Genomic DNA, 56,899 nt, shown 5'->3' with positions numbered 1-56,899 from the left:
GCGGCCGGCGGTGTCGACGATGACGACGTCGTACTGCTTGGTCCGGGCGTACTCGATGGAGTCCTTGGCGACCTGGACCGGGTCGCCCACGCCGTTGCCCGGCTGCGGGGCGTAGACGCCGACGCCCGCGCGCTCGGCGACGACGCTGAGCTGGTTCACGGCGTTCGGGCGCTGCAGGTCGCAGGCCACGAGCAGCGGCGCGTGGCCCTGCGCCTTCAGCCAGCGGCCGAGCTTTCCGGCGAGCGTGGTCTTACCGGCGCCCTGGAGGCCCGCGAGCATGATGACCGTCGGCGACTGCTTGGCGAACCGCAGGCGGCGGGTCTCGCCGCCGAGGATCCCGACCAGTTCCTCGTTGACGATCTTGATGACCTGCTGGGCAGGATTCAGCGCCTGCGAGACCTCGGCCCCGGCCGCCCGTTCCTTGATCTGCTTGATGAAGGCGCGGACGACGGGCAGTGCCACGTCGGCTTCCAGCAGGGCGATACGGATCTCGCGCGCCGTGGCGTCGATGTCCGCCTCGCTCAGGCGTCCTTTGCTCCGGAGAGACTTGAAGGTCGCTGCTAGGCGATCGGAGAGAGTATCGAACACGGCGGCGTCGGTCCTCAGGGTCGGCGATGGTGAGCGTTGCCCCCCAGGGTATCTGGCCGGACCGGGCCCGGGCGCCCCCCTGCCCGGGGTGATGACTCCGGACCGCCCGGGGGCCTCGCCCGCACGTCCCGGCCCACGGCCGTACGTCCCGGCCTACGGCCGCACATCCCGCCCGGGCCGTACGTCCCGCCCCGCGGCCACGGCTGCCCCTGCCGGGCCCCGTACGTCACGGACGCAGCGCCTCCTCCACCCCCCGCGCCACTTCGGCCGCCCGCTCCCCCGTCAGCGGCGCCCCGTCCGCCCCGGTGACGTAGAACGCGTCCACCGCGTTCGCCCCGAGCGTCGACACGTGCGCGCTGCGCACCCGCACCCCCGCGGCCTCCAGCGCGAGCCCGAGCCGGTGCAGCAGGCCGGGGGCGTCCTGGGCGCGGACCTCGATGACCGTGGCGCGGCGGGAGCCCTCCGGGGCGACGGTGACGCGGGGCGGCGGCGCCGCGATCCCGCGGCGCCGGGGGTGGGCCGCGTCCCGCTCGGCGAGGCGTCCGGCGATGTCCAGGGAGCCGTCGAGGGCCCGTACGAGGTCGGCGCGGAGCCGGTCGGCCCCCGGCGGGGAGCCGTACTCGGCGGCCACGCGCCAGTCGAGCAGCAGCACCGACCCGCCGACCTCGGCCGGCAGCTCCAGGGTGCGCAGCTCGGCCGTGCGGACGGTGAGGCGGTGCAGGGCGAGGACCCCGGCGGCCGTGGCGAGCACGCGGGGCCGCTCCGGCACCGCGATGAGCAGGTCCACGCCGAGGCCCTCGGCGGGCTCCTCGTCCTGGGCGCGCAGCGAGAGGACCGGCCCGCCCGTGCGGAACGCCTCGAGGGCGAGGCGCTCCTGCGCGGCCGACGCGGGCGGTGCCGGTCGCTCCTGCGGCTCGTGCCCGGCGAGGACCTCGCCGACCCGCCGGACGAGGTCGGCGACCAGGGAGCCGCGCCAGGAGGACCAGGCGGCGGGCCCGGTGGCCAGGGCGTCCGCCTCGGTGAGCGCGTGCAGGAGCTCCAGGGTGCCCGAGGAGCCGACGGCTTCGGCGACGGTCTTCACGGTCGCGGGGTCGTCGAGGTCGCGCCGGGTGGCGGTCTCGACGAGCAGCAGGTGGTGGCGGACGAGGCGGGCGAGGACCGCCGCGTCGGCGTGGTCGAACCCGATCCGGGCGGCGACGTCCCGCGCGATGACCTCCCCGGCGACGCAGTGGTCGCCGGGCCAGCCCTTGCCGATGTCGTGCAGGAGCGCCGCCACCAGGAGCAGGTCGGGCCGGCCGACGCGGCGGGTCAGGGCGGAGGCGCGTACGGCGGTCTCGACGAGGTGGCGGTCCACGGTCCAGGTGTGCACGGCGTTGCGCTGCGGCCGGCACCGCACCCGCTCCCAGTCGGGCAGGAGCCGGGTGACAAGGCCTTCCGCCTCCAGGGCCTCCCACACCGGGACGGTGGACCGGCCGGCGCCGAGGAGGGTCACGAACTGCTCGCGGGCCTCGGCGGGCCAGGGCGTCGGCAGCGGCCGGGCCGTGGCCGCGAGGCGCCGTACGGCGTGCGGGGACAGCGGCAGGCCCGCCTGGGCCGCGGCCGCCGCGGCGCGCAGCGGCAGGACGGGGTCGCGCTCGGGGCGGGCGGCCCGGGCGAGGACGGCCTCGCCGTCCTGTTCGACGACGCCCTCCGCGAGGGGGGAGCGTTCGGCGGGTGCCGCCCTGCCGCCGCCGAGCAGTCCGCGCAGCCGGGTCCGGCCGCCGCGGGCGCGCAGGACACGGGAGACCTCGCGCCAGGTGACGTCCGTGGCGTAGGCGATGGTGCGCGCGGCCTCGTAGACCTGCCGGAGCAGGGCGTCGGCGTCCAGGAGGCGCAGGGCGGCGGCGACCTGGTCCTGTTCCTGGAGGGCGAGCCGGTCGGTGGCGCGGCCGGTGGTCAGGTGCAGGGCGTCGCGTACGTCGAGCAGGGCGCGGCGGGCGTCGGCGAGGCCTTCGCGGGGCGCGTCGGCGAGCCAGGACGCGGCGACGGCGCGCAGGGCGGTGACGTCCCTCAGGCCGCCGCGCGCCTCCTTCAGGTCGGGTTCGAGGAGGTGGCCCAACTCGCCGTGGCGGGCGGCGCGTTCGGCGCACAGGTCGCGCAGTTCCGGCAGCCGCCGGGGGGCCTGGTTGCGCCAGTCGGCGAGGACGGTGGTGCGCAGGGCGGTGGTGAGGCCGAGGTCTCCGGCGAGGTGGCGGGCGTCGAGGAGGCCGAGCTGGACCTTGAGGTCGTCGGCGGCGGTCCCGCGGGCCTCGGCGGGGGTGCGGACGGAGTGGTCGAGGGCGAGTCCGAGGTCCCACACCGGGTACCAGACGCGGTCGGCGAGGGCGGCGAGCGCCCGGGGGTCCGCGCTGCCGTCGTGCAGGAGCAGCAGGTCGAGGTCGCTGCGCGGGGAGAGCTCGCCGCGGCCGTAGCCGCCGACGGCGACGAGCGCGGCCCCGCGCGGGGCGCCGGGGCCGGCGGTGGCCGCGGTGAACAGGCCGCCGAGCCAGGTGTCGGTGAGCTCGGCGAGGGCGGCACGCCGCGGCGGCCCGGACCGCGCCTCCTGGTGGAGGAGGCGCAGCCGGGCCGCCGCGTAGCCGCTGGGTCCGGAGTCTTCCGCTTCGGTCCGTACGTCCGTACTCGTCACCCGGCGGCTCCTGTTCTCGGGGTTCTCGGGCGTCGTTCTCGTCGATCACGTCGGTCGCACCGATCGCGTCGTTCTCATCGATCACGTCGGTCGCATCGATCACGTCGGCCGCGTCGACCACGTCGGCCGAGTCGATCACATCAGCCGCGTTGATCACATCGATCACGTCGATCGCGTCGATCAGTCGTCTCGTCGGCCGGGCGGCGGCTACAGCGCGTCGGGGCCGCGTTCGCCGGTACGGACGCGGACGGCCGACTCGACGGGGACGGTCCACACCTTGCCGTCGCCGATCTTGCCGGTGCGGGCGGCCTTGACGATCACCTCGACGAGCTGGTCGGCGTCGTCGTCCTCGACGAGCACCTCGACGCGGACCTTGGGTACGAGGTCGACGGTGTACTCGGCGCCGCGGTAGACCTCGGTGTGTCCGCGCTGCCGTCCGTAGCCGCTGGCCTCGGTGACGGTCAGGCCCTGGACGCCGAAGGCTTGGAGGGCTTCCTTGATCTCGTCGAGCCGGTGCGGCTTGACGACCGCGGTGATGAGTTTCATGCGTCCACCTTCTCGTTCCCGGAGGCGCTCGCCGACCGGTTGTCGGGGGTACGGGCCGCCGCGGGCCCGTGGAGGGCGCCCGGCGGGGCGGCCGTGGCGCGCGGGGCCGTTCCGCCGCCCGCGCCGCTGAAGTCGTACGCCGTCTCGGCGTGCTGGACCTGGTCGATGCCGCTGACCTCCTCGTCCTCGCTGACGCGCATGCCGATCGCCTTGTCGATGAGGAGGGCGAGCACGGCGGAGGCGACGAAGGAGTAGAGGAGGACGGCGCCGACGCCGGCGGCCTGCTTGCCGAGCTGGCCGAGGCCCCCGCCGTACAGCAGGCCCTTCGCCTCGGACTGGCCGCCGCCGGTGGCGAAGAGGCCGACGAGGAGGGAGCCCGCGATGCCGCCGACGAGGTGGACGCCGATGACGTCGAGGGAGTCGTCGTAGCCCAGCTTGAACTTCAGGCCGACGGCCATGGCGCACAGCACCCCGGCGACGGCGCCGATGGCGAGGGCGCCGAGCGGGGAGCAGGAGCCGCCGGAGGGGGTGACGGCGACGAGGCCCGCGACGGCGCCGGAGGCGGCGCCGAGGGTGGTGCAGGCGCCGTGGCGGAGCTTTTCGTAGGCCAGCCAGGCGAGCATGGCGGCGGCGGTGGCGACCTGGGTGTTGAGGAACATCAGGGCGCCGACGCCGTCGTCGTTGCCGAGCCAGGAGCCGGCGTTGAAGCCGAACCAGCCGAACCACAGCAGGCCCGCGCCGAGCATCACCAGTGGAAGGCTGTGCGGCCGCATGGGGTCCTTCTTGAAGCCGACGCGCTTGCCGATGACGAGGATCACGCCGAGGGCGGCGGCGCCCGCGTTGATGTGGACGGCCGTGCCGCCCGCGAAGTCGATCACGCCGAGTTCGAAGGCCCAGCCGCCGGTGCCCCAGACCCAGTGGGCGACGGGAAAGTACACGACGGTGGCCCACAGCGCGACGAACAGGGCCCAGGCGCCGAACTTCACGCGGTCCGCGAGGGCGCCGCTGATCAGGGCGGGGGTGAGGACCGCGAACATGAGCTGGAAGACGGCGAAGACGTACACGGGGATCGTGTAGCCGTCCCACAGTTCGGTCAGGCCGATCCCGCCGAGGCCGACGTAGTCCGAGTTCCAGGCGACGAGGCCCCCGTGGTCGGTGCCGAAGGCGACGGAGAAGCCGTAGAGCACCCACAGGACGGTGACGATGCCCAGGCTGATGAAGCTCATCATGAGCATGTTGAGGGTGCTCTTGACCCGGACCATGCCTCCGTAGAAGAAGGCGAGACCCGGCGTCATGAGCATCACCAGGGCGGAGCAGATGAGCAGGAACCCGGTGTTGGCGGCGGACAGCTCCGGGCCGTCTGCGGCAAGCGTGATGCCTGGGGGCATCGCAGTCTCCTCGTCGTCGGTACGGCCCGGTGCGGGCTTCGGCCTCTGCGGTGCGAGGACGGTGGGCCGGTGATGCGGCACGAGGTTGGCGCAGCGCGGTTTCGGCCAGTACCGCTCGATGTTTCGCGCCAGTGACGAAGAGGTCGGGCGTGTTACGCGTGCATGAACGGCGCCCCAGGGCCGGGCGAAGGAACGTACGTTCCCGGAACCCGGAACCCCGGCCGTCGCCCGGGCAACCGCGGCGGCGGTCAACCGCCTGCGCGGGAGCGGCGCCGATTCGGGCACGGGAAGCGGTCCGGCCGCGGTGCCATCCGGGTGACCTGGCGTGGAGGAGCCGAGTCGGGCTGTTCGGGATGGGCTGCCGCGGCCGGGGTCTGGGGTGCGGGGCCCGGGTCCGTCAGACGGCCTCCGCGGTTTCCGGCATCTCCTGGGCGAGCAGCTCGGTGAACTGGACGACCTCCGGGACGTCGCCGAAGTCGCGCAGGGCGTTGTCGACGGTCTTGCGCAGCCGGGTGTTGACGCGCTCGGAGCGCACCTTCTTGGCGATGTCCAGGGCGCCCTTGGCCAGGACCACGCTCTGCTCGGGCTCCTTCTGGAGCAGGTGCACGGTGGCCATGCCGATGAGGTTGAGCGCGTACGAGCGCTGGTGCTCGGCGTCCTTGCCGAACAGCTCGACGGCGCGCTGCATGACGGGCTCGGCGAGCGAGGCGTAGGTGGGGCTGCGGCCTGCCACGTAGGCGAGGTCGCGGAAGGAGTGGGCGTTCTCGCCGTTGAGCTCGGCCTCGGAGAAGAACCGGATCCAGTCCGGCTCGGGCTCGTCCCAGTCCTCCGCGTCGACGAAGGTGTCCTCGGCCATGCGGACCGCCCGTTTGCAGCGGCCGGGCTGCCCCATCCCGGCGTAGGCGCGGGCCTCCATCGCATACAGCATGGCCTGGGTGCGGGGGCTGGCGCAGTCGCGGCTGCCGTACTGGGCGAGGTGGATGAGTTCCAGGGCGTCGTCGGGCCGGCCGAGGTGGATCATCTGGCGGCTCATGCTGGAGAGGACGTACGAGCCGAGGGCCTTCTCGCCCGCTTCCTTCGCGGCGTGCAGCGCGAGGACGAAGTACTTCTGGGCGGTGGGCTGGAGCCCCACGTCGTAGCTCATCCAGCCGGCCAGCTCGGCCAGTTCACCGGCGACCCGGAACAGGCGTTTGGAGGTGGCCTCGGGCTGGGGCTCCTGGAGCAGGTCGGTGACCTCGTGGAGCTGGCCGACGACGGCCTTGCGGCGCAGGCCGCCGCCGCACTGGGCGTCCCACTGGCGGAACATCACCGTGGTGGACTCCAGCAGCTCCAGCTCCGGTTTGGACAGGCGGCCGGGGCGGCGCGCGGGGAGCTGCTGCGGCTCGGGCTCGGCGACCACCTGGGCCGTGGAGGGGCCGGGCACCAGCCAGCGCTGCATGGGCTCGATGAGGGCGGGGCCCGCGGCCAGCGCGAGCGAGGTGCCGAGGAAGCCGCGCCGGGCGAGCATCAGGTCGCTGCGGCTGAACTCGCTGATGAGCGCGACCGTCTGGGGCCCGGTCCAGGGCAGGTCGACGCCGGCGACCGAGGGCGACTGGTGGGCGGCGCGCAGCCCCAGGTCCTCGACGGCGACGACGCAGCCGAACCGCTCGGAGAACAGCTCGGAGAGGATGCGCGGGATGGGTTCGCGCGGGTTCTCGCCGTCGAGCCAGCGACGGACGCGCGAGGTGTCCGTGGAGATGTGATGCGCGCCCAACTGGCGTGCTCTGCGGTTCACTTGGCGCGCCAGCTCGCCCTTCGACCAGCCGCTGCGCACGAACCAGGAGCTGAGCATCTCATTGGGGCGCTTCTCGGCGTTCGCACCGCCACCGCTACTGCCGCCCACTGGAACGCCCCCATCCCTCAAGACACTTGTACGCGGTCCCAGGTAAAGCTTTAACAGGATGCCGCGCCTCGCGGCCCTCCGTCCGGAGAACCTCACCCTTCGAACGGGAAGCCGACTTGCCTCCGGCATACCCACGAGCGCACACCGCTCGCGCTCCATGTACTGAAAGTAATCCTACGATCACCCCTCCGGCGAGGGCGTTCGCGGAAACGCCACCATTCGCCACCCCTTCGAATGAACTCCCGGGCCGCCGCACGCGATTCACTTGACACATACCAACCGTGAGTGGGCGGAGCGGAGCATGCAGGGGCGCGGGACGCGGGGCACACGACCCCCCAATCCCCCGAGCGCCGTCAGCATGCGGCGACGGAAGTCGGCGGAAGTCAGCGAAAGTCGGCTTGAGGCATCCGGACGACGCCCCGAGAAGAACGCACGCGGACCGACGCACGAGGACCGACACCCAGGGACCGACGCACAGGAACCGGCTGCACGCGGACCGACGCACAGGGACGCACGACGGCCTCACCGCCTGCTTCGCGGCAGCACGGCCTCACCGCAGAGCGGCAGCAGGGCTTCACCGCAGAGCGACAGAGCGACCGCACGACAGCACGTACGACAGCACGACAACGCGCACAGCGTAAGGCAGTTCCGGAACGCAGAGTCATGATCTGTTTCCGTCACGTAACCACGGCGCACTCGACCCGTTGGAGGGGGCATGGGCTTCACGATCGGCGGCATCCGGGGGACCAAAGAGCCCCGTTCCGGTGACCGCGGAACCAAGGATTCTGAAACGCGGCGGGGGGTCGGGGAAAAGGCGGCGGACGGCCCGCGCGAGCGGGACGCCGGCCGGACCGACGAGGCCAAAGAAGTGAAAGAGGCCAAAGAGGCCAAAGAGCCCAGGGGCGCGAGGGACACCAAGGACGCCAGGGAGCCGCGCGCCGCGGTGCGGCGGCGGGGCCGGGGTGCCGCGTCCGACTGCACCGCCGTCGCCGAGTACACGGGCCTGTGGGGCTGGGCCGTGGTGCCCGGGGCCCGCGCCCAGGACGGGCGCTGCTCCTGCGGCGCGGCCGGCTGCCCGGCCCCCGGGGCCCACCCGCTGGACTTCGCCCCGGAGGTCCCGGCCGGGGCCACGCTCGACAAGGTGATCGACGCCTGGGGGGAGTTCCCGGGGGCCGCGGTGATGCTTCCGGTGGGCCGCGCGTTCGACGTCATCGAGGTCGCGGAGGCCGCCGGGCGCCGCGCGCTGGTGCGGCTGGAGCGGATGGGCCTGCCCCTCGGCCCGGTGGCGGCCACGCCCGAGGGGCGCGCGCACTTCTTCGTCGCGCCGGGCGCCGCGGCCGAACTGCCCCGCCTGCTCTACCGCATGGGCTGGGACGACGCGGACCTGGACCTGGGCGCCCTCGGCCCGGGCAGCCACATCACCGCGCCGCCCTCCGACCGCGGCGGCCTCGGCCCGGTCCGCTGGCTGCGCGCCCCCGACCCGGACTCCGCCACGAGCCCCCCGCACGCCCGTCTGCTCGTCGGCACGCTGGCGTACGTGGCGCACCGCTCGCCCGCGTGACGCTACGACGCGCCGGAGCACGCCCTCCGCGCGCCGGGGCACACCGTCCGCGCGCCGGGGCGCCGCACACGGAAGGGCCCCGCCCCGGCTGCCCCCGGGTGCGGGGCCCTTCTGCCGCCGCGCGTACCGACGCGGCGCACTCCGTACCGGCACGGTGTCGCACCGGTCCGTCGGCGTACTGCGGTGCGGCCGTTCCGGCCCGCCTCAGTCGCCGATAAGCGCATCGACGAAGGCCTCCGGCTCGAAGGGGGCCAGGTCGTCGGCGCCCTCGCCGAGGCCCACCAGCTTCACCGGGACGCCCAGTTCGCGCTGGACGGCGACGACGATGCCGCCCTTGGCGGTGCCGTCGAGCTTGGTGAGGACGATGCCGGTGATGTCCACGACCTCGGCGAAGACGCGGGCCTGCACCAGGCCGTTCTGTCCGGTCGTGGCGTCCAGGACCAGGAGCACCTCGTCGAGCGGCGCGTGCTTCTCGACGACGCGCTTGACCTTGCCGAGCTCGTCCATGAGGCCGGTCTTGGTGTGCAGGCGGCCCGCGGTGTCGATGAGGACGACGTCGGCACCGTCGGCGATGCCTTCCTTCACGGCGTCGAAGGCGATGGAGGCGGGGTCGCCGCCCTCGGGTCCGCGCACGGTGCGGGCGCCCACGCGCTCGCCCCAGGTCTGCAACTGGTCGGCGGCGGCGGCGCGGAAGGTGTCGGCGGCGCCGAGGACCACGGACCTGCCGTCGGCGACGAGGACGCGGGCGAGCTTGCCGGTGGTGGTGGTCTTGCCGGTGCCGTTGACGCCGACGACCATCACGATGCCCGGGGTCTCCAGGCCGGACTCGGTCTTCACGGCGCGGTCGACGTCCGTGCCGACGAGCGCGAGGAGCTCCTCGCGCAGCAGGGTGCGCAACTCCTCCGGGGTGCGGGTGCCGAGCACGCGGACGCGCTCGCGCAGGCGCTCGACGAGCTCCTGGGTGGGGGCGACGCCGACGTCGGCGGTGAGGAGGGTGTCCTCGATCTCCTCCCAGGTGTCCTCGTCGAGGTGCTCGCGGGAGAGCAGGGTCAGCAAACCCTTGCCGAGCGCGTTCTGCGAGCGGGACAGGCGGGTGCGCAGCCGCACCAGCCGGCCCGCGGTGGGCTCGGGGGTCTCGATCTCGGGAGCCGGCGGGGCCTCGGGGGCGGGAGGCTCGACGACGACGGGCGCGGACGCCGACGGCTCGGCGACCGGCAGGTCCACCTCCTCGATCGTGCGGCGCGGCTCGTCGTGGGGCGTCTCGGCCTCGTCGCCGACGTGCGGCTCGGCCGGGGGGCGGGTGATGGTGGGCGTGCTCGACGGGGCCTTGGCCGGCGGGAGCCGCTTCTTCTTGCGGCTGCCGACGACCAGCCCGCCGATCGCGCCGACCACGACGACGGCGATGACTACAGCGAGGATGACGATTTCCATAACTCACCCAGTATCAGTCATGGCCCTCCTGGGGAGCCCCCTTGTGTTTTCCTCCAAGGGACATAGGCCACTAGCGGTGATTACTCGGACTAAAGTACGATGGAAGAGGCCGCGTCAACGCGCGTAGAGTCCCCCTGATTCATCTGGTTGAAAATCCCCACCGGCGCGCGACGACGTCGACGCACGCCGAGCGAGAGGCACGGAACTCCCCCTCATGAGCACCACCGCCGAAACCGCCGAACACGAAGGCGCCCTGGAGACCCGCGGTCTCGAGCCGGTCCCCGACTCCGAGCGCCACGGCAGGACCCGCGAGCTGTTCCCCACCTGGGTGGCCGCCAACATCAGCGTTCTGCTGCTCACCATGGGCGCGGGCCTCATCGTCTCGAACCGGCTGAACTTCTGGCAGGTCCTGGTCGTCGCCCTCGTCTCCCCCGTCCTGAGCTACGGCCTCGTCGGCCTGGTCTCCATCGCGGGCAAGCGCGGCGGCTCGCCGGGCATGACCCTCTCGCGTGCGGTCTTCGGCCAGCGCGGGAACCTCTTCCCCGGCTCGCTGATCTGGGTCGCGCGCTGGGGCTGGGAGACCATCAACGCGGTGACGGGCGCGTACGCGATCCTCACCGTCCTGGACATCTGCTTCGGGGTGAAGCAGAACACGGCCCTGAAGGTCGTCACGCTGCTCGCCTTCGTCGCCGCCACGTTCCTGATCTCGGGTCTCGGCCGCAAGGTGCTGCAGGTGTGCAGCCAGTGGTCGACGTACCTCTTCGGCGCGTTCAGCGTCCTGGTCCTCGTCTACCTGCTGACGAACACCGACTGGTCCGAGGTCTTCGACCAGCCCGCGGGCTCCACCGCGATGATGATCGCGGGCATCGGCACGATCGCCGCGGGCGGCATCAGCTGGGTGCCCACCGGCCCGGACTTCACCCGGTACCTGCCGCGCACGGCGCCGAACAAGCCGCTGGTCGGCCACGCGGTCGGCGGAGCCGCCATCGTCGTGGTGCCCATGGTCCTGATGGGCGCCGTCATGGCCGTGTCCACGCCGAGCCTGTCCTCCGCGCAGGACCCGGTGGCGTTCCTCGGCGACCTGCTGCCGAAGTGGATCGCGGTGCCGTACCTGATCATGGCGCTGATCGGCATGCTGCTGATCAACTCGATGTCGATGTACTCGGCCGGCTTCACGGCGATGACCCTCGGCATCAAGGTCCCGCGCGCGTGGGCCGTCAGCGTGAACGCGATCATCAGCCTGATCTTCGGCTACCTCCTGATGAACGTGGCCACCAGCTTCATGGGCTCGTTCATCTCCTTCCTCACGCTGCTCGCGGTGGCGTTCTCGGCCTGGATCGGCGTCTTCGGCATCGACATGCTGCGCCGGAAGACCTACGACGGCGCCGCCCTGATGGACACCAAGCGCACCAGCGCCTACTGGTACAAGGCGGGCTTCGCCTGGCAGGCCATGACCGCCTGGGGCGTCGCGCTCGTGGTGGGGCTGCTCTTCACCAAGGTCGACTGGTTCAGCGGCCCGCTCGCCACGTCCTGGATCGGGCGCAACGGCCTCGGCTGGCTCGTCACCATCCTGGTCGCCGCCGCGCTGTACGCGGTGCTGCCGCGTGAGCCGGTGGCCGGGCAGGCCGCGGCCGCCGGGCCCGCGGGCGCGGCCGCCAAGGGCGAGGACGGCACCGAGCTGGCCGCCACCAAGGCCTGAGGGGCCTCCCCGGCCGCGGAGCCTGTTCATCTGACACTGCGTCAGCTAGCGTCCCCCTTCGCCGAGAGGGGCCCGCCGTCCCGGCGGGTCCGGTGAAGGGGGACGTTTGGCATGCCCGTCACAGTCGTACGCCTCAACCTCGTCGACCCCGAGCCGGACGCGCTCGGCGCGCGCTACCGGGCGGCCCTGGAGATGGCCGCGTACGCCGACGAGCGCGGTGTCACCACCGTGCAGACCGAGGAGCACCACGGCGTCGCCGACAACTGGATGCCGTCGCCGTTCGCCTTCGCCGGCGCGGTCCTCGGCGCGACCCGGCGCCTCACGGTGACCGTCTCGGCCGCCATCGGCCCGCTGTACGACCCCTTGCGCCTGGCCGAGGACATCGCCGTGCTCGACCTGCTCAGCGGCGGCCGCCTGGTGACGGTGGCGGGGATCGGCTACCGGCCCGAGGAGTACGCGGCCTTCGGCGTCGACTGGAAGCGGCGCGGGGCCCTGCAGGACGAGCTCCTGGAGACCCTGCTGCGGGCCTGGACCGGCGAGGAGTTCACGTTCCGGGGGCGCGCGGTACGGGTCACCCCGCGCCCGGGGACGCGGCCCCACCCGCCCCTCCTGGTCGGCGGCTCGTCGAAGGCGGCGGCCCGGCGCGCGGCCCGGCTCGGCCTGCCGTTCTTCCCGAGCGCGCACCTGCCGGAGCTGGCGGCGTACTACGAGCAGAGGCGGGCGGAGTACGGCACGGAGGGGTGGACGATGATGCCGGACGCCGTGACCCCGCTGCTGCACCTCGCCGAGGACCCCGACCGCGCCTGGGCCGTGTACGGCGAGCACGTCCTGCACGAGGCGCGCACCTACGCCTCCTGGCAGCGGGACGGCGTCCGCTCGGCCGTGAAGTCGGCGGCCACGACGGTGGCGGAGCTGCGCGCGGAGGGCGTCTACCGGATGGTGACTCCGGACGAGTGCGTGGCGTACGCGGCGGGCGGCGCCACCGGCCTCGTGCTGCACCCGCTGGTGGGCGGGATGCCCGTCGAGGAGGGCTGGCGGAGCCTGCGGCTGTTCGCGGAAGACGTACTGCCCCGGCTCACGGACAAACCGTGAGCCGGGGCAGCTTCCCGCAGGAGGAGGGGGCAGCGGGGACTTAGCCCATCTCCTCCAGGGTCTTGCCCTTCGTCTCCTTGACGAACTTCAGGACGAAGGGGATCGAGAGGGCCGCGAAGGCGCCGTAGATGATGTACGAGCCGCTCAGCGACCACTCGGACATGCTCGGGAAGGTCTTGGTGATCGCGAAGTTGGCGAGCCACTGGGCGGAGGCGGCCACGCCCAGACCGGCGGCGCGGATGCGGTTGGGGAAGATCTCGCCGAGGAGCACCCAGACGATGACGCCCCAGGAGAAGGCGAAGAACAGCACGAACGCGTTGGCCGCGATGATCGCGGTCAGGCCCTGGGCGTGCGGCAGCGACACGTCGTCACCGGAGCCGGTGCGGTAGGAGAACGCCCAGGCCATGGTGAACAGCGCCGCCGCCATGCCCGCGGAGCCGATCAGGGCCAGCGGCTTGCGGCCGATGCGGTCGACCAGGACCATCGCGATCACCGTACCGACGATGTTCACGATCGAGGTCTCGAAGGAGTACAGGAACGAGCTGGAGGGGTCCTTGCCGATGGACTGCCAGAGCTGGTTCGAGTAGTAGAAGATCACGTTGATGCCGACGAGCTGCTGGAAGACCGAGAGCCCGATGCCGATCCAGATGATCGGCAGGAAGCCGAAGCGGCCGCCGAGCAGGTCCCTGAACGTCGACTTGTGCTCCCTGTGCATGCCCCGCTCGATCTCGTCGACGCGGGCGTCCAGGTCGATGTGCGTGCCCTCGACCTCGGCGAGCACCTTGCGGGCCTCGGTACGGCGGCCGGCGGAGATCAGGAAGCGCGGCGACTCGGGGATGGCGAAGGACAGCAGGCCGTAGAGGAGCGCCGGGACGACCATGACGCCGAGCATCCACTGCCAGGCCTCCAGGCCGGCGAGCTTGCCGCGCTGGTCGCCGTCGGCCATGTTGAGGATGCCCCAGTTGACCAGCTGCGACACGGCGATGCCGATGACGATGGCGGCCTGCTGGAAGGAGGCGAGACGGCCCCGGTACGCGGGCGGCGCGACCTCGGCGATGTAGGCCGGGCCGATCACGGAGGCCATGCCGATGCCGATGCCGCCGATCAGCCGCCACATGGTGAGGTCCCAGGCCGCGAAGGGCAGGGCCGAGCCGACGGCGCTGGCCGCGAAGAGCGCGGCGGCGATCTGCATGACGCGGATGCGGCCGATGCGGTCCGCGAGCCGGCCGGCGACGGCGGCACCGACGGCGCAGCCGAGCAGCGCGGTGGCGATGATCCAGCCGAGCGTGTCGGCGTCCACGTCGAAGCGGTGCTGGATGGCCACGGTGGCGCCGTTGATCACGGAGCTGTCGTAGCCGAAGAGGAAGCCGCCCATCGCGGCTGCCGCCGTGATGAAGATGACATGGCCGAGATGGTCCGGGTGGGCATCTCTGGCGGGTGGTGTCGGCGCCTGCGTGCTGGTCACGTGTACTCCTCGGGCCACCGGCGTCGCTGCCGGGGTGGGGGCGAGTTCTTCAAGTGGCGCACAACTTCACGTCGCCCACCACCTGAAGGTAAAAGCAACGTTGCAGAGACTATGCCTTCAAGTTTCGAAGTCAATAGTTCGATGTGAACCAATTGAATCGTCGCTGGTTACGGTTTGAGTTCAAGGCTTGAAGCTGATTGAAGTTGATCAAGAAAAGAGGACGGCAGGGCTCCGCGAGGGCCCGCGACGACCGCCCGGCGACCGGCCGCCCGCGGCGGGCCGTACGTGACCGGTGGAGCCACCGGCCGCACGGCTAGCGCAGCCGCTGGCTGATCACCTTCGAGACGCCGTCGCCCTGCATCGAGACGCCGTACAGCGCGTCCGCGACCTCCATCGTGCGCTTCTGGTGCGTGATCACGATGAGCTGCGAGGCCTCCTGGAGCTCCTGCATGATGCGGATGAGCCGCTGGAGGTTGGTGTCGTCCAGCGCCGCCTCGACCTCGTCCATCACGTAGAACGGGCTGGGCCGCGCCTTGAAGATCGACACCAGCAGCGCCACGGCCGTCAGGGAGCGCTCGCCGCCGGAGAGCAGCGAGAGGCGCTTGACCTTCTTGCCGGGCGGCCGGGCCTCGACGTCGACGCCGGTGGCGAGCATGTCGTCGGGGTCGGTCAGGATCAGCCGTCCCTCGCCGCCGGGGAAGAGCCTGCTGAAGACACCCTCGAACTCCCGGGCCGTGTCCCGGTAGGCCTCGGTGAAGACCTGCTCGACGCGCTGGTCCACCTCCTTCACCACCTGGAGCAGGTCGGCGCGGGTCTTCTTCAGGTCCTCCAGCTGCTCGCTGAGGAACTGGTGGCGCTCCTCCAGCGCCGCGAACTCCTCCAGAGCGAGCGGGTTGACCTTCCCGAGCCGCTGGTACGCCCGTTCGGCTGACCGCAGCCGCTTCTCCTGCTCGGCGCGGTCGTACGGCCTGGGCTGGTTGCGCGGGTGCTCAGGGTCCTCCGGCAGCTCCTCGCCCTCGGCGGGGGGCGAGGGCGGCACGAGCTGGTCGGGCCCGTACTCCGCGACGAGTCCCGCCGGTTCCACACCGAGCTCCTCCAGGGCCTTGGTCTCCAGCTGCTCGATCCGCAGCCGCTTCTCCGCTCCTAGTACCTCGCCCCGGTGAACTGAATCCGTCAGTTTGTCGAGTTCCGCCTTCAGCTCGCGCCCGTGGTTCCGTGCGGCGGCCAGTTCCCGCTCCCGCGCCTCCCTGGCCCGCTCGGCGGAGGCCCGCTCCTCGTCCGCCCGGGCGAGCGACACCTCGACGTGCGCCAGCAGCCCGCGGGCCCCGGCCGCCACGGCCCCGGCGACGGCGGCCTCGTGCCGCAGCCGGGCCCGGCGCCGCTCGGCCCGCGCGCGGGCCTCCCGCTCGGCACGGGCGGCCCGGTCCAGGGAGTCGGCGCGCCCGGCGAGCCCCTTGACCCGCTCCTCGTGCGTACGGACCTGGAGGCGGGCCTCCATCTCGGTCTGGCGCGCGTTGGCGCCGTCGGCGGCGAGCCGGTCGCGGACGCCCGTGTCCGGCTCCTCATCGGCGGGCGCCTCCTCGGCGACCGCGAGCCGCTCCGCCAGCTCCTCGACCTCCGCCCGCGCCTTCTCCAGGGCCTCCTGCGCCCGGGCCGCGGCCGCGGCGGACCGCTCGGCCTCACCGGCGGCGCCCCGCGCCTGGCCCGCGAGGCTGCCGAGCCGCTGCGCCACGGCCGACTTCTCCCGGTCGGCGGCGCGCCGCCGCTCCCCCAGCTCCTCGACGCGCGCCGCGCACCGGGCCCGCCGCTCCTGGGCCCGCTCCTGCTCCCGCGCCAGCTCCTCGCACCGGGCGCCCAGCTCCTCCAGCTCGGCGGCGGCCTCGTCCACCGAGGCCTGTACTTCGAGGAGGCTGGGCGCGCCCGCGGACCCGCCCTGGGCGAAGTGCGCCCCGAGCAGGTCGCCCTCGGCGGTGACGGCGGTCAGCTCCGGGTGCGCGTACACCAGGTCCTCGGCGTCCTCCAGGGTGGCGACGACCACGATGCCGCGCAGCAGCCGGCGCACGGCGGGCAACAGTTCGGCGGGGCCGCGCACGAGGTCGGCGGCGCGCGGCGGCCCGCCCTCCCCTCCCCCGGCGGTCCCCGGGGCGCCCCCCGCTTCCCCGCGTACGCCGTCCGCGTCGTCGAGGGCGCCCGCCAGCAGCAGGGCGGCGCGGCCCGCGTCCTGCTTGCGCAGCAGGCGGATCGCTTCCGCGGCACCGGCGGGGGTGGTCACGGCGACGGCGTCCGCGGCCGCGCCGAAGGCCGCCGCCACCGGCACCTCGTAGCCCGGCGCCACGGTCAGGAGCTCGGCGGCGGGGCCGAGCACGCCGGTGAGCTGCTCCTTGGCGGCGAGCAGCGCGCCCGTGCCGTCCTTGCGGCGCAGCCCGAGCGCGAGCGCCTCGCGCCGGGCGGCCACGGCGGCCCGCTCGCGCTCGGCGGCGGTGGCCGCCTCGCGGGCCGCCGTCAGCGCGGCCTCGGCGCCGGCGAACTCCCGCCTGGCCTCCTCGTGCCGCTCGGCCAGCTCGGCGTCGCCCGCGTCGAGGCCGTCGACCTCGGCCTTGAGCTGCTCGTACTCCTCCCGCGCGGCGACCGCCCGCTCCTGGGCCTCGTCGCGTGCCGCCGCCAGCCGGTCGATCTCGGCCTGCGCGGAGGCGGCCCGCGAGCGCGCCGCGTTGACCTGGCCGCCGAGCCGGGCGAGGCCCTCGCGCCGGTCGGCGATGGCCCGTGCCACGTCCCGCAGGCGCCGCTCCTCGGCCGCGAGCTCGCGCTCCAGGTCGGCGCGGTGCGCGACGGTGTCGTCCAGGGCGTGCTGCGCGGCCTCCAGGGCGGCCTCCAGTTCGGCCTCCTGCTCGCGGACGCGGGCGGCCTCGCGCTCCAGGTCCTCGGGGTCGCGGCCGCGCCGCTCCTCGGGGGGAGCGGAGGTGGCGCTGGTCACCCGGGCGTCGGCGAGGGAGATGGTGCCGCGCACCCGCTCGGCGAGCTGGGAGAGCTCGTACCAGGTCTGCTGGGCCCGCTGGAGGCGCGGCGTCAGCCGGCGCACCTCGTCCTCCAGGTGGCCCTCGCGGAGCAGGGCCGCCTTCAGCTCGGCCTCGGCGGCGTCCTTGCGCGCCTTGAGCGCGGCCTCGTCGGCGACCTCGGCGTTCAGGGCCGCGCGCAGGGTGACCAGGTCGTCGGCGAGCAGCCGCAGCCGCGCGTCGCGCAGGTCGGCCTGGATGACGGCGGCGCGGCGGGCGACCGCGGCCTGCCGGCCGAGCGGCTTGAGCTGGCGGCGCAGCTCGTCGGTGAGGTCCTGGACGCGGGAAAGGTTGGCCTGCATCGCGTCGAGCTTCCGCAGCGCCTTCTCCTTGCGCTTGCGGTGCTTGAGGACGCCGGCGGCCTCCTCGATGAAGGCGCGGCGGCCCATGGGGTCGGCGTGCAGGACGGAGTCGAGCTGACCCTGGCCGACGATGACGTGCATCTCGCGCCCGATGCCGGAGTCGGAGAGCAGCTCCTGGATGTCGAGCAGCCGGCAGGTGTCACCGTTGATCTGGTACTCGCTGCCGCCGTTGCGGAACATGATCCGCGTGATGGTGACCTCGGCGTACTCGATGGGCAGCGCCCCGTCGGAGTTGTCGATGGTGAGGGAGACCTCGGCGCGGCCGAGCGGCGGGCGGCCCGTGGTGCCCGCGAAGATGACGTCCTCCATCTTGCCGCCGCGCAGCGACTTGGCGCCCTGCTCGCCCATGACCCAGCTCAGCGCGTCCACCACGTTGGACTTGCCGGAACCGTTCGGTCCGACGACGCAGGTGATGCCCGGCTCGAACTTCAGCGTCGTGGCGGACGCGAAGGACTTGAAACCACGCAGTGTCAGGGCCTTGAGGTGCACGCCGCTGGACTCTACCTTTCACCGCTGGTTCGCCGAGGGACGGCGCGGGCCGTTTCACGGAGGAAGGTGCAGGGCACATCAGAGTTGAGGAAAGGCACCGCCGCGGGGTCGGAGCGGTGACGTTCTCCCGACGACCGGGTGCGATGGAGGCCGGGCGGCGGAGCCCGGACTACGGGGTCCGGGCGGCGAAGTCCGGGCGGCGAAGTCCGGGCGGCGGACCCGGGTGAGGGCAAGAAAGAAGGGACGCCGAAGCGTCCCTTGCGAATCTCTGGTGCAGATCTTTCTGGGAGATCCCTGGTGCGGATCCCCCTGGGCAGATCCTCTGATCCACGGATCTCGGATCGTTCTCGGATCTTTGGTCAAGCGGTGGTTACGGGCAGCTCGACCACGCGTGCCGGGCGACCGGCCGTGCCGGACCCCGCGTACGAACAGCGTTACGGGGGTACGTCGGATGTCCGCACGAAGCGCCGGCGCCCGGGCTGGCGTGGATCAGGTGAGCGCAGGCTCCGCCTGGGGTACGTCGATGCTCTCCAGGAGCGATTCGTGAGAAGCGGCAGCCGTCAGCGCGTCGTTCTCCGCCTGGATCCTGACGAGCTCGGATTCCAGGTCCTGGACGCGCTGCTGGAGCCGTCGCATCTCGGCGAGAAGTCGCGGGTCGCTGCCGCCGACGTAACCGAGAAGCGCCTTTGCCATGATTGTTGGTCCTCCACACTGAGTGACCGACCGAATCGGTGTGGGTCGTGAGGGAATCGCGCCCGCGGTGCTTGGCACTCTTTGGTTCTTGCTGGTCTTGCTTGGCCGTTCTCACATGCCAAACAGCGAGGGTGCGCGGGGCTTCCAGCGTCTCACCAAAAAGTTTGACGGTCAACACGATCACACCCCGTATTGACGGGGAACCCGGGGGCGCACGGCGGTCGGACCCGCTGCGGCGTCTCTCCTGCGGGCCCCTGGGGGTGTGGAGATCATCCTTGTCACGGGAGCCTGCCACGGCTCGGGCTTCTTGGCAACCACCAGGCCTTTTCCGTCCCGCGCGGGCACCCCGGCCCCAGGCGGACCACCGGGTCCGGGGGGCCGCGGGACCCCGCGTCAGCGAATCGCGAACGACTCGTAGCCGCCGCGGGGCGTGTCCCAGATCTCAGTCACACCGTCGACGCGGCCGGGTGTGTCGCCCTCCCGGAGCCAGTCGAGGAGGCTCTGGCAGCCCGCGCGGCCACCCTCCGCGACGACCTGCACGCGGCCGTCGTCGAGATTGAGAGCAAAACCACACAGGCCGCCGATCTCCAGGGCCTTGGCCCGCGTGAACCAGCGGAATCCCACGCCCTGCACTCGGCCCCGCACCCAGGCGGTGAGCCGGACTTCGTCGTTCATGGGGTGCACGCTAACCGGCCAATTGCACAGGAGGCACTTCGCCCCCTTGTGCCATCGCGTACAGTCGCGACTCGGCGTGACTCACCCGTACGGGCCCGTCACGCGCACCGTCAGGACGACGCCGGGGCACCTCGACCGGGCGTCTCGACGAAAGGCCAGGAGATGGGACGCCACCGACGCTCCGCCGCCGGCCGCGCCGCCACCGGCCGGGCCGGTCACGCGAACCCGTCCGGCACCCCTGCGGCCCCGTACGCGTCCGACGCCCTGCCCGCGAACCCCGAGGCCGGGGCGGCCTCCGGCGCCGGGGCCCGGCCCCGGTCGCGCTCGCACCGCCGCGGGGGACGCCCCGCCGCGCCGGTGCGCACCGGGCTGCTCGGGGTGTCCGCCGCCGTCGCCATGGGGGCCGTCGCGGTCGCCTCGGGGCTGCTGCCCGGCGGGGACACCTTCTCCTTCGGCGGGGGTGACGACACCGGCGCCATCCGCTCCACCAGCTCCCCCGTCGGCCTGGGCCCGCAGGGCGGCGACACCGGGGGCGCCGAGCGCGGCCCGTCGCCGACGCCGGGCACCGGCCGCGCCGAGGCCCCGGCTCCGACGCCCTCGGCGACGAGTGGCGAGCCGTCCGCGGCGCCCTCGCGGAAGCCGACGGTCCGGCCGTCCGAGGAGCAGCCGCGGGAGGGCGGCGGCGACCGGGCCGGCCGCGACGAGCCCGAGGCGGAGCAACCGAGGACGCCCGCGCCGTCGCGCACCCGGGCGCCGGAGCCCACGCCGCCCGCCGCCACGCCGGAGCCGCCGGTGGGCGACAGCTCGGCCGAGGCCCAGGTGCTGGCGCTCGTGAACGAGGAGCGGGCCAAGGCGGGCTGCCGCCCGGTGCGCGCGGACGACCGGCTCGCCGCGCTCGCCGAGGCCTTCAGCGCGGACATGGCCGCACGCGGGTTCTTCGCCCACACCGACCCGGACGGCGCGACCCCGTGGGACCGCGCCGAGAAGGCCGGGATCAAGGACCTCGGCGGCGAGAACATCGCCCGCGGCCAGGCCGACGCCCGGGCCGTGATGGACGCCTGGATGAACAGCCCCGGCCACCGGGCGAACATCCTCAACTGCGACTACAAGACCCTCGGGGTCGGCGCCCACTTCGCCCCGGGCGGCCCGTGGTGGACGCAGGACTTCGGGTTCTGAGCGCCCTTCGCGACGGGCCGCGCCAGCAGGCCTCCGGTCCGGGGGTCAGGCCGCCACGGCCGCGCGGCCCGCGGTGAGGACGCGGGCGGTCTCGGTGACGCGGCGGCCCAGGTGCTCGGCCGTGGCGATGTCCGCCTTGTGCACGGCCTCGGGGCCCTCGTCGGAGTTGGTCTGGGCGGCGGCGCCGGAGAAGAAGCCGAGGCGGTTGAGGTCGTGCTCGGAGCCCTCGCTGGAGTTCCAGCCGGGGAGCAGGCCGAGGTTCACCCAGTGCATGCCCTGCTGCGCGGCCAGCGTCTGGAAGTACTGCAGGGTGTGCAGCTTGTCGCCGCTCTTGGAGGCGGAGTTGGTGAAGCCCGCGGCGATCTTGTCCTGCCAGGCGCGGGTGAACCAGCGCTTGGACGAGGCCTCCGCGAAGACGTGGAAGGCGCCCGACGCGGTGCCCATGTAGGTGGGCGAGCCGAAGACGATCGCGTCGGCGGCGTCCAGGAGCTCCCACTGGGCCTCGGTGATCTCGTCGACCTTGACCAGGTGGACGGTGGCGCCCGCCTCCTCGGCGCCGGTGCGGACGGCTTCGGCGACGACGGCGGTGTGGCCGTAGCCGGAGTGGTAGGCGATCGCGACGACGGGGCTGGACATGGCAGTGCTCCTCTGGTGAACGGGCGTGCTCGGGTACGGCGGCGGGGACACGGCCGCTCACCGCTGCATCAAGGAAAGCACTAACTTTTGGTTAGCGCAATCCTTGGGGTAGCGCTGCACAGGAGTACGCTCGTGGTATGGACTCCACCGCACCAGCCGCCACGGACCGCGCCGCCTCCGGTGCCGACCTGGCGTACGACGTCTTCGCCCGGAACTGTCCCTCGCGCGCCACGCTCGAACACGTCACGGGGCGCTGGGGCGCGCTGACGCTCGGCGCGCTGCACGACGGCACGTTCCGGTTCAACGAACTGCGCCGCCGGGTGGACGGCGTGAGCGAGAAGATGCTGTCGCAGACGCTGCACGCGCTGGAGCGGGACGGCCTGGTGCACCGCGACGCGCGGCCCACCAACCCGCCGCGCGTGGACTACCGGCTCACCCCGCTCGGGCAGCGGGTCGCCGGGCGGTTGCTGGCCCTGATCGAGTGCGTGGAGAGCGCCCAGGACGCCGTCATCGAGGCGCAGCGGGCCTACGACAGCCGCGAGGGCTTCGGCGGGCGCTGACAGCGCGGGCAGAAGTAGCTGGAGCGGTTCATCCAGGGCCGCCGCCGCATGAGGGTCCCGCACCGGCGGCACGGCTCGCCCTCGCGCCCGTACGCGTCGAGGGACCGGTCGAAGTAGCCGGACTCCCCGTTCACGTTCACGTAGAGGCTGTCGAAGCTGGTGCCGCCGACGGCGAGGGCCGCGTTCATCACGTCCCGTACGTGGCCGAGGAGTTCCATGGTGCGCGGGCGCGTGAAGGTGGCGGTGGGGCGCTCGTAGTGGAGCCGGGCGCGCCAGAGCGCCTCGTCGGCGTAGATGTTGCCGACGCCGCTGATCAGCGACTGGTTGAGCAGCGCCCGCTTGATCGTCGTACGGCTGCGGCGCAGCGCCGTGTGGAAGGCGTCGGCGTCGAAGCGCTCGTCCAGCGGGTCGCGGGCGATGTGCGCGATGACGTCGGGCAGGCCGTCCGGCGCGGTGTCGTGCAGCGAGAGTCCGCCGAAGGTGCGCTGGTCGACGAAGCGCAGCTCGGTGCCCACGGTGTCGGCGAAGCGGACCCGGATCCTCAGGTGCTTCTCGTCCGGGGCCTGCCCGGTCTTGACCAGGAGCTGCCCGCTCATGCCGAGGTGGGCGAGGACGGCGGTGCCGGTGTCCTCGACCGGCAGCCACAGGTACTTGCCGCGGCGGCTCGGGGTGCCGATGCGGTGGCCCTTGAGGCGGTGCGCGAAGTCGTCCGCGCCCGCTATGTGCCGCCGTACGGCACGGGGGTGCAGGACCTCCACGTCGGCGACGGTCCGGTGCGCCACCCAGCGCGCGAGCCCCCGGCGCACGACCTCGACCTCGGGCAGCTCGGGCACGGGACTCCTCCGGTGGGGCGGGCGTGAAGGTCCCCGGCAGCGTACCGCGCGGGCATACGCGCACCCCCGCCGGACCGGGTCCGGCGGGGGTGCGCGTACAGCGGGGTCGTCAGGCGGAAGCCGCGTCCGGGGACGGCGAGGCGGGGGCCTCGGCGGCCTTGGCGCGCTCGTCCGCGGCGGCGCGGATGGCACGCCACGCGGACTCGGCGGCCTGCTGCTCCGCCTCCTTCTTGCTGCGGCCGGTGCCGGTGCCGTACGAGACGCCTCCGACGCGGGCGGCAGCAGTGAAGGTCTTCTCGTGGTCCGGGCCGCTCTCCGTGACGAGGTACTCGGGCACGCCGAGGTTCTCCGTCGCGGTCAGCTCCTGGAGGCTGGTCTTCCAGTCCAGGCCGGCACCGAGGTTCGAGGACTTCTCGATCAGCGGGTCGAAGAGCCGGTGCACCAGCTCGCTCGCCGCGTCGAGGCCCTGGTCCAGGTACACCGCGCCGATCACCGCTTCGAGGGTGTCGGCGAGGATGGAGGCCTTGTCCCGGCCGCCCGTGCCCTCTTCGCCCCGGCCGAGCCGGATGAAGGAGCCCAGGTCGAGGCCGCGGCCCACCTCCGCCAGCGCACGCGAGTTGACCACCGCGGCCCGCAGCTTGGCCAGTTGGCCTTCGGGCAGGTCGGGGTGGGTGCGGTACAGCGTGTCCGTGACGACGAGGCCGAGGACGGAGTCCCCGAGGAACTCCAGGCGCTCGTTCGTCGGCAGACCGCCGTTCTCGTACGCGTAGGAACGGTGGGTGAGCGCACGCACCAGAAGGGCGGACTCGAGCTGATACCCGAGCCGCCCTTCCAGAAGCGTGTGGGACGAGGCCGCGTTGTTGCTGTCTGCCATCGTGGCGTCTTCCGCCTTCTTAGGGCTAGACACAGCGCCTCTCACCAGCCGCTCAGACCTCGAGGACCTGGCGCTTGTTGTAGGTGCCGCAAGCGGGGCACGCGATGTGCTGCAGCTTCGGCTCCTGGCAACGCTCACACGAAACCAGGGTGGGGACCGCAGCCTTCCACTGCGACCGGCGGTGGCGCGTGTTGCTGCGCGACATCTTCCGCTTCGGAACAGCCACGGCTACTTCTCCTGCTTCTCGTCGACGCCCGCTTCCGCTTCGGCGCCGCTCATCTCGTCCTTCTCGCCGCCCTTGACGGATTCGGCGAGTCCCTGCAGTGCCGCCCAACGGATGTCGACGGCGTCATGGTGGTGGTCCGGGTCGTCCGCGAGCCGCACTCCGCACTCGGAGCACAGGCCCGGACAGTCTTCCTGGCACACCGGCTGCATCGGCAGTGCGAGCACCACCGCGTCCCGCAGCACGGGCTCGAGGTCGAACATGCCGTCCTCGATGAAGAGCCTGTCCTCGTCGTCCTCGGCGTCGTCGGCCGGTTCCGCTGCGCGGCCCCGGTCGTCGGCGTCAGGGTACGAGAACATCTCCTGGAACTCCGCGTCGAGCGCGAGCTCGACCGGCTCCAGACACCTTACGCACTCCCCCACGGCCGACGCACGGGCGGTGCCTGTGACAAGCACCCCTTCCATGACCGACTCGAGGCGGATCTCCAGCTCCACCGGCGCGCCCTCCGGCACGCCGACGACACCTTCGACACCGAACGGCGCCGGGGCGCCGGGAGCGTCGACGGTGCGGGTCAGCCGCTGCAGGGCACCGGGACGCCGGCCCAGCTCGTGCGTGTCGAACACGAGGGGGTTGCGGTGGTCGAGGCGCGTACTCAGGGCTGTTCCTGCTTTCGAGATCCAGGGGACTGGCAAGGAGGCCGCCGCACGGACGCCGCCGGGAGGCGACGGGAGCGGGCAGCCCGGATCGCGGGGATACGCGCGACCGAAGAGCCAGGATACTGGACCTTTCGCTCTCGGCCCAATCCGGTCCCCGGCCCCCGCGGGGACCGGGTCAGCGGCCCTGTTCGTACTGGCGGAGCTGCTCCGCGCTGATCATCGTGGTGTCGAAGAGACTCGTCTCGTCGAGCACGGCGGGCGCGGTGCCCTGCCGGCCGTAGCCGTGCGGCTGCGGGGAGGGCTGCTGCGGGGGCTGCTGCTGCGGGACCTGGGGGGCGTACTCCTGCTGCGGGTACGCGTACGGGTCCTGGGGGTAGCCGTACGGGTCCTGCTGGCCGTACGGCTGCTGGTAGGCGTACGCGTCCGGCCCGCCGTACCCGTCCTGCTGCCCGTACTGGTCCCGCTGTCCGTACGACCCGTGCTGGTCGTAGGCGTAGGGGTCCGGCTGGTGGTCGGGGCGCGGCGGGGCGTACGGCTCCTGGGCGGGGACGCGGGGGGCGGCCGGGGTTCCGGCGGCGGTCGCGGGCCGGGGCGGCTCGGGGGTCTCGGCGAGGTCCGCGAGGTAGTCGGCGTCGGAGGTGTGGCCCGCGTGCTCGCCGGCGGCGCTCGCGCCGAGCTCGCCCAGCTCGTCGGCGGGGGCGCGGCCGTGGAGCTTCTGGCGGCCGCGGCCGACGGCGTCCAGGGTCTTGGCGAGGACGGCCTCGATGGCGCCGAGCTTGGCGTCCACGTACGCGTCGGCGTCGCGGCGCAGCGTCTCCGGGTCGTGGCTGCGCTCGGGGGCGTCGTCGAGCTCGGGGTCGTAGCCGTGCCGGCCGGGGTCCGGGGCGGCGCCGAGGAGCTTCTCGCGGCCGCGGCCGACGGAGCCGAGGGTCTTGGTGAGGACCACCTCGAAGTTGGCGAGCTTGGAGTCCACGTAGTCGTCGGCCTCGGCACGGATCTCGTCGGCCTGCCGGCGGGCCTCGGCGAGGATGCGGTCGGCCTCGCCCTGGGAGCGCCGGGCGACCTCCGTGTCGGAGATCAGCGCCCCGCGCTGGGCGTGCGCGGACTCGATGATGCGCTCCGCCTCCTGCCGGGCCTGCTCGACGAGCTGCTCGCGGCCGCCGATCAGCTCCTGGGCCTGGGCGAGGGAGCCCGGCAGGGCCTGGCGCACGTCCTCGAGCATCGACAGGAGCTGGGCGCGGTTGACCACGCACGAGGCGGACATGGGCATGGACTTGGCGCTGCCGACCGCCTCGACGATCTCGTCGATCTTCTTCTGCACGTCCACCGCGGGCTCGCCACTCTCTACGGGGTTGGGAGAAGGACGGGACGACTGTAGCCCTTGATCAGCCCTTGCCGAGGCGCTTGTTGAGGGCTTCCAGCACGACCGGGGGAACGAGGTGCCCGATGTCGCCACCCCAGGCCGCGACCTCCTTGACCAGCGAGGAGGACAGGAAGCTGTAGGCGGGGTTGGTGGGCACGAACAGCGTCTCGACGCCGGAGAGACCGTTGTTCATCTGGGCCATCTGGAGTTCGTAGTCGAAGTCGCTGACCGCGCGCAGGCCCTTGACGATGGCCGGGATGTCGCGCTCCTTGCAGAAGTCGACCAGCAGGCCGTGGAACGACTCGACCTGGACGTTGCCGAACTCAGCGGTGACCTGGCGGATCAGGTCGATGCGCTCCTCGATCTCGAAGAGGCCCTTCTTCGACTGGTTGATCATCACCGCGACGTGTACGACGTCGTACAGCTTGGAGGCGCGGGCGATGATGTCCAGGTGTCCATTGGTGATGGGGTCGAACGACCCCGGACAGACGGCGCGGCGCAACGGAAGTCCCTCGCTCTCCGGTCGGGTCATGGCGCGATTCTTTGTTCGTCGCACGTAGAGGCGGCGCGACCGTACCAAAACGTGCCTTCGCCGTAGCGACGGGACCGAAGCCCCTCGAACCCGTCCGGCCAGCCGAAGACTCCGCCCCTCGTACTGCGTTCAACGGTGACGAGCGCGTCGTCCGCGAGCCAGCCCGTCGAGCGGAGTGTGAGCAGGATCTCCCGAAGATCGTCGTCGGCCACCGCATAGGGGGGGTCGAGGAAGGCCAGGTCGTAGGGGGCGGTAGGGGTGGCCTCCCGGATGATCTGGGCGGCTTTGCCCGCTCTGACCTCGGCGCCGGGCAGGCCGATCGACCGGACGTTGTCACGGATGGTGCGCACCGCGCGGGCGTCGGCCTCGACGAGCAGGGCGTGCGCGGCGCCCCGGGAGAGCGCTTCGAGGCCGACGGCTCCGGAGCCCGCGTACAGGTCGAGGACGCGGGCGCCGTCGAGCGTGCCCTGCAGGGCCTGCCAGGTGGAGAACAGGCCTTCGCGGGCGCGGTCCGACGTGGGCCGGGTGCCCGTGCCCGGCGGGACGGACAGGCGGCGCCCGCCGGCCGTGCCGGCGATCACGCGGGTCATCTGGGTCTCTGTGTCCTTCGGCTGGGAGGGGGGCGTGTCCTCACGATATGCCGTACTCCCGCGTCGTCCCCTGTCGGCCCGTCCCGGCCCTGCGCGGCGCTTCCCCCTCCGTATCCGTGCGTCGGGCCTTCGCGGCCCTTCCCGCTCCGTGCTTCCCGCCGTCAGCCCTTGTCGAGGTACTGCTCGCGCTCCTCGTCCAGGAGGGCGGCCAGGGCCGTGCGGAGCTCCGGCAGGTGCTCCAGGTCGGGGTCGCGGGTGACCACGGCGGTGGCCTCCTCGCGGGCCGCCGCGATGATCTCCTCGTCGTCGATGACGGCGAGCATCCGCAGCGAGGAGCGGACGCCGGACTGGGCCTGGCCGAGGACGTCGCCCTCGCGGCGCTGCTCCAGGTCGATGCGGGAGAGCTCGAAGCCGTCCAGGGTGGACGCCACCGCGCCCAGGCGGGCGCGGGCGGGGGCGGCCTCCGGGGCGTCGGTGACCAGCAGGCACAGGCCCGGCGCGGAGCCGCGGCCGACGCGGCCGCGGAGCTGGTGGAGCTGGGAGACGCCGAAGCGGTCGGCGTCCATGATCACCATCGCCGTGGCGTTCGGGACGTTCACGCCCACCTCGATCACCGTGGTGGCGACCAGGACGTGGGTCTCCCCCGCGGCGAAGCGGCGCATCACCGCGTCCTTGTCGTCGGGCTGCATCCTGCCGTGCAGGACCTCGACCCTCAGGCCTTGGAGGGGCCCCTGGGCGAGCTGCTCGGCGACGTCCAGGACGGCCAGGGGCGGGCGCTTGTCGGCCTCGTCATCGGCGGCGGGCTTCTTCCCCTTCTTGGGCTGGTCCCCCTCGTCCCCGAGGTCGTCGCCGATGCGGGGGCAGACCACGTACGCCTGGTGGCCGTTCTCCACCTCCTCGCGGACGCGCTCCCAGGCGCGGGCGAGGAAGTGCGGCTTGTCCTGCGCGGGCACCACGTGGCTGGAGATGGGCGAGCGCCCGGCGGGGAGCTGGTCGAGCACGGACGTCTCCAGGTCGCCGAAGACCGTCATGGCGACCGTGCGCGGGATGGGCGTGGCCGTCATCACCAGGAGGTGCGGCGGCTGCTTGCCCTTGCCGCGCAGGGCGTCGCGCTGCTCCACGCCGAAGCGGTGCTGCTCGTCGACGACGACCAGGCCCAGGTCGTGGAACTGCACCTTGTCCTCGATCAGCGCGTGCGTCCCGATGACGATCCCGGCCTCGCCCGTGGCGAGGTCGAGCAGCGCCTGCCGCCGGGCCGCCGTGCCCATGGAGCCGGTGAGCAGCGTGACCCTGGTGGCGTGCTCGGCACCACCGAGCAGGCCCCCCTCGGCCAGCTCGCCCATCATCTCCGTGATCGACCGGTGGTGCTGCTGGGCGAGCACCTCGGTGGGCGCGAGCATCGCGGCCTGTCCCCCGGCGTCCACGACGGCGAGCATGGCGCGCAGGGCGACCATGGTCTTGCCCGATCCGACCTCGCCCTGGAGGAGGCGGTGCATGGGGTGCTCCGTCGCCAGGTCGGTGAAGATCTCCTCGGAGACGCGGCGCTGGCCGTCCGTGAGCTCGAAGGGCAGCTTGGCGTCGAAGGCGGTCAGGAGGCCGTCCGGACGGGGCCTGCGGGCGACGGCGGGCAGTTGCGTGTCCGCGAAGCGGCGCCGGGCCAGGGCGACCTGGAGGACGAAGGCCTCGTCCCACTTCAGGCGGTCGCGCGCGGTGGCGATGTCGGCCTTCGAGTGCGGCCGGTGGATCTTGAGGAGGGCCTCGGGCAGGGGGATGAGGCCGCGGCCCTCGCGCAGGCTCGGCGGCAGCGGGTCGAGCGCCTCGCGGGCGCTGGGCAGCACCGCGTCGATCGACTTGGCGATCTTCCAGGACTCCAGCTTCGCGGTGGCCGGGTAGATCGGGATCAGGGCGCCCGCCCAGGAGTCGACCGCCTCGGCGGCGGACTCCCCGTCGGCCCGCAGCAGTTCGTACGCCGGGTGGGCGAGCTGCGTCTTGCGGTTGAAGACGGAGACCTTGCCCGCGAACATCGCGCGGGTGCCCGGGAGCAGGTCCTTGTGCGGCTTGTGGATGCCGCGGCCGAAGAAGACGAGCTGGAGCCGGCCGCTGCCGTCGGTGATCGTGACCTCGAGCCGCTGGCCGCGGCCGCCGTTGAACTTCAGGATGCGGGCGTCGGCGACCTGCGCCACGACCGTGACGTGCTCGTCCAGGGGCAGGTCGGAGAGGTGGGTCAGCTCGCCCCGCTCGGCGTACCGCCGGGGGTAGTGGTGGAGCAGGTCGCCCACCGTGTGCAGACCGAGGTGCTCGGCCATGACCTTGGCGGTGGCTTGGCCGAGGGCGTTCTTCAGCGGTTCTTGGAGCGCGTGCACGAGGTCCATTGCACACCACGGCACCGACAGTCCGGGTCCTGGCCTCGCGGGGCGGGCGTCACTCCACGCCGATGAGGAGGAGGGCCGACTGGGGGCCGCCCCGGTAGAGGACCGTGTCCACGGCCAGGTGGCCGTCGCGTACGTGCTTCTGGAGGCGCTCCGCCACCTCGTCGGACACCTCCTCGCCCAGCACCAGCGTGACCATCTCGCCCCCGGCGGCCAGCATCCGGTCGAGGACGGCCTCGGCGGTCGCCGCGATCTCCGTACCGATCACCGCGACGTCGCCGTCGATCAGGCCGAGGACGTCCCCGGCCTGGCAGATGCCCGCCGTCGTCCAGGACTGCCGCTCGGCGACGGCCAGCTCGGCGTACCGGGTGGCCCCGGCGGCCGACGTCATCGCGACGACGTCCTCGTCGAAGCGGCGGTCCGGCTCGTGCACGGCGAGCGCGGCGATGCCCTGGACCGGGGAGCGGGTGGGGATCAGGGCGACGCGCACGCCCTCGGAGCGGGCCTGCTCCGCGGCGGCCGCCGCGGTGTGCCGCAGCTCGGCGCCGTTCGGCAGCAGCACGACCTCGCGGGCGTGCGCGCGCCGGACCGCGTCGACGAGCTCGCCGCTCGCGGGCGGCTCCCCCGCGCGCGTGGGCACCGTGGTCGCGCCCGCCTCCGCGTACAGGCCCGCGAGGCCCTCACCTCGTACGACGGCCACGATGCCGCGCTGCGCGCGCTCGCGCGGGGGCCGCGGGGCACGGGTGGTGTGCGCGTCGCCCGCGCCGAAGTGCGTGATGCGGATGCGGTACGGCCGGCCCGCCTCGACGCCCGCCTCGACGGCCGCGCCCGCGTCGTCCACGTGGACGTGGACGTTCCACAGCCCGTCGCCGCCGACGACGACGAGGGAGTCGCCGAGCGCGTCCAGCCGCGTCCGCAGCCGGGCGACGGCGGTGTCGTCCGCCTCCAGGAGGTAGATCACCTCGAAGGCCGGTCCGCCGCCGTCGGCGTGTTCGGCGGCCGCGTCCGCGCCCTCCCGCGACTCCGGGTGCTCCCGCGGCTCCGGCGGCTCTCGCAGTTCCGGGGGCACCTGGGGCTCCAGGCACTCGATGAATTCCGCGCACTCCTCGAGTTCCGTGTGCCCCTGGGGTTCCGTGTGCTGTTGGGCTTCCGCGTGCCCCTGGGCCTTCGTGTGCTTCTGGGGTCCGGTACGCCCCTGGGGTTTCGCGCGCTCCTGGGGGGCCGCGGTGCCCAGGGGTCCGGCCGCCAGGGAGACGGGGGGCGTGCTCGACGGGCTCCAGGGGGTCGGCGCGGCCGCCGTGGAGCGCGCCGCGGCACTCGCCCGGGCGTGCGCGCTCCAGGGCCGCACCGTCTCGCCGGACAGCGCCGCCACCAGGGCCCCCAGGACCGCCACGAGCCCCTGCCCGCCGGCGTCCACCACGCCCGCCCGGCCGAGCACCGGGAGCTGGCCGGGGGTGGCCGCCAGGGCCGCGCAGGCGCCGTCGTAGGCCGCGCGCGCCACCGTGCCGCAGTCGGCCGCCGGCCGCCCGGCCGAGGCCGCCTCGGCCGCCGCCCCGGCGACCGTCAGGACGGTCCCCTCCACGGGCCGGGCGACCGCCTGATAGGCGGAGCGGGCCGCGCGCTCCAGCGCCCGCGCCAGGCGCTCCCCGTCGGCGTGAGACGCGTCACCCTCGTCGTCGGCCAGCACCTGTGCCATCCCGCGCAGCAACTGCGCGAGGATGGTCCCCGAGTTGCCGCGGGCCCCGATCAGCGCCCCGTGCGCGAGGGCCCGCACCGCCTCGGTGAGGGTGGGCTCGCCGGGCTCGTGGCCCGCGAAGACGGCGTCGACGGCCTGGGTCGCCGACTCCATGGTCAGGTAGAGGTTGGTGCCGGTGTCCGCGTCCGCGACCGGGTAGACGTTGATCGCGTCGATCTCCTCGCGGGCCTGTCCGAGCGCCTCAAGAGCCAGTGCGCTCCAGGCGCGGAGCGCGACCGCGTCGAGGTTCTGCGGCAACTGTCGCCTCCTAGATAGCGTCCGAACGGCCTGGACGGCGGGATGGGACGCAGCGTAGACCCGGGTCAGGAGGGGTGGCCGGGGCGGGCTCCGCCTCGGTCATGGTAGTTTCGTTGTACCGAAGCGGTCGTTGTATGCTGCTCCGGTTGCCCGATCTCATCGGGACATTCCCCTGGCACCGCCACCCAGATCATTCGCTCTGATCCCGGCATGCCGGGTTTAACCGTAAGTGCATCTGAAGTCTTTGGAGTGACCCGTGGCTGCCAACTGCGATGTCTGCGGCAAGGGGCCGGGCTTCGGCAACAACATCTCGCACTCGCACCGCCGTACGCCTCGTCGCTGGAACCCGAACATCCAGCGCGTGCGTGCCGTGGTCGGCGGGACGCCGAAGCGGCTCAACGCCTGCACCTCGTGCATCAAGGCCGGCAAGGTCTCGCGCTGACGCACGTTCTGCGCGGCCACCTGGCCGGTTACCGGAGAAGCCGGTCCCCTCGGGGACCGGCTTTTTCGCGCGCCCGGACCCGTCCGTACGCCCGCCCACCCGGCCCCGCGGCCCGGTGGCCCCGCCTGCCAGAATCCGGCCCATGCGGTTCGGCATCCTCGGCCCCCTGGACGTACGCGCCCCCGGCGGTGAACCCGTCGACCCGGGTGGCCCGCGTCCCCGGGCGCTGCTCACCCTGCTCCTCCTGGACGCCGGCCGCGCCGTCTCCGTCGCGCGCCTGACCGACGGCCTCTACGGCGAGCGGCCGCCCGCGGGGGCGGCGAACGCCTTGCAGTCCCAGGTGTCGCGGCTGCGCACGCGCCTCGGCGTGGACATCGAGGCCACGCCCTGCGGGTACCGGCTGGTGGTCCGCCCCGAGGACGTCGACGCCCACCGCTTCGAGCGCCTGGCCCGCGAGGGTCGGGAGGCCCTGGCCGCCGGGTCCCCCGAGCGGGCCGCCGCCCTGCTGCGCGAGGCCCTGGGCCTGTGGCGGGGCACCGCGCTCGCCGACCTGCCCGGCTCCCCCGCGCCGCGCACCCGGCTCGAGGAGCTGCGGCTGGCCGCCGTCCAGGACCGGATCGACGCCGACCTCGCGACCGGGGGCGGCCCCGGCCTCGTACCGGAGCTGCGGGAGCTGCTCGCCGCGCAGCCGCTGAGCGAGCGCCTGTACGGGCAGCTCATGCGGGCCCTGCACGCGGGCGGCAGGGCGGCCGAGGCGCTCGCGGTGTTCGCGCAGGCCCGGGGCGTGCTCGCGCGCGAGCTGGGCGCCGACCCGTCGGCAGAGCTGGCCGCGCTCCACCTGGAGCTGCTGCGGGGCGCGGAGCCCGCGCGGCGGCCCGCCGTCCCGGTGCCGCTGACGCCGCTCGTGGGCCGCGCCGGGGAACTCGCCCGCGTCCGTGACCTGCTCGCCGGGTGCCGGCTGGTGACGCTCACCGGGCCGGGCGGCGCGGGCAAGACGCGCCTCGCCGTGGAGGCGGCCCGGGAGGTCGCCGGGGTGGGAGACGTGTGCTTCGTGGAGCTGGCGCCGCTCGCCGGCGGGTCGCGGGTGGCGGACGCCGTACTCGGTGCCCTGGGCGTGCGGGACGGCTTCCACGCCCCCGCGCGCGGGGGCGATGCCACGGAGCGGCTCCTGGCCGCGCTGGAGGGCCGCGAGCTGCTGCTGGTCCTGGACAACTGCGAGCACGTGATGGACGACGCGGCCCGCACCACGGCGCTGCTGCTCGGCGTGCACCCCGGCGTCCGGGTCCTCGCCACGAGCCGGGAGGCGCTCGGGATCACCGGGGAGGCGCTGTGCCCGGTGCCGCCGCTCGCCGCCGCGCCCGCGGCCCGGCTCTTCGGGGAGCGGGCCGCGGCGGTCCGTCCGGACTTCGCGGACCAGGCGGCCCTCCCGGAGCGGGCCGCGCTCGTCGGCTCCGTCTGCGCCGCGCTGGACGGCCTGCCCCTCGCCATCGAGCTGGCCGCCGCCCGGCTGCGCACCCTCACCCTGGACGAGCTGGCGGCCCGCCTGGACGACCGGTTCCGGCTCCTGTCGCGCGGGGACCGCACGAAGGCGCCCCGGCACCGCACGCTGCACGCCGTGGTCGAGTGGAGCTGGGACCTGCTCGACGGCGCGGAGCGGGAGCTGGCCCGGCGCCTGACGGTGTTCCCGGGCGGGGCGACGCCCGCCGCGGTCGAGGCGGTGTGCAGGGTGCCGCACCCGGAGGACCTGCTGGCCTCGCTCGTGGAGAAGTCGTTCGTCGAGACGGTCGGGGGGCGCTACCGGATGCTGGAGACCATCCGCGCGTTCTGCGCCCGGCGGCTCGCCGACGCGGGCGAGGAGGACGCGCTGCGGGCCGCGCACGCCGCGTACTTCCTGCGGTACGCCGAGGAGGGCGCGCCGCGGCTGCACGGCGCCGGGCAGGTGGCGTGGCTGGAGCGTTTCGCCGCCGACCACGGCAACCTGGAGGCGGCCCTGCGCCACCTCGTGCGCACCGACCCGCGCGCGGGGCTGCGGCTGACGGCCGCCCTGTCCTGGTACTGGCGGCTGCGCGGCCGGGCCGGGCAGCGGGCGCCGCTGGCCGCCGAACTGCTCGCCGCCGTCGGGGACGAGGCGCCGGACGGGCTGGTGGAGGAGTACGTGCTGTGCCTGCTCAACACGGCCGCGGGGGACGGCGACGACCCGGCGGAGCCGGAGCGGCTCGCGCGCGCGGAGGGCCTCCTCGCCTCCCTGGAGAGGCCGCTGCGGCTGCCGTTCCTGATCGTGCTGTGGTCGCTCGCGGGCGGGCCGCGGCAGGGTCCTGAGGGCCGGGTCCGGGCGCAGCTCGACGGGCACCCCTGGGGGCGGGCCCTGCTGGATCTCGGGCGCGGTTTCCAGGAGCAGTTGGCGGGGCGGCTCGGCACCTCGGAGGCGGCCTTCGCGCGGGCCCTCGCCGCCTTCCGGGCCACGGGCGACCGCTGGGGCATGGCCAACTGCCTGGACCCGCTGGCCATGTACGCCGACTGGCGCGGCGAGCGGCGGCGCGCCCTCGCGCTGCTCGACGAGGGGCTCGCGCACGTGCGGGAGCTGGCCGCCCCGGAGGAGACCGGTGACCTGCTGTGCCGGCGCGCGGCGGTCCTGCTGCACGGCGGCGCCCTGGAGGAGGCCGCCGAGCACTACCGGCTGTCCGGGGAGCTCGCCCGTGCCTCCGGGGTGCGCGACAAGGTGGCGACCACGCTGCGCGGCCTCGGTGACGTGGCCCGGCTGCGCGGCGAGCCGGCCCGCGCGCGTGGGTGCTACGAGGAGGCCCTGGAGATGTGCGCCGCGAACTGGTTCAGCGTGGCCGAGACCGCGCGGATCCTCATCGGGCTCGGCCGCGCCGCGCTCGCCGAGGGCCGCGCGGACGAGGCCGCCGAGTGGTTCGCACAGGCCCGGGACCAGGCCCTCGCCCCGGCGGACGCTCCGCCGGTGCCGGTCCCTGGCAGCGGTACCGGTACCGCTGCTCGTACCAGTACCAGTACCAGTACCAGTACCCGTGCTCGTACTCGTACCCGTACTGGCATTGGCAGCGGGTCCGGCACCGGCACCGACCCCCACACCCACACCGGCTTCGGCGAACAGGCCGAGGCGGCCGAGGCCCTTGCCGCCGTCGCCGAGCGGCCCGAGGACGCCGCCCGGCTCCTGGGCGCCGCCGCGGGCCTGCGCGGCACGCTGATCGCGGACGACCCCGACGTGGCTCCTCTCGTCCGCGCGGTGCGGGCGCGGCTGTCCCCGGCGGCCTACGAGAAGGCCTTCGCGCGGGGCCGCGGGGAGCGGGCGGCGGCCCTGCGGGCGTAGCCGGGCGAGCCCCGCCGGTGCGCCCGGGTACACCGACGCCGAGCCCGGTGCGCCGACGGTAAGCCCTGGTACGCCGACGGTAAGCCCCCGGTAAGCGGTCCCCGTGAAACTCGGCCCATGACCACCGCAGCGCACACCGCCGAGCCCCTGTCCCACCTCTCCGTCCTGATCTCCGGCGCCAGTGTCGCGGGCCCCGCGCTCGCCCTCTGGCTGGCCCGCTACGGGGCCCGCGTCACCGTCGTGGAGAAGGCGCCCGCCCTGCGCGAGGGCGGCTTCGCGGTCGACTTCCGGGGCCGCGTCCACCGCACCGTCCTGGAGCGCATGGGCATCTGGGAGGAGGTGGGCCGCCACCGCACGCACATGGGCCGCCAGACCCTCGTCGACGTCGACGACCGGGAGAAGGTGGACCTGCCCGCCTTCCTGATGAGCGGCGACGTGGAGATCTCCCGCACCGACCTGTCGAAGATCATGTACGAGCGCACGAAGGACCACGTGGAGTACGTCTTCGGGGACTCCGTGGCGGAGCTGCGGCAGCACTCCGGCGGCGTCGACGTCGCCTTCGGGCGCGGCGCGCCCCGCCGCTTCGACCTCGTCGTCGGCGCGGACGGCCTGCACTCGCACACCCGCCGCCTCGCCCTCGGCGACGAGTCCCGCCACCTGCGCCACCTCGGGTACTACGTGGCGGGCTTCGCCATGCCCAACGTCGCGGGCCTGCGCCGCAGTGCGCGGATGTGCACCGTCCCCGGCCGCATGATCGGCGTCAGCAACCAGGACGGTCACCCGGAGCGGGGCGGCGCGTTCCTGGTGTTCCGGTCCGAGGAGCTGTCGTACGACCGGCACGACCCCGAGGAGCAGAGGGCGATCCTCGCCGAGCGGTTCGCCGACGTGCCCTGGACGTACACGCCGCACGTCCTGCGGGCCCTGGAGGACGCCGACGACCTGTACTTCGACGCGATCGCGCAGATCCACGTGGACCGGCTCTCCCAGGGCCGCGTCGTGCTCCTGGGGGACGCCGGTTACGGCGCCACGATGGGCGGCCTGGGCACGGGGACGGCCCTGGTGTGCGCGTACGTGCTCGCGGGTGAGCTGGCCGTGGCGGGCGGGGACCACGCCACGGCGTTCGCGGCGTACGAGGCCGAGGTGCGCGACTACGCGAAGGGCTGCCAGAAGATCTCGGGCAACGCGGGCCCGTTCCTGGCGCCACCGACGGAGCGGAGGATCCGCAGCCGCGACCGGGCGTACCGGATGCTCAGCTCCCGCTTCCTCGCGGGGTTCTTCAAGCGCCTCACGGAGCGCGCGGCCGACGGGATCGTGCTGAAGGACTACCCCGGTTACGGCGCGGGCGCGGTGTCCGGAGTGCCGTCCCTGAAGCGCCAGGCGTGATCGACCGGGCCGATGCCGCCGCCCAGCGCGAACCCGGCGGCGATCGCCCCGGTGACGTACTCCTTGGCGGCCCGCGTGGCCTCCGGCACGGACCGTCCCCGTGCGAGACCGGCCGCGAGGGCGCTGGCCAGGGTGCAGCCGGTGCCGTGGGTGTGCCGGTTGTCGTGGCGCGGGGAGCGCAGCCAGTGCTCCTCGGAGCCGTCGGTGAGCAGGTCCACGGCCTCGTGCCCGCCGGGCAGGTGGCCGCCCTTGATCACCACCCACGCGGGGCCGTACGCGAGGACGGCCCCGGCCGCCCGGCGCATGTCGTCCTCGGACCGGACGCGCACCCCGGTGAGCTGCGCGACCTCGTCCAGGTTCGGGGTCGCGACCGTGGCGACGGGCAGCAGCTTCGTACGGACGGAGTCGAGGGCGGAGGCCGCGAGCAGCGCGTCGCCGTGCTTGGAGACGCCGACGGGGTCGACGACGGCGGGGGCGTCGGTACCGGCCAGCAACTCCGCGACCGCCTCGACCAGTTCGGCGGAGGCGAGCATGCCGGTCTTCACGGCCTGGACGCCGATGTCGTCGACGACGCTGCGGTACTGGGCGCGCACGGCCGCCACGGGCAGCTCCCAGGCCCCCTGCACGCCCAGGGAGTTCTGCGCGGTCACGGCGGTCAGCACGCTCATGCCGTGGGTGCCGAGGGCGAGCATGGTCTTCAGGTCGGCCTGGATGCCCGCGCCGCCGCCGGAGTCGGAGCCGGCGACGGTGAGCACCCGGACAGGCGCGGTCCGGGCCGGGGTGCCGGGCGCCATCAGTCGTGGCCCCCGTTGTCGCCGAAGTGGTCCCAGCCCTTGCTGGTCCACGGCGCGCCGTCGACGGTCACCTGGGGCATCGCCGAGGGGTTGAGGACCTCGCCGATGACCTTCCAGCGGGCGGGCAGCTTCACGTCCTGCGGGAACGTCGCGACGATGGCGTGGTCCTCGCCGCCGTTGAGGACCCACTGGAGCGGGTCGATGCCGACGGCCTGGGCGATGTCGTTCATCTGGGAGGGCACGTCCACGTCGCCGGAGCGGACGTCGATGCGCACCTTGCTGGCGTCGGCGATGTGGCCGAGGTCGGCGATGAGGCCGTCGCTCACGTCGGTCATGGCGGTGGCGCCGAGCCCGGCGGCCGCAGGACCCGCGTGGTAGGGCGGCTCCGGCCTGCGGTGGGCCTCCACGAAGGCGCGCGGCGAGCGGAAGCCGCGGGAGAGCACGGCGTGTCCGGCGGCGGACCAGCCGAGCCAGCCGGTGACGGCGACGACGTCGCCGGGCTGCGCGCCCGCGCGCGTGACCGGCTCGTGGTTGCGCAGGTCGCCGAGGGCGGTGATGGAGACGGTGATGGTGTCGCCGCGCACGACGTCGCCGCCCACGACGGCGGCGCCCGCCACCTGGCACTCGTCGCGCAGCCCGTCCATCAGCTCCGTGGGCCAGCTCGCGGGCAGGTCGGCGGGGACGACGAGGCCGAGCAGGATCGCGGTCGGCACGGCGCCCATGGCGGCGATGTCCGCGAGGTTCTGGGCGGCGGCCTTGCGGCCCACGTCGTACGCCGTCGACCAGTCGCGGCGGAAGTGCCGCCCCTCCAGGAGGATGTCGGTGCTCGCCACGACCCGGCGGTCGGGGGCGGCCACGACCGCGGCGTCGTCGCCGGGGCCGACGCGTACGGCCGGGGTGGAGGTGAGCCGCGAGGTGAGCTCCCTGATGAGCCCGAACTCCCCCAACTCGCCGACGGTGCCCTTCATGCGCGTAGTGCTCCTTCTGCCGCGGTCCGCTTGCGGTCGCGAGCCGTCCCTGTCGTCGGTACGGTCGACGTGACCGTCAACCTCTGTTGTCCGTCCGCCGTGATGTGCGCGGCGCGGCTCCCCCGGGTCTCCCCGTGGCGAGCGGCGACGCGGTACCGTGGCGTCCCTTCTCCCCACATGATCCTCGTGGCCGCCCTGGAGGTTCCGTGGTACAGGCGTACATCCTGATCCAGACCGAGGTCGGCAAGGCGTCGACCGTCGCCGAGCTGATCGGCAAGATCCCGGGAGTGATCCAGGCCGAGGACGTGACCGGTCCCTACGATGTCATCGTGCGCGCCCAGGCCGACACGGTCGACGAACTCGGCCGCATGGTGGTGGCCAAGGTCCAGCAGGTGGACGGGATCACCCGCACCCTGACCTGCCCCGTCGTGCACTTGTAGCCCCCGTCTACGCTTGGCCGGTGAACGTCTCCCGCCGGCTCCGCTCCCCGACCGGGCTGTCCGCCCTCGCACTGCTGCTCGCATGCGGGGGCTGCTCCTCAACGGACGGCGCGGGGACGGCCGCGGTTCCCTCCCCGGGCGCCGAGGCCGCCGCGTGGTGCCGTGACCTGGACGCGCGGCTGCCCCGGACGGTGGGCGGCCTGGCCCGCCGGGACCCCGAGCCGGCGTCGCGGCTCACCGCCGGGTGGGGAGACCCGGCGATCATACTGCGCTGCGGGGTGGAGCGACCGGCCCGGATGAACGACCCCGAGGCCGACGGCGTGACCGTGAACGGCGTGAACTGGCTCCTGGAGAAGCGGACGGACGGCTCGTTCCGCTTCACCACGACGCTGCGCAAGGCGTACGTCGAGGTGACGCTGCCCGAGGAGCGGACGGGGGACGGCGTGGGTCCGCTCACGGACTTCGCCGCCCCCGTCAGGAAGACGATCCCCGAGGGCATCGCATAGGGGCGCCCCGGGCAGGCATCGCGTAGCGGCGCCCCCGGAGGGCGTCGCGCGGGGCGCCCCTGCGTGCCGCCGCTAGCGCAGCCCGGTGGAGCGGCGCAGCGCCGCCTCGATCAGGCGGTCGACGAGCTCGGCGTAGCCGACGCCGCTCTTCTCCCACATCTGCGGGTACATGGAGATGGGCGTGAAGCCCGGCATGGTGTTGATCTCGTTGATCACGAACCGCCCGTCCTCCGTGAGGAAGAAGTCCGCGCGCACCAGGCCCTCACAGGAGGCGGCCTCGAAGGCCTCCACGGCGAGCCGCTGGACCTCGGCGGTCTCCTCGGGCGTGAGCGGGGCGGGCACGATGCCGGGCGTCGAGTCGATGTACTTCGCCTCGAAGTCGTAGTAGTCGTGCGCCTGCACCGGCGGGATCTCGGCGGGCACGCTCGCGCGCGGGCCGTCCTCGAACTCCAGGACCCCGCACTCGATCTCGCGGCCGCGCAGCAGGGCCTCCACGATGACCTTCGGGTCGTGGCGGCGGGCCTCCGCGATGGCCTCGTCGAGGCCGTCGAAGGAGTCGACCTTGGAGATGCCGATGGAGGAGCCCGCGCGCGCGGGCTTGATGAACAGGGGCCAGCCGTGCTCGCCCGCGAAGTCCGCGATCCGCGCGCGGGCGGCCTTCTCGTCGTTCTCCCACTGGCGCGGCCGGATCACCAGGTACGGCCCGACGGGCAGCCCGAAGGAGGTGAAGACGCGCTTCATGTACTCCTTGTCCTGGCCGACGGCCGAGGCGAGCACACCGGCGCCGACGTACGGCACACCGGACAGTTCGAGGAGGCCCTGGAGGGTGCCGTCCTCGCCGTACGGGCCGTGCAGCACCGGGAAGACGACGTCGACCTCGCCGAGCGCCTTGGGCACCGAGCCGGGCTCGCTGTAGACGACTTCGCGGTCGGCCGGGTCGAGCGGCAGGACGACGCCGCCCTCGGCCGACTCGGCGAGGTCGCTGACGTTGGGCACCTGGCGGTCGGTGATGGCCATCCGCTCGGGCGCGTCGGCGGTCAGGGCCCAGCGGCCGTCCGCCGTGATGCCGATGGGCAGCACGTCGTACTTGGTGCGGTCGATGGCACGCAGTACGGCACCGGCGGTGACGACGGAGATCCCGTGCTCCGAGCTGCGGCCGCCGAACACGACGGCGACACGCGGCTTGCGGGACGGCTCCGAACCCGACGCGGGGCTCGGCTCAGGGCGCTGGGGGAGGTTCTCGCTGCTCATATCGCGTTGAGCGTACCCGGTGCCCCAGGCAACGTCAGTGCCCCCGCGCCTCCCGGGAGTGCCCCGAAGGGGCGCGGAAAACGACGCGCGGCAGCGCCCGCAGGGGCGCGGGGAACTGCGCGGCCAGCCACGGACGACCCGCGGCGAAGGAACAGCCCCAGCCCTCCGGACCGCCCGAGCACAGCGCTCAGCGCACCGCGCCTAGCGTTCCGGCTTGGCGCTCCGGGACATCAGCTCCTTGAGCGCCACCGGAGGTGGCGTCCCCTCGTGCACGATGCCCACGACCGTCTCCGTGATGGGCATGTCGACCCCGTGCCGCCGGGCCAGGTCCAGCACGGACTCGCAGGACTTGACGCCCTCGGCGGTCTGCTTGGTGACCGCGATGGTCTCCTGCAGGGTCATGCCCTTGCCGAGGTTGGTGCCGAAGGTGTGGTTGCGGGAGAGCGGCGAGGAGCAGGTGGCCACCAGGTCGCCGAGGCCCGCGAGCCCGGAGAACGTCAGCGGGTCGGCGCCCATGGCCAGCCCGAGCCGGGTGGTCTCGGCGAGGCCGCGCGTGATGAGCGAGCCCTTGGTGTTGTCGCCGAGGCCCATGCCGTCCGCGATGCCGACGGCGAGGCCGATGACGTTCTTCACGGCGCCGCCCAGCTCGCAGCCGACCACGTCGGTGTTGGTGTACGGCCGGAAGTACGCGGTGTGGCAGGCGGCCTGGAGGCGCTGGGCGACGGCCTCGTCGCAGCAGGCGACGACGGACGCGGCGGGCTGCCGGGCGGCGATCTCGCGGGCGAGGTTGGGCCCGGTGACCACGGCGACGCGCTCGGCGGCGGCCTTGGTGACGTCCTCGATGACCTCGCTCATCCGCATGGCGGAGCCGAGCTCGACGCCCTTCATCAGGGAGACGAGGACGGTGTCGGGCGCGAGCAGCGGCGTCCAGGCGGCCAGGTTGGCGCGCAGGGTCTGCGAGGGCACGGCGAGCACGGTGAAGTCGGCGCCGTCGGCGGCCTCGGCGGGGTCGGTGGTGGCGCGCACGTTCCGCGGCAGCTCGACGCCCGGCAGGTAGTCCGGGTTGGTGCGGGTGGAGTTGACCGCATCGGCGAGCTCGGCGCGGCGGCCCCACAGCGTGACGTCGCAGCCGGCGTCGGCGAGGACCATGCCGAAGGCCGTCCCCCACGAGCCGGTTCCGAAGACGGCGGCCTTCAGGGTTCGGGTCACTTGCTCTCCTCCGGACGTCCCTGCTCCGAACTTCCCTGCCCCGCAAGGCCGCTGGGGCCCTCGTCGGCGGCGGCGTCCGCCGACGGCTGCGCCTGGCCGGCCCCGGCCGGCTGCGCCGTCCGCGCCGCCTGGCGCCGCTGCGCGATCCGCGCCTCGCGCGGGTCGTAACGCTTCTGCGGGGCCTTCTCGCCGCGCAGCTCCTCCAGGAGCGCGGTGATGGCCGCCATGATGGCCTCCGTGGCCTCCTTCAGGAGCTCGGGGGTCATCTCCTTGTCGTAGAAGCGGTCCAGGTCCACCGGTTCGCCGACCAGGACGTGGTGGGTCCTGCGCGGCAGCAGGCGGGGCTTCTTCGCGTACGGCGGGAGCACGTGGTTGGCGCCCCACTGGGCGACGGGGAGCACCGGGCACCTGGTCTGCAGGGCCACGCGGGCGACCCCGGTCTTGCCCGTCATGGGCCACAGGTCCGGGTCGCGGGTGAGGGTGCCCTCGGGGTAGAAGGCGACGCACTCGCCGCGCTCGACGGCCTCGATCGCGGCGCGGAACGCGCTGAGCGCGTTGGTCGTCTCGCGGTAGACCGGGATCTGCCCGGTGCCGCGCATGACGGCCCCGACGAAGCCCTTCCTGAACAGGCCGTGCTTGGCGAGGAAACGCGGAACCCGTCCCGTGTTGTACTGGAAGTGGGCGTACACCAGCGGGTCGAGATACGAATTGTGGTTCACGGCGGTGATAAAACCGCCGTCGGCCGGGATGTTCTGCATTCCGCGCCAGTCCCGCTTGAACAGAACCAACAGCGGCGGTTTAGCGATCACCGCCGCCAAGCGGTACCAGAAGCCGATTCTGCGGCGGGACACTCGGACACCTTCCTCCATAGGCCTGGTCGGCCGCACAAGTGTCGCCCCAGGCTGCCGTCCTGTCGAGAACACCGTACGCCCACCCGTCCACGGCGACCGCCCCCACACCGCCCCGGCACCCCGCTGACCGGCCATTTCGCGGACCCCGGGCCCCGCGGCCCCGCTCCCCACGCGCCACAATGGCCCCGACACGAAGGACGGAGCGCCCGTGCACTGGACCCTGGTGATACCGCTCAAACCCCTGGCGCGGGCCAAGAGCCGGCTCGCGCCCGCCGCGGGCGACGCGCTGCGGCCCGCGCTCGCCCTGGCCTTCGCCGAGGACACCGTGGCGGCCGCCCTGGCCTGCGCCGCGGTACGGGATGTGGTGGTCGTCACGGACGACGCCCGCGCCCGCCGCGGCCTGGCCGCCCTCGGCGCCCGGGGCGTCCCCGACACCCCGGGGGCGGGCCTCAACGCCGCCCTCGCGCACGGTGCGGCCGCCGTGCGCGCGGGCCGGCCCGACGCTTCCGTGGCGGCGCTGAACGCCGATCTGCCCGCTCTTCGCCCCGGTGAATTGGCGCGCGCCCTGGAGAGCGCCGCCGCATTTCCCCGCGCCTTTCTCCCGGACGCCGCGGGAATCGGCACCACCTTGCTGTGCGCGTCCCCCGGCACGGAATTGCGTCCGCGTTTCGGCCGCGATTCCCGGGCCCGGCACGCGGCGTCCGGGGCCGTGGAACTCCCCTTGACCGGTGTGGATTCGGTACGCCAGGACGTGGACACCGGCGACGACCTGCGGGCCGCGCTCGCCCTCGGGGTGGGCCCGCACACGGCCGCGGCGGCCGCCGGGCTGCTCATCCCGGACTGAGTAGGCTGCTGCGCATGCAGGCGACCGCGTACACGTACGACTCCGACACCCGCACGGGCAGTGTGCTGCTCGACGACGGCACGCCGGTGCCCTTCGACGCGCCGGCGTTCGACGCGGGCGGGCTGCGGCTGCTGCGCCCGGGGCAGCGGGTGCGGATCGAGGTGACCGGCGAGGGCGAGGCCCGCCGGATCACGCTGGTGACGCTCCAGACGTTCTGAGCGGCGGGGCGGACAGCCGCTCGGCCCCCTTACGCGGGGCACCTACCTCGGCCCCCTTACGCGGGGCGCCTACGGGGGCGGCGCCCGTTCCCGGGTGCCGCGGGCCCCACACACGCCGCGGGCCGGGCTCCCGACGGGGAGCCCGGCCCGGCGCGTGAGTGCCCAGGACCTGCCGTCAGCGCTTGCGGGCGGTGGTCTTCTTGGCGGTGGCGGTCTTGCGCGCCGGCGACTTCTTGGCGGGGGCCTTCTTGGCGGTCGCCTTCTTGGCCGGGGCCTTCTTCGCCGCGGTCTTCTTGGCGGTGGCGGCCTTCTTGGCGGGCGTCGCGGCCTTCTTCGCCGGGGTCGCCGCCTTCTTCGCCGTCGTGGCCTTCTTGGCCGGCGTCGCCTTCTTGGCGGTGGTGGCCTTCTTCGTCGCCGAGGACGCCGTCGTGGCCTTCTTCGCCGGCGTGGCCTTCTTGGCCGTGGTCTTCTTCGCGGCCGACGAGGCGGTGGTCTTCTTCGCGGCCGCCTTCTTGGCGGTCGTGGCCTTCTTGGCCGCGGCCTTCTTGACCGTCGCCGAAGCGCCGCCGGTCAGGCTGCCCTTGGGCGCCTTCTTCACCGCGACATCGTTCTTCGGCAGCTTCTTCGAGCCGCTCACCAGGTCCTTGAAGCCCTGGCCCGCGCGGAAGCGCGGCACCGACGTCTTCTTGACCCGCACGCGCTCCCCGGTCTGCGGGTTGCGGGCGTACCGCGCGGGGCGGTCGACCTTCTCGAACGAGCCGAAGCCGGTGACCGAAACCCGGTCACCGCCGACCACGGCACGGACGATGGCGTCCAGGACCGCGTCGACCGCGTCGGCGGCCTGCTGCCGGCCGCCGAGCTTGTCGGCAATCGCTTCCACGAGCTGCGCCTTGTTCACGTCTTCCCCTTCGGAGACATTGCCTGAGCGAATGCGCCAGGCTTTTTCGCACGTTAGGCAGATATATACCGCAAATCAAACACGAAACGGGCTAATCACCCTTGTGCCGCAACGCCCTGGGCCCTCGGGGAGTTCCGCGAGGGCCCGTTGGGGCTTGCCGCTCAGTCGCCTTCGGGGATACGGCCCTCGTCAGCTTCGTCGAGGGACGCCATCAGGCGCTCCAGACGCCTTGCCGCGTCGGCGAGATCGTGTTTGGCCGCGGCCGTAATGACCAGCAGCTTCCGGGCCAGCGCCATCCGTACGCCCTCCGGGACTTGCAGTGCGCGCACCCGGGAGTGCGCTTCCTTCAGCCGGTCCGCGACGAGCCCGTAGAGCTCGAGTTGGTCGTCGCGTCCCATGCACCGATTGTGCCATCTGGGGCGAGTTGTCGCCTCCGCAGGGGGTAACTACCCTGCTCAACCGCCCCGCTGAGGATACCTGTACCCACTGTGTGCAAGGCTATTTCCGGCCTCTTCTGGCCTACAGTTCAAGGCAGTTGGGACGGCTCCTTCGGGTCATCCGGGGGCAAAGGGGACCCGTCGGTACCCGGACACAGATGTACCCCCAACCGTCCACGATTGGGGGTACATCGGGTGGGGCGCGGCCCGTCCGGCCGCTCGGCGCGGGGGTCAGACCTGCGTGGTGCTCGGCTTGTGGGCGGGGCGGCGGGCCTCGAAGGCGGCGATGTCCGCCTCGTTCCGCAGCGTGATGCTGATGTCGTCGAGGCCGTTGAGCAGCCGCCAGCGGGCGTTCTCGTCGAGCTCGAAGTCCGCCGTCACACCCTGGGCGCGGACTTGGCGATCGTGCAGGTCAACGGTGATCTCGGCGGTCGGGTCGGCCTCCGTGAGCTCCCACAGGGCGTCCACGGTCCGCTGCTCGAGGACCACGGTGAGCAGGCCGTTCTTGAGCGAGTTGCCGCGGAAGATGTCGGCGAAGCGGGAGGAGACGACGGCCTTGAAGCCGTAGTTCTGCAGCGCCCAGACGGCGTGCTCGCGCGAGGAACCGGTGCCGAAGTCGGGGCCGGCGACCAGGACGGTGGCGCCCTGGCGCTCCGGCCGGTTGAGCACGAAATCGGGGTCCTTGCGCCAGGCCTCGAAGAGGCCGTCCTCGAAGCCGTCGCGGGTGACCTTCTTCAGCCAGTGGGCGGGGATGATCTGGTCGGTGTCCACGTTGCTGCGGCGCAGCGGGACGGCCCGGCCGGTGTGCGTGGTGAAGGCTTCCATGGCTGATCAGACTCCGGTGGTCGCGGGGGCGTCGGTGAGGTCGGCGGGCGCGGCCAGGTGGCCGGTCACCGCGGTCGCGGCGGCCACCTGGGGCGAGACCAGGTGGGTGCGGCCGCCCTTGCCCTGCCGGCCCTCGAAGTTGCGGTTGGAGGTGGAGGCGGAGCGCTCGCCGGGCGCGAGCTGGTCGGGGTTCATGCCCAGGCACATCGAGCAGCCCGCGTGCCGCCATTCGGCCCCCGCGGCCGTGAAGACCTTGTCCAGGCCCTCCTCCACGGCCTGCAGCGCCACCCGTACCGAGCCGGGCACCACCAGCATCCGTACGCCGTCGGCGACTTTGCGGCCCTTCAGCACGGCGGCCGCCGAGCGCAGGTCCTCGATGCGGCCGTTGGTGCACGAGCCCACGAAGACGGTGTCGACCCGGATCTCGCGCAGCGGCTGCCCGGCGCTCAACCCCATGTACTCCAGGGCCTTTTCGGCGGCCAGGCGCTCCGAGGCGTCCTCGTACGAGGCCGGGTCGGGGACGGCGGCGGACAGGGGCAGGCCCTGGCCCGGGTTGGTGCCCCAGGTGACGAACGGCGACAGGCTCGCGGCGTCGATGTAGACCTCGGCGTCGAAGACGGCGTCGTCGTCGGTGCGCAGCGTCTTCCAGTAGGCGACGGCGGCGTCCCAGTCCTCGCCCCGGGGGGCGTGGGCGCGGTCCTTGAGGTAGGCGAACGTGGTCTCGTCCGGCGCGATCATCCCGGCGCGGGCACCGGCCTCGATGGACATGTTGCAGATGGTCATGCGGGCCTCCATCGAGAGTTTCTCGATGGCCGGGCCGCGGTACTCGATGACGTAGCCCTGGCCGCCGCCGGTGCCGATCTTCGCGATGATGGCGAGGATGAGGTCCTTGGCCGTGACGCCCTCGGGCAGTTCGCCGTCGACGGTGATGGCCATGGTCCTGGGCCGTGCCATCGGCAGGGTCTGGGTCGCGAGGACGTGCTCCACCTGGGAGGTGCCGATGCCGAACGCCAGCGCGCCGAACGCGCCGTGGGTGGAGGTGTGCGAGTCGCCGCAGACGACGGTGGTGCCCGGCTGGGTCAGCCCGAGCTGCGGTCCCACCACGTGGACGACGCCCTGCTCGACGTCGCCCAGCGGGTGCAGCCGGACGCCGAACTCGGCGCAGTTCTTGCGCAGCGTCTCGAGCTGCGCGCGCGAGACGGGGTCGGCGATGGGCTTGTCGATGTCGAGGGTGGGGGTGTTGTGATCCTCCGTGGCGATGGTGAGGTCGAGCCGCCGCACCGTCCGTCCCGCCTGCCGGAGGCCGTCGAACGCCTGCGGGCTGGTCACCTCGTGCAGGAGGTGCAGATCGATGAAGAGGAGGTCGGGCTCGCCCTCGGCGCGCCGGACGACGTGGTCGTCCCAGACCTTCTCCGCGAGTGTCCTACCCATCGCTTTCCCTCCGGCCGGCGGCGCGCGCCGGCCCAACTAGGAGAATCTGTTCGCCGACGACGTGTCCCCGTACCGCATGCCGGACGTCGGCCGCGTGTCCGCCGGTCCGCGGAGCGCTTCTCCAGAGTGGCGGGTTCCTGGGAAATGTGAACTTGCGTTTCACAGAGTGAGACGCGAGTATCGTTGCATGGACAACTCTAGCGGCGTCGGCGTTCTGGACAAGGCGGCCCTTGTCCTGAGCGCCCTGGAGTCCGGTCCGGCCACCCTCGCGGGACTGGTCGCGGCCACGGGGCTCGCACGACCCACGGCGCACAGGCTCGCCGTGGCCCTGGAACACCACCGGATGGTGGCGCGGGACATGCAGGGCCGTTTCATCCTCGGCCCGCGCCTGGCCGAACTGGCCGCGGCGGCGGGCGAGGACCGCCTGCTGGCGACGGCCGGCCCGGTCCTCACGCACCTGCGGGACGTGACCGGCGAGAGCGCGCAGCTCTACCGCCGCCAGGGCGACATGCGCATCTGCGTGGCCGCGGCGGAGCGCCTGTCCGGCCTGCGGGACACGGTCCCGGTCGGCTCGACGCTCACCATGAAGGCGGGCTCGTCCGCGCAGATCCTCATGGCCTGGGAGGAGCCGGAGCGGCTGCACCGGGGCCTGCAGGGCGCGCGGTTCACGGCGACAGCCCTCTCCGGCGTGCGCCGCCGCGGCTGGGCCCAGTCGATCGGCGAGCGGGAGCCGGGCGTGGCCTCGGTGTCCGCGCCGGTGCGGGGCCCGTCGAACCGCGTGGTGGCCGCCGTGTCGGTCTCCGGCCCGATCGAGCGCCTGACCCGCCACCCGGGCCGGATGCACGCGCAAGCGGTGATAGACGCCGCCGGCCGCCTCTCCGAGGCCCTGCGCCGCACCAACTGACCCACCGCCCCCACGCACACCCCCGGAACCGGGCCCGCCCCAACGCCGCGACGGGCCCGCTTCCCTCCACCCCTCCCCCGGACCCCGCCCCCGCCTCCCCGGCGCGACGCCCCCCCTGCCCCCGCAGGCCCGGTCAGCCCGTCGCCGCACCCACCCCCTCCCCCGCGCCTCCCGGGGGGCCGGCCCCGCCCCGGCACCGCGACGGGCCCGCCCCCTCCCCCTCCCCCTCCGCACACGCCCGCCGGGACGCCCCGCCCGCGGCACTCCCCTGTCGGGCCGCTAGACGGCACGAGCCCGCCGGGGCGCTCCCCCCCCCAAGGCACCCCTGCCCCCGCAGGCCCGGTCAGCCCGTCGCCGCACCCGCCCCCTCGGCCTCGGGGGCCCCGGTGGCCCCGGCGCCCGCACCCGACCGGTGCGCGAACCGGTCCTTCGCCCGCTGCCCGCGCCGCTCCACCGGTATCCGCCCGTGCGCCGCGGCGAGGCCGAAGGCGGGCATGTCCGCGTAGACCGCCTCGTACGCGCCCTCCGGCACGACGTACGCCTCGTGCCAGATGCCCACGTGTCCACGCGCCTTGCCCGCGCGCTGCTTGCGGTTGAGGGCCGCCCACACCTTGTGGTGGAGCATCCGCGGCGAGTGCGCGTACGCGTACAGCTTCTCCTTCGACTCCCAGTACTGGACGACGTAGTACGTCCGCGGCGACGCCGTGAGCAGCACGTGCCCGAGCAGGCCCAGGCTCCGGTCGCGCCCCAACTCCCTCAGCATGCGCTGCATCGCGAGCATCACCGGCAGCCAGTGGCGCACGGCCCGGAAGCGGTTGATGCGCATGCCGATCAGCAGCACCACCACCTCCCCCTCGGCGTTCGCGGTGGTACGGCCGACGGTGACGGAGTTCCTCGGCATACGTCCCCCCTGTCGTACGGGCTCGCTGTACGGGACCCCCGCGGCGAGCTCCTTGGCGAGCGGCACTATCCGACCGCCCATGTTTGGATAGTGCCGCTACCTGACGAAAGGCGCAAGGGATGCGGCTGGCCGAGTTGAGCGAGCGCAGCGGGGTGTCGACCGCGACGATCAAGTACTACCTGCGGGAGGGCCTGGTGCCGCCCGGTCGTCAGGTCAACGCGACGACGGCCGAGTACGACGACGGCCATCTGCGCCGGCTGCGCCTGGTGCGGGCGCTGATCCAGGTGGGCCGGGTGCCGGTGGCCAAGGCCAGGGAGGTCCTGGGGCACGTGGACGACGAGTCCCTGGGGCGCACGATCCGGCTGGGCGCGGCGCTGTGGGCGCTGCCGCAGGGCCCCGAGCCGGACGAGGAGGACCCCGCGGTGCCCGCCGCGCGCGCCGAGGTGGACCGGCTGCTCACGCTGCTCGGCTGGGACGCCGCGCGGGAGGTCGGCGCCCTGTCCCCGGTGCACCGCTCCCTGGTGGTGGCGGTGGCGACGCTGAACCGGCTCGGCTACGGCTGGGACGCCGAACGCCTGGCGCCGTACGCGGAGTTGATGCACGCGGCGGCGCGCCTGGACCTCGACTCGCTGGAGGCGCAGGCGTCGGAGGCGGAGCGGGTGGAGACGGCGGTGGCGTCCGCGGTGCTCTTCGAGCCGGTGCTGCGGGCGCTGCACCGGCTGGCTCAGGAGGAGGAGTCGACGCGGCGGTACGGCATCGAGTAGGCGCGGGGTCCGGGCCCCGGGGGGCGGGACACACCGAAGGGGCCCTCACCGTGGTGAAGGCCCCTTCGGACACGTACCCCCGACCGGATTCGAACCGGCGCTACCGCCTTGAGAGGGCGGCGTGCTAGGCCGCTACACAACGGGGGCGAGGATCTTGCGGGCGGGCGAACCGCACCGCCGCAGATCCGAGCTGGTCTACCAGGACTCGAACCTAGACTAACTGAACCAGAATCAGTCGTGCTGCCAATTACACCATAGACCAATGTGGTTTAGACCAGTTTGTACCCCCGACCGGATTCGAACCGGCGCTACCGCCTTGAGAGGGCGGCGTGCTAGGCCGCTACACAACGGGGGCCCTAGCGATCCCGCCCGGCAGTCGCCGGGCGATGTCACCGCGAGGTCGGGGGGAGCTACCCCTACCGTCCACGCGGGATGGATCTGTACCCCCGACCGGATTCGAACCGGCGCTACTGCCTTGAGAGGGCAGCGTGCTAGGCCGCTACACAACGGGGGCTTTGCGGATGCTGTGTCTTACGAGACGACAACCGCGGTTGCAGATGAGCTCTGCGAGCTGGCCTACCTGGACTCGAACCAAGACTAACTGAACCAGAATCAGTCGTGCTGCCAATTACACCATAGGCCATTGGAACGCAACCCCTGGGAGGGTTTCTGTTCCGGTTGCGCTTCCCGGCCGGACCTTTCGGCCCTCTCGGGCGGCGCAGGAAGAACATTACCCGAAGGTGGACGGCGCTCCAAAACGGGTATCGGAGCGCAGCAGCGCGGGGAGCTCCGTGAGGCTCGTGATGCGGTGGACGCCCGGGGGACCGGCGCCGGGCGTGCCGTTGCGGTCGAGCCAGATGCCGAGCAGTCCCGCGTCGCGGGCGCCGCAGGCGTCGATCTCCGGCTGGTCGCCCACGTACGCGATCTCCTCGGCGGCGAGGCCGAGCGCCGCGCACGCCGCGCGGAAGGCCTCGGGGTGCGGCTTGGAGACGCCGAGGTCGGCGGCGCACAGGACGGCCTCGAAGCGGTCGCCGAGGCCGAGCACGGAGAGTTTGCGCTCCTGCACGCAGAGGGCCGAGTTGGACAGGACCGCGTGCCGGTAGTCCTGGGCCAGGGCGTCGAGGGCCGGCAGGGTGTCCGGGAAGAGGGCCCAGGCGGTCTCGTAGTGCACGAGGTAGCGGCCGAACCAGGCGTCGGCCTCCGCGTCGTCGAGCGCGGCGCCCAGGAAGTCGCGCACGCGGTCGCGGCGCTGGCCCTCGAACCCCACCTCCCCGGCGCTGAAGCGCGCCCAGTGCCGGTCGGTGGTCTCCTTCCACAGGGCCAGGGCCCGCTCGGCGCTGTCGTACCGGCCGAGGAGGTCCTCGGCGGCGAGGTGGGCGCGCATGCCCGTGAGATCGGCGGTGGCGTAGTCGAAAAGTGTGTCGTCCACGTCCCAGACCACGGCTTTGATCGGCATGTCTCCGACAGTAGCCTGCAGCGCCCTACCGGCTGGGGGTCCGGGGGTCATCCCCCGCAAAACACAGTGTCCACGTCCCAGACCACGGCTTTGATCGGCATGTCTCCGACAGTAGCCCGCACCGCCCGTCGGCAGGAGGGGTGCAACCCGGGCCCCGGCCGGACGGCGCCTGAGCCCTTGGGCGGCGTACGCGAAGGGCCCGGAAGCCGGGGTGGCTTCCGGGCCCTTCGGGCGCCTCAGGGCGGGGGCGTCACGCGGTCAGCTTCGCCAGGGCCGCGTCGACGCGCGCCAGCGCGCGGTCCTTGCCGAGGATCTCCAGGGACTCGAAGAGGGGCAGGCCGACCGTGCGGCCGGTGACGGCCACGCGGACGGGGGCCTGGGCCTTGCCCAGCTTGAGGCCGTGCTCCTCGCCGGCGGCAAGGACGGCCTCCTTGAGGGACTCCGGGGACGACCAGTCCGCCGCCTCCAGCTTGGCGCGGGCGGTGCGCAGCAGGGCGTCGGAGCCCTCCTTCATGGCCTTGGTCCAGGAGGCCTCGTCGAAGACCGGCTCCGGCAGGAACAGGAAGTCGACGTTGTCCGTGATCTCGGAGAGGACCTTCACGCGGCTCTGCGCGTGCGGCGCGATGGCCGCCCAGGCCGCCGGGTCGAAGTCCTCGGGGGCCCACGGGGCGTGCGGGGCCTTCAGCCACGGCTCGCAGGCGGCGGCGAACGCCTGCACGTCCAGCATGCGGATGTGGTCGGCGTTGATCGCCTCGGCCTTCTTCAGGTCGAAGCGGGCCGGGTTGGAGTTCACGTCCGCGAGGTCGAACTTCGCGATCATCTGGTCGATCGTGAAGACGTCCTGGTCGGCGGAGAACGACCAGCCGAGCAGGGAGAGGTAGTTGAGCAGGCCCTCGGGCAGGAAGCCGCGCTCGCGGTAGAGGTTGAGGCTCGCCTGCGGGTCGCGCTTGGAGAGCTTCTTGTTGCCCTCGCCCATGACGTACGGCAGGTGGCCGAAGGCGGGGATCTCCTTGGCGACGCCCAGCTCGATCAGCGCCTTGTAGAGCGCGATCTGGCGCGGGGTGGAGGAGAGCAGGTCCTCGCCGCGCAGGACGTGGGTGATCTCCATCAGGGCGTCGTCGACCGGGTTGACCAGCGTGTACAGCGGGGCGCCGTTGGCGCGGACGATGCCGTAGTCGGTGACGTTCTCGGCCTGGACGGTGATCTCGCCGCGGACCAGGTCCGTGAAGGTGGTCGCCTCGTCCGGCATCCGGAAGCGGATGATGTGGCTGCGGCCCTCGGCCTCGTACGCCTGCTTCTGCTCGGCGGTGAGGTCGCGGCAGGTGCCGTCGTAGCCGGACGGCCTGCCGGCGGCGCGGGCGGCCTCGCGGCGGGCGTCGAGCTCCTCGGTGGTGCAGTAGCACGGGTAGGCGTAGCCGCCGTCGACCAGCTTGGCGGCGACGTCCCGGTAGATGTCCATGCGCTGCGACTGGCGGTACGGCGCGTGCGGGCCGCCGACCTCGGGGCCCTCGTCCCAGTCGAGGCCCAGCCAGCGCATGGAGTCCAGGAGCTGCTCGTACGACTCCTCGGAGTCGCGGGCGGCGTCCGTGTCCTCGATGCGGAAGACCAGGGTGCCCTTGTTGTGCCGGGCGAACGCCCAGTTGAACAGGGCGGTGCGGACCAGGCCCACGTGGGGGTTGCCGGTCGGGGAGGGACAGAAACGTACCCGGACAGCGCTGCCGGGAGTCGCGTTAGCCACGCTTGATCACCTTGTTGGTGAGAGTGCCGATGCCTTCGATGGTGACGGCGACCTCGTCGCCGACGGTGAGGGGGCCGACCCCCTCGGGGGTGCCGGTGAGGATGACGTCGCCGGGCAGCAGCGTCATGGCCTCGGAGATGTTGACGACCAGGTCCTCGACGGAGTGGATCATCTGGGAGGTGCGGCCGAGCTGGCGCTGGTGGCCGTTGACCGTGCACTGGATCGTCAGGTCGCCCGGGTCGAGCTCCGTCTCCACCCAGGGGCCGAGCGGGCAGGACGTGTCGAAGCCCTTGGCCCGCGCCCACTGCTTCTCGCGCCGCTGCACGTCGCGGGCGGTGACGTCGTTGGCGCAGGTGTAGCCGTAGACGACGTCCTTGACGCGCTCGCGCGGGACCTCGCGGCACATGCGGCCGATGACGACGGCCAGCTCCGCCTCGTGGTGCAGCTCCTCGGAGAACGGCGGGTACTGGATGGCGTCGCCGGAGCCGATCATGGAGGTGGCGGGCTTGAAGAAGGCGAACGGGGCGTCGGGCACCTCGTTGCCGAGTTCCTCGGCGTGGGCCGCGTAGTTCCGCCCGAAGGCCACGATCTTGTGGCCGATGACGGGGGCGAGGAGCCGGACCTTGCTCAGCGGGACCTTCACGCCGCTCAGCTCGAAGTCGCCGTACGGACTGCCCTTGATGATGTCGACGACGAGCTCGTCCGGCTTGTCGCCCTCGACCGCGCCGAAGGCGACGTTGCCGTCGATGGAGAACCTGGCGATACGCACGTGAGCGGTGCCCTTTGCAGCTACGGGGTGGTCTGGTGCGGCCAGTCTAGGGGGCTTCGCCCCTCTGCCCCTTTTCGACCGCTTTTTCGGCCGCTTTCTCTGCCGCTTCCGCCACCGCTCCGCGGCTCGCCGCCGCGCGTGGGAGGTGCGTTGCCCCTAGGGGGCTTCCATGAGGATGGTGCGCTTGGGGTTGGCCGTCTGGGTGGGGAGTTCGACGGGGTGCTCCGGCTGCTCGGGGGCCGGCTTCAGGTCGTCGGCGTCCTTGAGGTGCGCCAGGGTGGTGCGGCGCGGGTTGGCTATGTTGCGGAACATCGTCGTGGACTTCATCTGCTGCTCGGCCCTGTCGATCGGGGCGCCACCCAAAGGACGCCGGTTGTCGGATTCCCCATCCCTGTAAAGCGTCAGGCTAAACATTCAATTCCCGCGCAATGTCGAGAAGAGGCCATGATCTTCATGTGAGTTTGCTCACGAGCGACCGGACAATTGGGTCAATTCAGGCGGACCATCGGGGCCTTGGAATCGGACAATGCACCCCTGAAGCACCTATTCCGCTCCTGATCATGAAGACTGGGACACCGCTTTCCTCCATGCGTCTCGTACCGGAAAGTCCGGTATAAGCGACTTCGCTTTCTACGTCCGGTGACACGTTCCTCACGTGCTGTCACGGGAGCCGTGCCCCGAACCACGGGCCTTGTTGGAGATCCGGCACTGTGCTGGAATTCCCGGGACCGCCGCGGGATCGAACCGGCGCACAGGGCGCGACGCAGCGCCGAGAGCGGCGGGAAGGGGGAGCAGCGCCGGTCTCACGACCACCATGGGGCGCCTGACGCCCACGACTCCGACACCGTTCCGCCGTCCACGCGGTGGAACGCCTGGTCCAGAGGTTGCGACGCTAGTGCAGGGACGTTTCAAGAGGGATGGCAGCGCTGCGGCGGAGCCGGAGCGCGGCGGAAGTGACCGCGGCTCCTCGGCCCAGCACGCCCAGAACCCCGGACAGGTGCAGTCCGGCGACGGCGGCCCCAACGCCGTCCGCCCGGGTGCGCCGGGCGGTCCGTCCACGGACGGGACCAAGCCGAAGGGGTCCAGAACACCCCCCGGGCCCGGCTCACGAATAGCCCTGCGCAACTGGCGCATCTCGACTCGTCTGGTGTCCCTCCTCGCCCTGCCCGTCATCACGGCGACCTCGCTGGGTGCCCTGCGCATCAACTCGTCGATGGACGAGATCCAGCAGCTCGACAACATGAAGCTGCTGACCGACCTGACGGAGGACGCCACCCGGTTGGCCGCCGCGCTCCAGGAGGAGCGCGACCAGTCGGCGGGCCCGCTCGCGCACGGCGCCAGCGACTCCGACTTCACCGTCAAGAGCGTCCGCGAGAAGACGGACCGCGCCTACCGGAACTTCCTCGCCGGCACCCAGGACATCGACAACAGCGACGGTGACAAGGGCTTCCTCGGCATCCGGCAGAACACGGTCCAGATCACCCGGCAGCTCCAGAAGATCAAGGACGTACGCCGGGACGCGTACAAGAAGGACTCCCCGTCCTCGCAGACGGTCGACGCCTACAGCCAGCTCATCCAGCAGCTCCTCGCGCTCTCCGAGGACATGGCGCAGGCGACCAGCAACCCGGACATGATCCAGCGCACCCGCGCCCTGGCGGCCTTCTCCTCCGCCAAGGAGTTCGCGTCCGTGCAGCGGGCCGTCATCGCGGCCGCGCTGCCCCCGAACAACCGCGAGTTCGGCAAGCTCTCCGACCTCGACCGCCGCTACGCCCTGACGGCGTTCGAGAAGGAGAACGACGAGCTCCAGTCCTTCAACCGGATCTACGTCGGCGACGGCGCGAAGCTGCTCACCCCGATCAGCCGCGGCAACGCCACGATCCAGAGCGCCGACGCCTACGCCCAGCGCGTCCTGGAGCAGCCCAACGGCATCAAGCTGCGCGGCAAGCGCTCCTACAAGGACTGGGTGGACTCCGACTCCACCAAGATCCAGGCGATGACCAACATCGAGCTGACGCTGCTCGACGAGATGGAGCAGAAGGCCCGCTCGCTGCGGAACGAGTCCGAGCAGCAGGCGATCCTCAACGGTGCGCTCATCCTCGTCGTGCTCGGTGTGTCGCTCGTCGGCGCCTTCGTGGTGGCGCGGTCCATGATCCGCTCGCTGCGCCGGCTCCAGGACACCGCCACCAAGGTCGCCCAGGACCGCCTGCCCGAGCTGGTCAAGCAGCTCTCCGAGTCCGACCCGCAGGACGTCGACACGTCCGTGGAGTCCGTCGGTGTGCACTCCCGGGACGAGATCGGCCAGGTGGCCGCGGCCTTCGACGACGTGCACCGCGAGGCGGTCCGCCTCGCCGCCGAGCAGGCCCTCCTGCGGGGCAACGTCAACGCGATGTTCACCAACCTCTCGCGGCGTTCGCAGGGCCTCATCCAGCGTCAGCTCTCGCTCATCTCCGAGCTGGAGTCCCGCGAGGCCGACCCGGACCAGCTCTCCTCGCTGTTCAAGCTCGACCACCTCGCGACCCGCATGCGCCGTAACGGCGAGAACCTCCTCGTGCTCGCGGGTGAGGAGCCCGGCCGCCGCTGGACGCGGCCCGTGCCGCTCGTCGACGTGCTCCGCGCCGCCGCCTCCGAGGTGGAGCAGTACGAGCGCATCGAGCTGTCCTCGGTGCCCGGGACCGAGGTCGCCGGACGCGTCGTCAACGACCTCGTGCACCTCCTCGCCGAGCTGCTCGAGAACGCCACCTCGTTCTCATCGCCGCAGACGAAGGTCAAGGTCACCGGGCACGCGCTGCCCGACGGCCGCGTGCTCATCGAGATCCACGACACCGGCATCGGCCTCTCCCCCGAGGACCTCGCCGCGATCAACGAGCGGCTCGCGTCGCCACCCACCGTGGACGTCTCCGTCTCCCGCCGCATGGGCCTGTTCGTGGTCGGCCGCCTCTCGCAGCGCCACGGCATCCGCATCCAGCTCCGGCCCTCCGACTCCGGTGGTACGACCGCGCTGGTCATGCTCCCCGTGGACGTCGCCCAGGGCAAGAAGGTCCCGGGCAAGCCGGGCGCCCCGGCCCCGACCGGCGGCCCGGCCGCGGCCCAGGCCGCCGCGGGTGCCGCCGCCGCCCGCCGCGGTGGGCGCCCCCCCGGGGGGGGG

At 73.1% G+C, this 56,899-nt stretch carries 49 protein-coding genes and 5 tRNA genes (1 of these 54 cut by a window edge); 15 read left to right on the top strand and 39 right to left on the bottom strand.

Annotated elements, in window-relative coordinates; all coding sequences use genetic code 11:
- The 5 genes from ffh to QK440_RS13915 all read right to left on the bottom strand — a co-directional run.
- A protein-coding gene (gene ffh, locus QK440_RS13935) for a signal recognition particle protein (protein ID WP_282793386.1) crosses the window boundary here: on the bottom strand, positions 1 to 588 show its beginning. Its footprint begins 972 nt before the window's first position; only the first 588 of its 1,560 coding nucleotides appear in the window; the start codon lies at positions 586 to 588; its stop codon lies beyond the left edge, outside the window.
- A gap of 226 nt (positions 589 to 814) precedes the next feature.
- Entirely contained in the window at positions 815 to 3,253 is a 2,439-nt protein-coding gene (locus tag QK440_RS13930; RefSeq protein ID WP_282793385.1) for a [protein-PII] uridylyltransferase, read from the bottom strand.
- Positions 3,254 to 3,460: 207 nt separating this feature from the next.
- Entirely contained in the window at positions 3,461 to 3,799 is a 339-nt protein-coding gene (locus QK440_RS13925; protein ID WP_282793384.1) for a P-II family nitrogen regulator, read from the bottom strand.
- Positions 3,796 to 5,187 carry an ammonium transporter gene (locus QK440_RS13920; RefSeq protein WP_282793383.1) on the bottom strand — a complete coding sequence of 464 codons (1,392 nt, stop codon included), beginning with the start codon at positions 5,185 to 5,187 and terminating at the stop codon, positions 3,796 to 3,798. The genes QK440_RS13925 and QK440_RS13920 overlap by 4 nt, the downstream gene beginning before the upstream one ends.
- A gap of 397 nt (positions 5,188 to 5,584) precedes the next feature.
- Positions 5,585 to 7,069, bottom strand: coding sequence for a hypothetical protein (locus tag QK440_RS13915; RefSeq protein ID WP_282793382.1), 1,485 nt, complete (start codon positions 7,067 to 7,069; stop codon positions 5,585 to 5,587).
- An 868-nt stretch (positions 7,070 to 7,937) separates the two neighbouring features.
- Here QK440_RS13915 and QK440_RS13910 point away from each other — a divergent pair.
- Positions 7,938 to 8,630: a bifunctional DNA primase/polymerase gene (locus tag QK440_RS13910; RefSeq protein WP_282793381.1), complete on the top strand. Its 693-nt coding sequence runs from the start codon at positions 7,938 to 7,940 to the stop codon at positions 8,628 to 8,630.
- A 204-nt stretch (positions 8,631 to 8,834) separates the two neighbouring features.
- On the opposite strand, the gene ftsY is transcribed toward QK440_RS13910, so the two are convergent.
- Positions 8,835 to 10,061: a signal recognition particle-docking protein FtsY gene (gene ftsY / locus QK440_RS13905; protein WP_282793380.1), complete on the bottom strand. Its 1,227-nt coding sequence runs from the start codon at positions 10,059 to 10,061 to the stop codon at positions 8,835 to 8,837.
- 214 nt (positions 10,062 to 10,275) lie between these two features.
- Between ftsY and QK440_RS13900 the strand changes: the two genes are divergently transcribed.
- Positions 10,276 to 11,760, top strand: coding sequence for a cytosine permease (locus QK440_RS13900; protein ID WP_282793379.1), 1,485 nt, complete (start codon positions 10,276 to 10,278; stop codon positions 11,758 to 11,760).
- 111 nt (positions 11,761 to 11,871) lie between these two features.
- Positions 11,872 to 12,852, top strand: coding sequence for an LLM class flavin-dependent oxidoreductase (locus QK440_RS13895; RefSeq protein WP_282793378.1), 981 nt, complete (start codon positions 11,872 to 11,874; stop codon positions 12,850 to 12,852).
- Positions 12,853 to 12,892: 40 nt separating this feature from the next.
- On the opposite strand, the gene QK440_RS13890 is transcribed toward QK440_RS13895, so the two are convergent.
- From QK440_RS13890 to QK440_RS13875, 4 genes are all read right to left on the bottom strand, one after another.
- Positions 12,893 to 14,317, bottom strand: a complete 1,425-nt coding sequence (locus QK440_RS13890; RefSeq protein WP_282793377.1) for a sugar porter family MFS transporter — start codon at positions 14,315 to 14,317, stop codon at positions 12,893 to 12,895.
- A gap of 313 nt (positions 14,318 to 14,630) precedes the next feature.
- Entirely contained in the window at positions 14,631 to 18,221 is a 3,591-nt protein-coding gene (smc, locus tag QK440_RS13885; protein WP_282793376.1) for a chromosome segregation protein SMC, read from the bottom strand.
- A gap of 489 nt (positions 18,222 to 18,710) precedes the next feature.
- Positions 18,711 to 18,914 (bottom strand): hypothetical protein, encoded by a 204-nt coding sequence (locus QK440_RS13880; protein WP_030675993.1) that lies wholly within the window; start codon positions 18,912 to 18,914, stop codon positions 18,711 to 18,713.
- Between the two features lie 393 nt (positions 18,915 to 19,307).
- On the bottom strand, positions 19,308 to 19,589 hold the full coding sequence (locus QK440_RS13875) for an acylphosphatase (protein WP_282793375.1): 282 nt from the start codon (positions 19,587 to 19,589) through the stop codon (positions 19,308 to 19,310).
- A gap of 162 nt (positions 19,590 to 19,751) precedes the next feature.
- Between QK440_RS13875 and QK440_RS13870 the strand changes: the two genes are divergently transcribed.
- A complete protein-coding gene (locus tag QK440_RS13870; RefSeq protein WP_282793374.1) occupies positions 19,752 to 20,765 on the top strand; it encodes a CAP domain-containing protein in 1,014 nt (337 codons plus the stop codon).
- Positions 20,766 to 20,810: 45 nt separating this feature from the next.
- On the opposite strand, the gene QK440_RS13865 is transcribed toward QK440_RS13870, so the two are convergent.
- Positions 20,811 to 21,401: a flavodoxin family protein gene (locus tag QK440_RS13865; protein WP_282793373.1), complete on the bottom strand. Its 591-nt coding sequence runs from the start codon at positions 21,399 to 21,401 to the stop codon at positions 20,811 to 20,813.
- 137 nt (positions 21,402 to 21,538) lie between these two features.
- Between QK440_RS13865 and QK440_RS13860 the strand changes: the two genes are divergently transcribed.
- Entirely contained in the window at positions 21,539 to 21,961 is a 423-nt protein-coding gene (locus QK440_RS13860; protein WP_282793372.1) for a helix-turn-helix domain-containing protein, read from the top strand.
- Here the strand turns inward: QK440_RS13860 and mutM are convergent.
- From mutM to QK440_RS13815, 9 genes are all read right to left on the bottom strand, one after another.
- The gene (gene mutM, locus QK440_RS13855) at positions 21,928 to 22,794 is read right to left on the bottom strand and encodes a bifunctional DNA-formamidopyrimidine glycosylase/DNA-(apurinic or apyrimidinic site) lyase (RefSeq protein ID WP_282793371.1); all 867 of its coding nucleotides are present in this window, start codon (positions 22,792 to 22,794) and stop codon (positions 21,928 to 21,930) included. The genes QK440_RS13860 and mutM overlap by 34 nt on opposite strands.
- A 109-nt stretch (positions 22,795 to 22,903) precedes the next feature.
- Positions 22,904 to 23,713: a ribonuclease III gene (gene rnc / locus QK440_RS13850; RefSeq protein WP_190137806.1), complete on the bottom strand. Its 810-nt coding sequence runs from the start codon at positions 23,711 to 23,713 to the stop codon at positions 22,904 to 22,906.
- Between the two features lie 7 nt (positions 23,714 to 23,720).
- Positions 23,721 to 23,894, bottom strand: coding sequence for a 50S ribosomal protein L32 (rpmF, locus tag QK440_RS13845; RefSeq protein ID WP_030361955.1), 174 nt, complete (start codon positions 23,892 to 23,894; stop codon positions 23,721 to 23,723).
- 2 nt (positions 23,895 to 23,896) lie between these two features.
- A complete protein-coding gene (locus QK440_RS13840) occupies positions 23,897 to 24,568 on the bottom strand; it encodes a YceD family protein (RefSeq protein ID WP_282793414.1) in 672 nt (223 codons plus the stop codon).
- Positions 24,569 to 24,722: 154 nt separating this feature from the next.
- A complete protein-coding gene (locus QK440_RS13835) occupies positions 24,723 to 25,874 on the bottom strand; it encodes a cell division initiation protein (protein WP_282793370.1) in 1,152 nt (383 codons plus the stop codon).
- A 58-nt stretch (positions 25,875 to 25,932) separates the two neighbouring features.
- Positions 25,933 to 26,412, bottom strand: coding sequence for a pantetheine-phosphate adenylyltransferase (coaD, locus tag QK440_RS13830; RefSeq protein WP_282793413.1), 480 nt, complete (start codon positions 26,410 to 26,412; stop codon positions 25,933 to 25,935).
- A 26-nt stretch (positions 26,413 to 26,438) separates the two neighbouring features.
- Entirely contained in the window at positions 26,439 to 27,032 is a 594-nt protein-coding gene (gene rsmD, locus QK440_RS13825; protein ID WP_282793369.1) for a 16S rRNA (guanine(966)-N(2))-methyltransferase RsmD, read from the bottom strand.
- Between the two features lie 161 nt (positions 27,033 to 27,193).
- On the bottom strand, positions 27,194 to 29,404 hold the full coding sequence (gene recG, locus QK440_RS13820; RefSeq protein WP_282793368.1) for an ATP-dependent DNA helicase RecG: 2,211 nt from the start codon (positions 29,402 to 29,404) through the stop codon (positions 27,194 to 27,196).
- A gap of 49 nt (positions 29,405 to 29,453) precedes the next feature.
- A complete protein-coding gene (locus tag QK440_RS13815) occupies positions 29,454 to 31,394 on the bottom strand; it encodes a DAK2 domain-containing protein (protein ID WP_282793367.1) in 1,941 nt (646 codons plus the stop codon).
- Between the two features lie 256 nt (positions 31,395 to 31,650).
- Between QK440_RS13815 and rpmB the strand changes: the two genes are divergently transcribed.
- The 3 genes from rpmB to QK440_RS13800 all read left to right on the top strand — a co-directional run bounded on the left by rpmB (position 31,651) and on the right by QK440_RS13800 (position 36,550).
- Positions 31,651 to 31,836, top strand: a complete 186-nt coding sequence (gene rpmB, locus QK440_RS13810) for a 50S ribosomal protein L28 (protein ID WP_030195073.1) — start codon at positions 31,651 to 31,653, stop codon at positions 31,834 to 31,836.
- A gap of 142 nt (positions 31,837 to 31,978) precedes the next feature.
- A complete protein-coding gene (locus QK440_RS13805) occupies positions 31,979 to 35,167 on the top strand; it encodes a BTAD domain-containing putative transcriptional regulator (protein ID WP_282793366.1) in 3,189 nt (1,062 codons plus the stop codon).
- 117 nt (positions 35,168 to 35,284) lie between these two features.
- Complete coding sequence (locus QK440_RS13800) at positions 35,285 to 36,550, top strand: FAD-dependent monooxygenase (protein WP_282793365.1); 1,266 nt, start codon at positions 35,285 to 35,287, stop codon at positions 36,548 to 36,550.
- On the opposite strand, the gene thiD is transcribed toward QK440_RS13800, so the two are convergent.
- Both thiD and QK440_RS13790 read right to left on the bottom strand, forming a co-directional pair.
- Positions 36,499 to 37,344, bottom strand: a complete 846-nt coding sequence (gene thiD, locus QK440_RS13795) for a bifunctional hydroxymethylpyrimidine kinase/phosphomethylpyrimidine kinase (protein WP_282793364.1) — start codon at positions 37,342 to 37,344, stop codon at positions 36,499 to 36,501. The two genes, QK440_RS13800 and thiD, sit on opposite strands and share 52 nt — an antisense overlap.
- A complete protein-coding gene (locus QK440_RS13790) occupies positions 37,344 to 38,312 on the bottom strand; it encodes a thiamine-phosphate kinase (protein ID WP_190137814.1) in 969 nt (322 codons plus the stop codon). Before QK440_RS13790 ends, thiD begins: the two co-directional genes overlap by 1 nt.
- A 206-nt stretch (positions 38,313 to 38,518) precedes the next feature.
- Between QK440_RS13790 and QK440_RS13785 the strand changes: the two genes are divergently transcribed.
- Complete coding sequence (locus QK440_RS13785) at positions 38,519 to 38,752, top strand: Lrp/AsnC ligand binding domain-containing protein (protein ID WP_016642988.1); 234 nt, start codon at positions 38,519 to 38,521, stop codon at positions 38,750 to 38,752.
- Between the two features lie 20 nt (positions 38,753 to 38,772).
- Positions 38,773 to 39,258: a DUF3515 domain-containing protein gene (locus QK440_RS13780; RefSeq protein WP_282793363.1), complete on the top strand. Its 486-nt coding sequence runs from the start codon at positions 38,773 to 38,775 to the stop codon at positions 39,256 to 39,258.
- 72 nt (positions 39,259 to 39,330) lie between these two features.
- Here QK440_RS13780 and QK440_RS13775 read toward each other — a convergent pair whose 3' ends face one another.
- From QK440_RS13775 to QK440_RS13765, 3 genes are all read right to left on the bottom strand, one after another.
- Positions 39,331 to 40,509, bottom strand: coding sequence for a D-alanine--D-alanine ligase family protein (locus tag QK440_RS13775; RefSeq protein ID WP_282793362.1), 1,179 nt, complete (start codon positions 40,507 to 40,509; stop codon positions 39,331 to 39,333).
- A 201-nt stretch (positions 40,510 to 40,710) separates the two neighbouring features.
- On the bottom strand, positions 40,711 to 41,718 hold the full coding sequence (locus QK440_RS13770; RefSeq protein ID WP_282793361.1) for an NAD(P)H-dependent glycerol-3-phosphate dehydrogenase: 1,008 nt from the start codon (positions 41,716 to 41,718) through the stop codon (positions 40,711 to 40,713).
- Positions 41,715 to 42,569, bottom strand: a complete 855-nt coding sequence (locus QK440_RS13765) for a lysophospholipid acyltransferase family protein (RefSeq protein WP_282793360.1) — start codon at positions 42,567 to 42,569, stop codon at positions 41,715 to 41,717. Before QK440_RS13765 ends, QK440_RS13770 begins: the two co-directional genes overlap by 4 nt.
- A 208-nt stretch (positions 42,570 to 42,777) precedes the next feature.
- On the opposite strand from QK440_RS13765, the gene cofC reads away from it, so the two are divergent.
- Positions 42,778 to 43,413, top strand: coding sequence for a 2-phospho-L-lactate guanylyltransferase (cofC, locus tag QK440_RS13760; RefSeq protein ID WP_282793359.1), 636 nt, complete (start codon positions 42,778 to 42,780; stop codon positions 43,411 to 43,413).
- A gap of 14 nt (positions 43,414 to 43,427) precedes the next feature.
- The gene (locus QK440_RS13755) at positions 43,428 to 43,631 is read left to right on the top strand and encodes a hypothetical protein (RefSeq protein ID WP_030676060.1); all 204 of its coding nucleotides are present in this window, start codon (positions 43,428 to 43,430) and stop codon (positions 43,629 to 43,631) included.
- A 175-nt stretch (positions 43,632 to 43,806) separates the two neighbouring features.
- Here the strand turns inward: QK440_RS13755 and QK440_RS13750 are convergent, their stop codons facing one another.
- From QK440_RS13750 to leuC, 4 genes are all read right to left on the bottom strand, one after another.
- Positions 43,807 to 44,529, bottom strand: a complete 723-nt coding sequence (locus QK440_RS13750) for an HU family DNA-binding protein (RefSeq protein ID WP_282793358.1) — start codon at positions 44,527 to 44,529, stop codon at positions 43,807 to 43,809.
- A gap of 161 nt (positions 44,530 to 44,690) precedes the next feature.
- Positions 44,691 to 44,927: a hypothetical protein gene (locus tag QK440_RS13745; protein ID WP_282793357.1), complete on the bottom strand. Its 237-nt coding sequence runs from the start codon at positions 44,925 to 44,927 to the stop codon at positions 44,691 to 44,693.
- A 270-nt stretch (positions 44,928 to 45,197) separates the two neighbouring features.
- Complete coding sequence (leuD, locus tag QK440_RS13740) at positions 45,198 to 45,791, bottom strand: 3-isopropylmalate dehydratase small subunit (protein ID WP_282793356.1); 594 nt, start codon at positions 45,789 to 45,791, stop codon at positions 45,198 to 45,200.
- A 6-nt stretch (positions 45,792 to 45,797) separates the two neighbouring features.
- Positions 45,798 to 47,222 (bottom strand): 3-isopropylmalate dehydratase large subunit, encoded by a 1,425-nt coding sequence (gene leuC / locus QK440_RS13735; RefSeq protein ID WP_282793355.1) that lies wholly within the window; start codon positions 47,220 to 47,222, stop codon positions 45,798 to 45,800.
- A gap of 187 nt (positions 47,223 to 47,409) precedes the next feature.
- Between leuC and ndgR the strand changes: the two genes are divergently transcribed.
- Positions 47,410 to 48,126 carry an IclR family transcriptional regulator NdgR gene (ndgR, locus tag QK440_RS13730; protein ID WP_282793354.1) on the top strand — a complete coding sequence of 239 codons (717 nt, stop codon included), beginning with the start codon at positions 47,410 to 47,412 and terminating at the stop codon, positions 48,124 to 48,126.
- A gap of 343 nt (positions 48,127 to 48,469) precedes the next feature.
- Here ndgR and QK440_RS13725 read toward each other — a convergent pair whose 3' ends face one another.
- Complete coding sequence (locus tag QK440_RS13725) at positions 48,470 to 49,027, bottom strand: DUF4188 domain-containing protein (protein WP_282793412.1); 558 nt, start codon at positions 49,025 to 49,027, stop codon at positions 48,470 to 48,472.
- A 119-nt stretch (positions 49,028 to 49,146) separates the two neighbouring features.
- On the opposite strand from QK440_RS13725, the gene QK440_RS13720 reads away from it, so the two are divergent.
- Complete coding sequence (locus tag QK440_RS13720; protein WP_282793353.1) at positions 49,147 to 49,791, top strand: MerR family transcriptional regulator; 645 nt, start codon at positions 49,147 to 49,149, stop codon at positions 49,789 to 49,791.
- A gap of 74 nt (positions 49,792 to 49,865) precedes the next feature.
- Here QK440_RS13720 and QK440_RS13715 read toward each other — a convergent pair.
- The 9 genes from QK440_RS13715 to QK440_RS13675 all read right to left on the bottom strand — a co-directional run bounded on the left by QK440_RS13715 (position 49,866) and on the right by QK440_RS13675 (position 54,117).
- Positions 49,866 to 49,938: transfer RNA gene (locus QK440_RS13715), tRNA-Glu, on the bottom strand.
- Positions 49,939 to 49,981: 43 nt separating this feature from the next.
- A tRNA-Gln gene (locus QK440_RS13710) sits at positions 49,982 to 50,053 on the bottom strand.
- 20 nt (positions 50,054 to 50,073) lie between these two features.
- Positions 50,074 to 50,146 (bottom strand) — tRNA-Glu (locus QK440_RS13705).
- An 86-nt stretch (positions 50,147 to 50,232) separates the two neighbouring features.
- Positions 50,233 to 50,305, bottom strand: a tRNA-Glu gene (locus QK440_RS13700).
- Between the two features lie 57 nt (positions 50,306 to 50,362).
- Positions 50,363 to 50,434, bottom strand: a tRNA-Gln gene (locus QK440_RS13695).
- A gap of 87 nt (positions 50,435 to 50,521) precedes the next feature.
- The gene (locus tag QK440_RS13690; protein ID WP_282793352.1) at positions 50,522 to 51,247 is read right to left on the bottom strand and encodes an HAD family hydrolase; all 726 of its coding nucleotides are present in this window, start codon (positions 51,245 to 51,247) and stop codon (positions 50,522 to 50,524) included.
- A 250-nt stretch (positions 51,248 to 51,497) separates the two neighbouring features.
- The gene (gene gltX, locus QK440_RS13685) at positions 51,498 to 52,985 is read right to left on the bottom strand and encodes a glutamate--tRNA ligase (protein ID WP_282793351.1); all 1,488 of its coding nucleotides are present in this window, start codon (positions 52,983 to 52,985) and stop codon (positions 51,498 to 51,500) included.
- Complete coding sequence (locus tag QK440_RS13680) at positions 52,978 to 53,754, bottom strand: fumarylacetoacetate hydrolase family protein (RefSeq protein WP_282793350.1); 777 nt, start codon at positions 53,752 to 53,754, stop codon at positions 52,978 to 52,980. Before QK440_RS13680 ends, gltX begins: the two co-directional genes overlap by 8 nt.
- Positions 53,755 to 53,910: 156 nt before the next feature.
- Positions 53,911 to 54,117, bottom strand: coding sequence for a hypothetical protein (locus tag QK440_RS13675; RefSeq protein WP_282793419.1), 207 nt, complete (start codon positions 54,115 to 54,117; stop codon positions 53,911 to 53,913).
- A 532-nt stretch (positions 54,118 to 54,649) separates the two neighbouring features.
- Between QK440_RS13675 and QK440_RS13670 the strand changes: the two genes are divergently transcribed.
- Positions 54,650 to 56,899, top strand: a 2,250-nt coding sequence (locus QK440_RS13670; protein WP_282793349.1) for a nitrate- and nitrite sensing domain-containing protein, incomplete at its 3' end; no start/stop codon positions are given.

Source organism: Streptomyces sp. CC224B (assembly GCF_030010595.1).
Taxonomy (GTDB): domain Bacteria; phylum Actinomycetota; class Actinomycetes; order Streptomycetales; family Streptomycetaceae; genus Streptomyces; species Streptomyces longispororuber.
This window is presented reverse-complemented; position numbering and strand designations above follow the sequence as displayed.

Excerpts from the sequence above, each read along its gene's own strand:
- QK440_RS13745 (WP_282793357.1), bottom strand. The coding sequence starts at position 44,927 with ATGGGACGCGACGACCAACTCGAGCTCTACGGGCTCGTCGCGGACCGG.
- QK440_RS13860 (WP_282793372.1), top strand. The coding sequence starts at position 21,539 with ATGGACTCCACCGCACCAGCCGCCACGGACCGCGCCGCCTCCGGTGCC.
- QK440_RS13920 (WP_282793383.1), bottom strand. The coding sequence starts at position 5,187 with ATGCCCCCAGGCATCACGCTTGCCGCAGACGGCCCGGAGCTGTCCGCC.
- QK440_RS13790 (WP_190137814.1), bottom strand. The coding sequence starts at position 38,312 with ATGAAGGGCACCGTCGGCGAGTTGGGGGAGTTCGGGCTCATCAGGGAG.
- recG (WP_282793368.1), bottom strand. The coding sequence starts at position 29,404 with ATGGACCTCGTGCACGCGCTCCAAGAACCGCTGAAGAACGCCCTCGGC.
- ndgR (WP_282793354.1), top strand. The coding sequence starts at position 47,410 with ATGGACAACTCTAGCGGCGTCGGCGTTCTGGACAAGGCGGCCCTTGTC.
- QK440_RS13925 (WP_282793384.1), bottom strand. The coding sequence starts at position 3,799 with ATGAAACTCATCACCGCGGTCGTCAAGCCGCACCGGCTCGACGAGATC.
- QK440_RS13805 (WP_282793366.1), top strand. The coding sequence starts at position 31,979 with ATGCGGTTCGGCATCCTCGGCCCCCTGGACGTACGCGCCCCCGGCGGT.
- thiD (WP_282793364.1), bottom strand. The coding sequence starts at position 37,344 with ATGGCGCCCGGCACCCCGGCCCGGACCGCGCCTGTCCGGGTGCTCACC.
- QK440_RS13800 (WP_282793365.1), top strand. The coding sequence starts at position 35,285 with ATGACCACCGCAGCGCACACCGCCGAGCCCCTGTCCCACCTCTCCGTC.
- ftsY (WP_282793380.1), bottom strand. The coding sequence starts at position 10,061 with ATGGAAATCGTCATCCTCGCTGTAGTCATCGCCGTCGTCGTGGTCGGC.
- QK440_RS13690 (WP_282793352.1), bottom strand. The coding sequence starts at position 51,247 with ATGCCGATCAAAGCCGTGGTCTGGGACGTGGACGACACACTTTTCGAC.
- QK440_RS13775 (WP_282793362.1), bottom strand. The coding sequence starts at position 40,509 with ATGAGCAGCGAGAACCTCCCCCAGCGCCCTGAGCCGAGCCCCGCGTCG.
- rsmD (WP_282793369.1), bottom strand. The coding sequence starts at position 27,032 with ATGACCCGCGTGATCGCCGGCACGGCCGGCGGGCGCCGCCTGTCCGTC.
- QK440_RS13875 (WP_282793375.1), bottom strand. The coding sequence starts at position 19,589 with ATGAACGACGAAGTCCGGCTCACCGCCTGGGTGCGGGGCCGAGTGCAG.
- QK440_RS13880 (WP_030675993.1), bottom strand. The coding sequence starts at position 18,914 with ATGGCAAAGGCGCTTCTCGGTTACGTCGGCGGCAGCGACCCGCGACTT.
- leuC (WP_282793355.1), bottom strand. The coding sequence starts at position 47,222 with ATGGGTAGGACACTCGCGGAGAAGGTCTGGGACGACCACGTCGTCCGG.
- QK440_RS13755 (WP_030676060.1), top strand. The coding sequence starts at position 43,428 with ATGCAGGCGACCGCGTACACGTACGACTCCGACACCCGCACGGGCAGT.
- leuD (WP_282793356.1), bottom strand. The coding sequence starts at position 45,791 with ATGGAAGCCTTCACCACGCACACCGGCCGGGCCGTCCCGCTGCGCCGC.
- QK440_RS13895 (WP_282793378.1), top strand. The coding sequence starts at position 11,872 with ATGCCCGTCACAGTCGTACGCCTCAACCTCGTCGACCCCGAGCCGGAC.
- QK440_RS13725 (WP_282793412.1), bottom strand. The coding sequence starts at position 49,027 with ATGCCGAGGAACTCCGTCACCGTCGGCCGTACCACCGCGAACGCCGAG.
- QK440_RS13865 (WP_282793373.1), bottom strand. The coding sequence starts at position 21,401 with ATGTCCAGCCCCGTCGTCGCGATCGCCTACCACTCCGGCTACGGCCAC.
- QK440_RS13720 (WP_282793353.1), top strand. The coding sequence starts at position 49,147 with ATGCGGCTGGCCGAGTTGAGCGAGCGCAGCGGGGTGTCGACCGCGACG.
- QK440_RS13900 (WP_282793379.1), top strand. The coding sequence starts at position 10,276 with ATGAGCACCACCGCCGAAACCGCCGAACACGAAGGCGCCCTGGAGACC.
- QK440_RS13870 (WP_282793374.1), top strand. The coding sequence starts at position 19,752 with ATGGGACGCCACCGACGCTCCGCCGCCGGCCGCGCCGCCACCGGCCGG.